Below are 57671 nucleotides of genomic sequence, written 5' to 3' on the forward strand. Positions count from 1 at the left end.
AATTCTAATATGCAGTAGTTCTTTTCTACATCCAAGCGAAAGCTTGCTTCTTCTTTATCATCCTGGTAAGCCTTTTGAAGTTCTTGGGAAACACTTTCAACTATCTCAGAAGACTCTTCTTCTTTTTCTGCTTTTTCGGCTGACTCTTGGAGCATCTCACCTTCTGTTTCTTGTTCTTTTTCTTGCACGATTTCCTTTTCAACATCCTGGCTGCAATTCTCACCTAAGCTTTGGTCATCATCTTTTGAAGAAAAGCTCTCAGTTTTTTCTTCTTTCTCTACTTCCACTTCTTTTTTCTCATCGTGATTATCCATCTCTTTTTTATATCGATTTTTCTTACTTTCACCCTTTTCAAAACTTCTTAGAATATCTCTTTCCATTTCATATAAACTGCTATCATCAAAGCTTCCTATCAGAATGAAATTAAGTTTTCCTTTCCTCTCTTTTGCAATGGCAAACCCGGAAAGGTCTGAAATTTTCAAGCTGCTTTTGAACAAATTAAACCTACTTGTGGAAAGAAACTGGACAATATCCCCTTTTTGCGGTTTTGAAAGTGTAGTCAAAAACACTGGAGAATATCCATCCGATTTTCTCACAATACCCCAAAAAGTTATTTTATCCTCTGTCTCTTCCAATCCCTGGATAACAATTTCCAAGTTAACTGTGTCTACAATTGCCTGAACCTTGACATATCCAAACGGGATTTTTCCTTTCTGTTCAATTCCCTTTAAGATTACAACAAATCTTGTGAATGGCAAATTCTCTATCAAAACAAAAGACCTCCCTCACAATCTTTATATCAGTATATGAAGGAGGCCTTCTGTTTGGTGATTTATTTCTATTTTGAAAGTCTTTGTTTTAGCTTTTCATTCTCTTCAATGAGCTCTCTCGGGAGCCTGTCTCTAAACTGGCTTAAAAACTCTCTTGAAGCCTCAGCCTCTTTTAACCACAATTCTTTGTCTATCTCAAGAAGCTTTTCTACCGTCTGTTTGTCTATGTCAAGACCATCTAAGTAAAGGTCATCGACATATGGTACATAACCAATTGGAGTCTCTTTTGCTTCTACTTTGCCTTCACATCTTTCGATTATCCACTTGAGCACTCTCAAGTTCTCACCAAACCCTGGCCAGATGAACTTGCCATTTTCGTCTTGTCTAAACCAGTTTACATGGAAAATCTTCGGCGGGTTTGGAATCTTCTTGCCCATCTCAAGCCAATGTGCAAAATAGTCAGCCATGTTATATCCGCAGAACGGAAGCATTGCCATCGGGTCGCGACGAACAACACCTACCTTGCCCATTGCAGCAGCAGTCGTTTCAGATGCCATTGTAGCACCGACATATACACCATGCTGCCAGTCAAATGCTTCATATACAAGCGGTGCAACCTTTGCACGTCTGCCGCCAAATATTATTGCCGAAATGGGTACGCCATTTGGATTTTCCCACTCCTTTGAAATTGATGGACACTGTGCAGCTGGTGCTGTGAACCTTGCGTTCGGGTGTGCACCCTTTTCACCGCTGTCTTTTGTCCATGGTCTTCCAAGCCAGTCAATACCTCGCTCTGGCGGTTCTCCGTCCATACCTTCCCACCAAACTGTTCCATCTTCTTTTAAAAGAACATTTGTATATATAGTATTTCTCTTTATGGTTTCCATGGCATTTGGATTTGTCTTATAACTTGTGCCAGGCGCAACACCAAAAAACCCTGCTTCAGGGTTGATAGCCCACAATCTTCCATCTTCGCCAATCCTCATCCATGCAATGTCATCCCCCACAGTCCACACCTTGTAGCCCAGCTTTTTAAGAGGCTCTGGTGGAATAAGCATAGCTAAGTTTGTCTTACCACATGCGCTTGGAAAAGCACCTGCAATGTATGTTACCTTGCCGCTTGGGTCTTCAATTCCAACAATGAGCATGTGTTCTGCAAGCCAGCCTTCTTTTCTTCCCAGATAGCTTGCAATTCTGAGCGCAAAACATTTCTTTGAAAGAATAACATTTCCACCATAACCTGAGTTAACACTCATAATTGTGTTGTCCTGTGGAAAATGACAGATATATCTCTTTTCTGGGTCAAGTGTCGCTTTGGAGTGAAGTCCCTTTACAAAATCAGGCGAGCTTCCTAAATGCTTTAATGCAACATCACCAATTCTTGCCATGATTCTGAGATTTAAAACAACATATATGCTGTCTGTAAGCTCAATGCCCACTTTTGAATATGGTGAGCCAACAGGTCCCATCAAATATGGTACAACATACATTGTTCTTCCTTTCATGGACCCATCAAAAAGTGAGTAAAGCATCTTGTAAGCTTCGTTTGGGTCCATCCAGTTGTTTGTTGGCCCTGCCTCTTCTTTTGTTGGTGTGCAGATAAACGTTCTGTCTTCAACCCTTGCAACATCGCTCGGATGTGTTCGGTGAAGGTAACATCCAGGAAGCTTTTCTTGGTTGAGCTCCATAAGTTCTCCTGACTCGAGAGCTTCTTTTATAAGCCTTTGTTTTTCTTCCTCGGAACCATCTATCCAGACAATCTTGTCTGGTTTAGTGAGTTTTGCCATCTCATCAATCCATTCATACACTGAGGGATGCAAGTTCACCTTTACCACCTTTTCTCCACCACCTTGCAAGTTTTGTTTATGATAATTGCAATTTGTATTATATTATACATTATAAAAGAGGAAATTGTCAAAAACAAAATACTCACTTTAAGGATAAATGAAATTTATCACTCTACTGAGTTGCATTTATTACCAAGTATTAAGAGCTTATTTTAACTTTTAAAAAATCCCTCTTCAAAGCACTGGTAAAGTCTTATATAGTTATCCAACGACAAGTCCTCTGCTCTTAAGTTTTCATCAAGTCCAGCCATGTGGATAATCATTTTTAAATCATCTTTTGCAATATCAAGCTGATTTGAAAGAGCATTTAGAATTGTCTTTCGGCGAGTTGAAAAACATGCATGGACTATTTTAAAAAACTTTTTTTCATCAACATTTGGCTTTTCAATTTTGAACCTTGCTCTCAAGACCGCAGAGTCAACCTCTGGCTTTGGATAAAAAACATTTTTGCTAACATAAAAGTAATCCTCTATCTCACAGTAAAAGTTCATTGCAACTGTGAGATTTCCATACTCTTTTGTTCCTGGTTTTGCTAAAAGCCTTTGCGCAACCTCTTTTTGAACCATGATTGTAAATTTTTCTATATACTTTCTTTCTTTAAAAAGTTTAAAGAGTATCTGTGATGTGACATAATATGGCAGATTGCCAACAACATATACCTTATTATTATTTGTTAAATTTTTAACATTAAGTTCAAGAAAGTCACTATTTACTATTTGGACGTTTGAAAGGTTCTGGCAAACATCTTTTAAGACATTCAATATCTTTTTGTCAATCTCAACTGCAACTACCTTCTGTGCGGTTTTTGCCAAATAAACCGTAAGTGTTCCAGGGCCTGCACCTATCTCAATAACTTCTTTTCCTTCCGTCTGAGAAAATAAAATGATTTTTCTCACCACATTTTCATCAACCAAAAAATTCTGACCAAGCTTTTTGTTTGGAGAAAGCCCATACTTTTCAAGAAGACTCAAAAGTTCCGATTTGGTAATGGCTGCATTCACTCCTTTTTAAAAGTTTATATCCAAACATTAAAAATAAATGGCTCTGAAGACTTTAAGCCCTCAGAACCATCTCTTTTTTTAATCTTTGGGTTCAGCCTTTTTTAAAACCTCTTTAACTGCCCACTTGTAAATTTTGAGCTTTACCCTGTCTGCACCAACTTCAATTGTTAAAATATCATCCTTGATATTCACAATCTTGCCGATAATTCCAGCGTTTGTGACTATCTCATCTCCAACAATTAAAGAATTAATCATCTCTCTGAACTGTTTTTCTCTTCTTCTTTGTGGAACAATTATGAGAAGATAAAGAACCACAAACATCAATATAAGAGGTATGAACTGCGCAAGCAGAGCAAGTGCTGTTGCTCCTGCTGGTGCCTGCTGCTGAGAGCTTTGATTGCCTGCTGCATACGCAATTTCAAATAAAAGATTACTCAAGCTCATAAACTTTTTATCCCCCTGCCACCATTTGATTTTTCAAATTAGAATTATGCATAATAATATTATAACAGTTATCAAAAAATAGGCAAGCACTTTTGAAAGACTAAAAAGGGGGTTGTAAAAATTGGAAAAATCTATTGGAAAACTTAAAATTGAAAGACTTTTTTCAGGTGGTGTCATCACAAACTACTACTGTTCTTCTGCCTGCAAGCACTGTCTTTACAACAGCTCTCCATCATGGAAAAAAGAATACATGACAGAGGAGATGGCAGACAAAGTATTCAAGACCTTAAAAAACTTTGGAGTTTTCTCGGTTCACATAGGCGGTGGAGAGCCTTTTTTGAATTTTGAAGGACTAAAAAAGGTCATTCATAAAGCAAATGAAAATGGGATTTACATTGAGTACATAGAGACAAACGCTTCGTGGGTTGAAAATGAAGATAAGGTAAAAAGAAGATTAAAAGAATTGAAAAATCTCGGAATTGAAACAATACTTGTCTCAATCAGCCCTTTTCATAATGAATACATTCCATTTAAAAAGGTATTAAAATTAATTCAACTTATGGATGAAGTTGGTATTGGAATTTTCCCTTGGATTGAAGGCTTCGTAAATGAAATTAGAAGGCTGAATATAGACAAGACACATTCTCTTTCTGAATACAAAGATTTATTTGGAGAAAACTATATAAGGCTTCTTCCACAAAGGTATTATCTTACCTTAAACGGAAGAGCAATCAAAACGTTTGAAGAATATTTTCCAACAAAATCTGCTGATGACATAATTAAGAACTCACCTGCATGTTTTGAACTTTATAGCAAAAGCCATTTTCACATGGACCTTTTTGGCAATTTCATTCCAAATCCATGTGTTGGATTTAGAATCTCAATAGATGACCTTGGAAAAGAGCTTGACTCAAGCAAATACTTTTTTGTAAACTTACTCTACACTAAAGGAATAAAAGGTCTATTTGAGTTTGCAAAAGAAAATTATGATTATACACCATCAAAAAGATTTTTAAACAAATGCAGCCTGTGTTTTGATATTCGAAAATTTTTGGTGTTAGAGAAAAACATAGAAGCACCTGATTTGGGACCAAGAGAGTTTTATTTAAACTTTTAAATCCTTTTTTAGCTTTTTCTTTAAAGTTTCTGCACCCATGCCACTTAGCAAAAAGAGGGTAAATATTGCTGGGTAGTGATACCGCGGCTGAACTTCTAAAAAGATATGAGCAGCAACATATCCAAGAAATATTAGGCTTGTGAGCAAAATAACTTCATCGTTACTATTCTTTTTTCTGAAAATAGACGCAAAGACAATATAAAGTAAAATTGTGTAGTAATAAAGCTGAGAAAGTATGTAGAAGATTGTTGGATGGCTTTTTATAAACTTTACAAACCATGTATTTTTATAAACCTTAAAAGTACTCCAAAAATACCCAAAACTATCATCGCCCCATATTATTGAAATCTTTCTCGGAATAATAGAAAGAAATTTGTCTGGCTGCTTTTTGAGTCTTTGTATTCCTATTTTCATAGCCTCTTGATGCATCTTTTTAAAGTCATAGCCAAACTTCTCTACAAACAAGGAGTGTTTGCGGTTATTCATACCATAGGTAGTGTAGTCTGTGCCAATCATGAGATTTAGTCCCATTGATGTCTGCCAAACAGGAACGCTTGTGAGACAGAAAATGAGATAACCTATTGTATAAAAAGCTGCAATATACGCTCCCAAAGAAGAAAGAGCAAGCTTTATAGCCTTGAGATTTCTATTTAGTCCACAAACTACTGCCCATACCAAGCAGGCTATAATCACCAATACACCCACAGGCCTTATATGGTTGGAAATTGCAATAAAGAGCCCTCCGAAAAAGGCAAAATTTATTTTTTCTTCTTTTATGCTTCTTACAATAAAATACAGCCCAAGCATGAAAAATACAATAAAAGGATGCTCAGATGCTAAAACCGAATTGTACATTATCTGTGAAGGCCAGAAAGCAAATAAAATGATGCTATAAAAAGCTGCATCTTTGCCAAAAAGGTAATTAACCGTGTAAAAAATGATTATTCCCAGAATAACTGAAAGAAACACATTGAAAAGTTTTGCAACCAAAACGCTGCTACCAAAGATTTTAAATACAGACGCTAAAATCAAAGAGTAACCAAATCTGAACCTAAAAAGGACAAACGTCTTGTCATAAGCATGAAAAAGTCCTCTTGAGGCATTTTTCGCATAAGAGTAAAAACAAAAATAATCTGAAACTGGCTTTGTTGGCATCAAAAGAACCCACAAAAGTCTTGGCAGGGCTATCAAAAAGAATATCGTAAATAGATTTATTTTCGTGAACAATAAGTCTTTTAGTTTGTATAACCCTAAAGTCATAATGCAAAAAGCACTTAGGGTCAACAAAATCAAAAGCCATATGCTAAAACTTTTTCCTGCCAGAAGTAAAATTCTGTAGTGATAGGATAAAAAAATGCTACTTAAAAGCAATATTGCAACCAAGTATTCGAATACTTTTGGGCACAATTTTTTAGATGCTTTCATTATCTGCCTCCGCTTTTGTAAATACCCAAAACTTGTACAAAATATAGTTTACACCTTGAGCACATAAAGTTGCAAGTATTTTTGCAATCAAAATTGAGCTTGACAGATACAGCTTTGAAAGTTTTATCACTCCAATTGAAAGAATCAAAGAAATAACATTTGTAAAACCAAATTTAAAAGCTTTTATTAATACTTTTTTCCCTTTTGTTCTGTCTTCAAACGTCCACCTTTTGTTCATTAAAAAACTGTTAATCATTCCTGCTGTATATCCAAAAATCTGACTAAAAGAAGAATCTAAATGTAAAATAGAATAGCAAACAAAAAAGACAGCAAAATCAATTGCTGTATTTATAGCTCCTACAATTGAAAATTTGATAAGCTCAAACAGCTTTTCTATTTTTGAATGAATTTTTAAAATTAGCTTCCCTTTATAGCTACTACTGTTCTTGTGCATCTTCAGCTATCTCCTCGATAAAATATAACGGTCTTCTCTTTACTTCTTTATAAATCTTCCCGATATACTCACCAATCAATCCCAGTGCAACAAGCTGAAGCCCACCTATGAACCAGATTGAAATAGTCAAGGAGGTCCAACCTGCAATAGCCTCTCCTCTTATCTTTTGAACTATTGCATATATCAAGATTGCAATACTGAGTAAAAACATCAAAAATCCCGCAGAGGTAATATACTTTATTGGCTTTACAGAAAATGAGGTTATCCCTTCAAAGGCAAAAGAAAGCATCTTTTTGAGTGGATACTTTGTGTTACCTGCAATCCTTTCTTGTCTTTCATAATACACAATTGTTGATTTGAGCCCAATCAGTGGAATTATCCCTCTCAAAAACAAATTTCTTTCTTCAAACTGCATCAAAAACTCCAAGGCTTTTTTACTCAAAAGCCTGTAATCAGCATGGTTATACACAATTTCAACTCCAAATGCCCGCATCAGCTTATAAAAACTCTGTGCTGTAAACCTTTTGAAAAATGTATCAGTTTTCCTGCTGCTTCGAACACCATACACAACATCATAGCCTTCCTCAAACTTTTTGATAAACTCGTCAATCACGTTTATATCATCTTGCAAATCAGCATCCAATGTAATTACACAGTCACAAAACTTTGCTGCATAGCTCATTCCTGCCATAAGAGCGTTTTGATGCCCACAGTTTCTTGAAAGCTTGATGCCCAAAAATCTCTTATCCTTTGTGGCAGCTTTGATGAGTTCCCAAGTTCTATCTTTGCTTCCATCATCGACAAAGACAACTTTGCTTTCATTAGAAATTAGCTCTTTTTCAATGAGGCTTTGCAGTTTTTCACCCATCTTTTGGATTGTGTAAGGAAGCATTTCTTCTTCGTTGTAGCAAGGGATTACAAAGTATACTTTTGGAGACATTGTTGCTCTCTCCCCTAATTGTTTATTCTTCATAGCATTTTACATTACCAAGTTTAACAATGATTGAACGTTTTGTAAACAGTTTTTTAACAAAATTATTTTTGAAATAAAATAAAATAAAAAATGAGGCTACTTTTTCAAAATAGCCTCTTATTTGTGTTTGGACATTTTCAATATTATTGCTATTCCAATAACTGCAAATACGATTGATAAAATAACCAAGTAAAGTTCTATACCACCTTTTCGGAAACTCAAAAGCCACACCAGAGAAAAAATAATTATAATTAAGAATAAGGTAAAATAGAACCGTCTTAACCTCATCTATTTCTCCCTACCTAAATATTTTTAAAAACATGGCATGCAACCCAGTGACTGTGAGATATCATTTCAAGCTGTGGTGTTTCATTTAGACATTTATCAGTAAAATAATTACAAGCATGTGCAAAAGGACAACCTTGTGCTCCTGGCTTTCTCACAGGAGGATCATACGACCTGAGCTGCTCTACCTTTCTTTTTCTTGCTAACTCAGGGTCGGCAATCGGGCTGGAATTTAAAAGCACTTTTGTATAAGGATGCACAGGATTTGTAGTTATCTCTTCGCTTGAGCCTTTTTCAACAATCCTTCCACCATACAAAACAGCTATCTCACCTTTTTCATAAGTAAAATACCTTGCTGCACCTATATCGTGCAAAACAAGAATTACTGTAATGTTTTTCTTCTCATTTAAGTCCTTGAGCAGTTTTATTATGGCAGCCCTAAGGGACATATCAATCATGCTTATAGGCTCATCTGCAACTATTATCTCTGGATTTGCTGTCAATGCTCTTGCAATTGCAAGTCTTTGTCTGCCTCCACCAGATAAATGATGGGGATATTTGTTAAAAAAATAATCTGGCGGTGTAAGCCCTACCATCTCAAGAAGGTCATATACGCGCTTTTCTAACCTCTCTCCACTCAGTCCTTCACACCTCTTTAATGGGTCTGCTATTATTTTGTAAATGGTTTTTGACGGATGCAAAGAAGCATATGGGTCTTGATGAATGTACTGAACCTTTCTTCTTATAACATTATAATCCCTTCTCCACTCATCTAAACTCTTATTAAACCAGTATATCTTCCCCTCTGTCGGCACTTCAAGGTTTGTTAATATTCTTGCCAGGGTGGTTTTACCCATTCCACTTTCTCCAATAATAACTAACCTATCTCCCCTTTTTATTTCCAAATTTATATCATCCAGCACTAATTTATATCTTTTTTTAAACAGACCTTGCGAAAACACCTTGCTCACATGTTCAGCTCTTAGGGCAATCTCATTCATCTTTACATCCTCCTTCTTTATACAAGTGACATGCAACCTTTACATTGTCCGGCAATTTTATAAGCTGTGGCCTTTCTTTCTTACAAATCTCCATAGCATATTCACAGCGAGGATGAAATCTGCAACCAGAAGGAGGATTTAGCAAACTTGGTGGGTCACCCGGGATAGCTCTTACTTTTGACATATCTGCGTTTATTGCCATTATTGAATTTATCAGCCCTTGCGTATATGGATGCTTAGGTTCTTTAAAAATCTTTTCTGTGGGGCTGCTTTCTACCAAACATCCACCGTAGATTACAAAAATATTGTCTGCAAGCTCTGCTGCCACTGCAATATCGTGGGTGACAAATATAAGTGTTATGTTCATCTGTGTTTTTAATTCTTTGAGAAGCTGCACTATATGTGCTTGGGTCAAGACATCCAGCGCAGAAGTCGGTTCATCCAAAATTAGAATTTCCGGTTCTAAAAGCAGTGCCAAAGCAATTAGTACTCTCTGTTTCATTCCACCAGATAATTGCATTGGATAAGCATAAAGCACAGTTTCAGGATTAAGTCTTACCATTTTTATCTTCTCTGATGCTTTGTTAATTAACTCATCCTTGCTCCAGTTTATCCCATATGCCTCTATGGTATCTCTAAAATGGTCAATAATCTTCATGGTAGGGTTTAATGACTGCTGAGCGGCCTGTGGAACAAGAGCTATTTTCTTCCATCTTATCTTCCTCAGTTCATCTTCCTTCATTTCTAATAAATCAAATCCCACAGTCCGGTAAAATACTTTTCCAGAGAGTATTCGCCCATTTGGTGGTAGAGTTCTTGTAATAGCTTCTATAATTGTACTTTTTCCAGACGCACTTTCTCCCACTATTGCCGTCACTGTATTCTCAAAAATTTCAAAAGAAACATCTTCAGTTGCTTTTATTGTCCCTTCTCTTACTAAGTATACTGCTTTAAGGCTCGACACTTCCAATAAACAATTCATCTTTATTCATGCCCCCGAAGCTTAGGATTAAACACTTCTTCAATCCCTTGAGCCAATAATATGCCACCATAAATCAACAAAACAATGTTGAGTATTACAAAAAATGGATAATGGAAACCTTTTGGCGTATATAGTGCCCCTGCTTGATATAAAGCATAGTTTAGCATTACTCCCCAGTGGGTAGGGTCAAATTTAGCAAGACCTAAAAACATCAATCCTATGGAAAACTCCATTGCACTTTTCAGCTGTGTCACAAAATTTACAAATATATAAGGTATTAATAATTTTGCAATGTCACTGAACAATATGTAACCAAGCCCCATATTCAGCATCCTGGAAGCCTCAACAAATTCTCTTGATTTTACCGTCAGCACTTGAGCTGCAACCTGTTTTGCTAAAGGTGCCCACAACCATATCGCAACTATCAAGGCAACCTCTACTGTGTTCAATTTTGTATCAGCAAATATTGCAGCTAAAATTAAAAGTGCAGGAAAAGAGGGAATCACCAAAAACACTGTGATTATTGCATCTAATAATTTTCCACTAATTCCTTCCAAATATCCTCTTGCTACCCCAACAACTGTCCCTATAATTACTGCAAACAAGCTTGCAAGAAGTGTAAGGGAAATTACTGACCTTGAACCGTGTACAATCTGCTGAAAAATATCTACCCCAAAATAATCTGTCCCAAATGGATGTTGTAAAGAAGGTCTTTGATACCTGTTTGCAAAATCAGAATTCATGTTGAGCGGAACTATCATTGGACCAATTGTTGCCATTAAAATAAAAAATAGTAATATAATAGAGCCTGCTAACGATTTTTTGTTTGAAATAAGTGGCTGAACATAATCATAAAAGAAATTTGAAAACCTTTTTTTCCTCATTTTAACTTCACCCTTGGATCAATTAATGCATACACAATTTCAGCGATAAAGGTTGCAACAATTACCCCTATCACTATCAAAGAAAACAAACCTGTCAAAAGCCCAAAATCTCTCACCGCAATTGCTTTGCCAAAATAAAATCCTATCCCAGGATAATTAAATATCGATTCTACCAATGTATGTCCTCCTAACATGTATCCAATTGCAATGGCCAAACTTGCAATTAGCGGAAGCATAGCATTGTTTTTTATGTATTTGTTTGCAATTACAGAATCTTTTAAACCTCGTGCTTGAGCAAACCTGATATAGTCTTCTTCCATAATTTGTGATGTATTTCCTCTCATTGCAAGCGTCCATGCAGCCATTTGAGGAATGGCTGTAGCAAACATAGGTCCGAGCGCATGATGTATAACTTTCAAAATAAAGCTCAATGAAAATGAGGGTTCCATATCAACCGGATATGCGCCACCTAATGGAATTACACGTAACCTCACTGCAAAAATGAACAAAATTAAAACAGCTAATACAAAAGGCGGTATTGCTTGAATTATGCTTGCTATCCCAGAGATTACTAAATCAATTATTGTACCACGCTTTTGAGCAGCAAAAGATCCAAGATAAATTCCAACCAAAAAACTTACTAACGTGGCTAAAGAAATCACAAACAATGTCCATGGAAGCGCTTTGGCAATTATTTCATTTACACTTGTCTGATAAAATGAAGAGTAACCAAAATTACCTTTGAGCAGGTTCGAAATAAATCTCCAGTATCGAACAATTAAAGGTTCATGTGGGTCTATTCCCATTAATTTGTGCGCTATTTCAAGTGCCCGTTCCATTTCCATATTTCGCTGTTGTGCTATTGAAACAGCCAGGCCATAAGCGGGGTCGCCTGGCATTTTATTCACCAGGACAAAAACCCCGCTTATAGCTATAAGAAGTACAACAATCAGATAGAGCACTCTATCAACCACATACTTCAACTTTTATTTGCCCTCCACATTGCTATTTTTTAGCTGCAAGCTTGCCTGTTGTAATCAGAAGATTGTAGACTCTTTCTATTCCACCAGGAGCAAGAGACCAAATTGGGTCATCTTTTGCAGGCCAACCTGTGACCTTTTTATCAGAATAGTAAATTGGCAGAACCTTTTCAAACAAAGGTATAATAGGCAAGTACTCATTTGTAATGTATGCTAACTTTTGAACAACATCCATAGATTTTTTCTTGTCTTGTGCAACATCTCTCAGCTGCTCAGTCAAATCATAAGGTGAGAATTTACCCCATGGTGTAGAATATTTATCTTTTGACGGGAACTTCGTAATATTGTATAAATCTGCTTCATACAATCTCAGGTATCCGCTATAAGGATGTGGATAACCTTGCCATGTGACTCCAAACTCAATTGCAGCTTCATAGTCGCCACTCTTCATAACCTGGTCTCGCATTCCATCAGGAATAAGCTTCATTTCAACCTTAAATCCAAAATTATTCAGTTGCTGCACAACCTCACGTGCTGCCAATACCCAGTCGCTGTGCGGACCATACACGGACAATGTAAATGCTACAGGCTGACCATTTGGCTGCTGCCATGTACTGCCAACTTTTTTGTATCCAGCTTTTTTCAATATTTCTTCTGCCATTTTGGTGTTTGTATTATATTTGGTCAATTTATTTAAAGTGTCTTTGGATATCCATTTTGATTCCATGCTTTTTAAAATTCCATGAGCATATGGGGAGCATGTAGATGCCTGCCATACAGCTACATCTCTTACTTTTGATTTATCTAACACATAAGCAATAACTTTTCTGAGGTTTACATCTTTAAACAGTGGTTTTTGATAGTTGAACACCAAAGCTATTTCAGACAAGTCTGTAGTTGTTTTAACCTTTAAAGATGGATTAAGAATGGTAAGCTGTTCTACAACATCCTTTGGCATATTTGGATGAGCTGCATAGATTTCTCCAGAAATCAATGACGCCCAAACAAATTCATTAGAAGACCATCTTCTGAATGTGATTCTATTAATTTTCATCTTTGGATACAACCAATGATATTTGTTTGCAGTTAAGACCATTTCAGATTGGGTAATCTTTGTTGGTTCAAATGAACCTACCACAGGCATTCTTTTTAGAGTTTTAAATGGTGAATATGCATTTACCTGTTTTCTCAAATCATCAGCTTTTTTGTCATAGCTGCTTTTCTGTTGAGCATCTGGAGTTTTACCAGAAGAGGTCAGAGCAAATATCTTCTTGCCAAGCTCAGCAACTTCTTTTGCCTGATTAGCCCACTTGCTATAAACGTGGTATGGAGCTAAAGCTGGAATTGCAGCATCGGTCAATATTGTATGAACAAATGACTGAGGAGCATCTTTTGAAAGTGTGAAAACTACTGTGTAGTCATTTGGAGCAGTTACGCTTTGAATCTCATAAGGCCATTGCCACATAGCTTGAATGAAATTGACAGAATTGACTACATCCTTAGCAGTAAATGGCTTGCCATCACTAAATTTTGCGTTTTTGCGCAAAGTTACTGTAACTTTTCCTTTTTCTATTTTCCAGCTTTCTGCTAATCTTGGAATGTACTCATCACTTTGTGGAATGTAATAAGCAAATGGTTCATAAACAAACCACCACGCTCCTCCTACTGCCCCTGCACCAAAGGGATTTCCATGGAACGGATACGGCCAATCAGTTGCCAACCTCAGTTCACCTGCAGAAGATGTTGAGGAAGCACCAAGACTAATCCCCATTAAGCCTATAAAGAAGATTCCTAACACAAGAACTGCAATTAACCTTTTGACTCGAGTTGACATTTTGAAACCTCCTTTACACTATTTTTTATGATTTGATAAAAAACAAAGACTTTTTTAAAACAGCTGATGTTTAAATTATATATTCTTTTGTAAAATGTGTCAAGTTATTTTTACTTGAATTTTGACTTTATTTAAATTTATTTTACAAAGGAAGCCCACTCACTTGAGCTTCCTTTGTAGTAAAACTTAAATATTTTTTATGGATTTGCGGATATTCAATCTGCAAAATATTCTTATATCTTCTGCAGGCTTTGAAGGAAAGTCTATTCTTTCAAGAAGCTGTTTGACTGCTCTTTTACCATAATAATCCCTGTCGATATGAATCATGGAAAGAGAAGGCTTGAAATGCTTTACCAGTTCAGTATCATCAAATCCTACAATAGCTATATCCTTTGGAATTTGCAATCCCATATCTTTCAAGGTGTTTGCTGTAACCAGTGTAGACAAATCACTAACGCAGAAAAATGCTTCAGGTACCCTTTTTAAACCTCTCAAAAATTCCTGAATTTCTGGTTCGGGATTTTTGCTGAAGTCTTTAAAACCTTCAATCTTGCAAACTTCTTTGTCTATTTCAAGACCGCATTGTTCATGTGCTTCTATAAACCCCTGCCACCTTTCTTTATAACTGATCGCATGGTTTATATCTCCTATAAAACCAATATGTTTATATCCTTTGGAAATCAAATAAGTTATTGCGGCTTTGGTTGAACGTTTGTTATCTGTGTTCACTGTATCTATCCAGCTACTTTCTACAAGATTGTCTATTATTACAGTGGGAATCCTCATTTCTTCAATTTTATCAATAACATTTTTGCCAACAGAAGAAACAATTATTATACCTTTGAAGCTACCATTAGATAAGATTTCATCAAGGCTTGTTTCCTTTTCAGAGGAAATGCAATACAAACTAAACTCAAATCCTTTTTTTCGAATTTCATTCTCTACAGAGTACACAATTGCACTGAAAAAATATGGGTCCTGTAGTACATTTGCTGTCATAATCAAACCTATTGTACCTTTTTCAATTTCTTTCTCTTTGAATTTGTATCCTAGCTCTCTTGCAGTCTGTAAAACAAGCTGTCTTGTCTTTTCGGATACACCTGGCTTGTTAGACAAAGCAACCGAAACTGCATTTTTTGATATATTTAATTTCTTAGCTATATCTTCCAGTGTTACTTCCTTTCTTCTTTTTCTGATTTCTATATCCATGTTTAACCCCTTTTTTGAAATATTTCTACTCAAATTTTATCTCTTTCAAGTTTAATCTTGCAACACCAATAACAGTATCAGCTCCTCCATAATAAACCAATAGATCATCTTCCAGTTGAACATGGCCACAACTAAAAACAACGTTGGGAATGTAACCATTTATCTCCCAATCAAGCTCCGGTTCAAGAATTGGTTCATCTTGACGTGATAAAACTTTTGTGGGATCTTTTTTATCCAAAAGTAAAATCCCCAAACGATAGACATTCAAATGATCAGCAGCATGATAAATAACAATATAGCCATATCTGTGTTCAATAGGAGGACCAGCAACCCCTATGCGACTACTTTCCCACGTATTTGGTCTTACTTTCACAACCTCTACGTGATCTGTCCAGTTTTTTAAGTCTTCAGAGAAAGCCAACCACATGTTTGGGTATCTGCGATGGAACATCACATATCTGCCATCTATCTTATTTGGAAACAACGCGGCATCTTTGTTAGGTTCATCAAGTGCAATACCAATTCTTTCCCATGTGATAAGATTTCTTGATTTTGCAATCATTATTCTGTAATCTCCTTCAAATCTGTTACCAAAACCTGTGTAAGTCATATAAAAAGTGTCGCCTATTCTTACGATTCTTGGGTCCTCAATCCCTCTTCTTTCTTGTTCGCACACAGCTTCCATTACAGGCTTGTCAAATCTGAAAAAGTTTATTCCATCAGTTGATACGGCATACCCAATTCGGGAAATATATGCTCCATATTTTTCGTGTGGTGGAAGGTCTGTTGCTCTATACAATATATGGATTAGCCCTCTGTAATATATTGCAGCAGCATTAAAAACAGCAGAGCGTTGCCAGTCATCCTCTCTTTTGGGTTCCAATACAGGTTTAGTAGAAAGTCTTTCAAGTTTTATCATAATATTTATACTCCTTTCTCTTCAGCTATTTAACTTGACTAAAACTTTATCTTTTCTATTTCAATTCCAGCAACTCCTATGCATGTATCACATGCTCCATAATAAACAAGCAACATCCCATCAATTATACACTGTCCACAACTGAACACCACATTCGGTACAAGACCTTTTCTCTCCCATTCAAGTTCAGGTTCCAAAATAGGTTCTTCTTGACGCGCCAAAACTTTAGTAGGATCTTCCCTATCCAAAAGAGCTGCCCCTAACCTATATGTTTTTTTCTCATCAACTCCATGATAAATCAATAACCATCCATCTTCTATTAAAATGGGTGGACCTGCTATGCCTATTTTGTAACTGTCCCATTTGCCCTCTCGAGGTATCATGATGATCTTGTGATCTTGCCAATGTACAAGGTCATCTGAAAAAGCCACCCAGATAGAAGGAGGACGTCTATGATAGAGCATATATCTTCCTTTTACTTTTTCTGGATGCAAAGCACCATCTTTATTAGGCTCATCAAGAAGAACTTTTCTTTCATTTGTCCAATTGAGAAGATCTGGTGATGTAATTAGAGAAATTCTAATATCATTCCAACTCCTTCCGCCAAAAGCCGTATAAACCATATAAAACTTGCCATCAAGATAAGTTATACGTGGGTCTTCCATCCCCCAAGCTTCTTGTTCTCCTTGTCCTTGAAGTAAAGGCAGTGGCATCCTTTCAAAATTAATCCCATCTTTACTTTTTGCATATCCTATCGAAGAGACAAATTTATAATCCTGTTGAGGTTGAGGAAACGAAAGAGCTTCAAAAGTGTTGTTACATGCTCTGTAAAATAAATGAACATATCCATTATGGTAAATTACACCTGGATTGAAAACAGCCTTTGATTCCCAAGCATTTGTTGAAATTGGTTCTAATATTGGCTTTTGCGATAGTCTTTTTAACTTAAACAAATCCATCCTCCTTTGTATCCAAAAGATTTAAAACTGATATTTGCTTTTTACTTTAATTATATAGTTTTGTAACGTCAAAATCAATTGACTTATAGTAAAAAATAAATTTATCTACATGGTAATAATGCACAAAAAAATAAGGGGAACATTCCCCTTTAAATAAATTCTATTTATATCCTATCCTCTTCAATATCCTTTCTCAGCTTCTCCATGAACCTTAGTAAAAACCTGACGTTGTGGATGGAAAGAAGGATTGCCCCAAGGATCTCCTCAGCCTTAATCAGGTGTCTCAAATACGCTCTTGTGAAGTTCTGGCAAGTGTAACAGTCACAGTCTTCTTCTATGGGTCTAAAGTCCTTTGCATACTGAGCGTTTTTGATAATCATTCGTCCTTCTTTTGTGAAAACTGTGCCGTTTCTTGCAGTGCGGGTTGCAAACACGCAGTCAAACATGTCAACACCGCGAATGACAGATTCATACAAGCAGTCTGGTGTTCCAACACCCATGAGGTATCGTGGCCTGTCCTCTGGCAAAATTGGGTGAAGTACCTCTATCATCTCATACATGAGCTCTTTTGGCTCGCCGACAGAAAGCCCGCCTATCGCATAGCCGGGAAGGTCTTCTTCAACTGTGCGCTTTGCACTCTCTATTCTCAAGTCCTTGTAAGTTGAGCCTTGTACTATCCCAAACAGTGCCTGATTTTCTGTGTTTTTGTGATGAGCTTTGCATCTTTTGAGCCATCTTGCTGTTCTCTCTAAAGCCCACTTTGCATACTCATGGTCACAAGGGTATGGTACACACTCATCAAATGCCATTATTATATCTGAACCAAGGATATTCTGAATCTCAATCACCTTTTCAGGTGTGAAAAAGTGCCGAGAACCATCTATGTGTGATCTAAACTCAACCCCATCTTCTGTTATAGTTCTTAGCTTGCTGAGTGAAAACACCTGAAACCCGCCACTGTCGGTTAAAATTGGTTTTTGCCAGTTCATGAACTTGTGAAGCCCACCTGCTTCTTTTATAACATCTATCCCTGGTCTTAAATAAAGATGATATGTGTTTGCCAAGATTATCTGTGTACCCATCTCGTATAGGTCTCTGTGCATTATAGCCTTGACTGTTGCTTGAGTGCCAACTGGCATGAAAACGGGTGTTTCAATCACTCCGTGGGGTGTATAGAGCCTTCCTCGTCTTGCATTTGATTTCTTGCTCTTTTTGATTAGTTCAAACTTTATTGCCACTTTTTCCTTGCCCCTTCCTGTAAAAATGCTCAGAAATATTTTTAGGATAATAAAAACTTATGGATTTAAAATGAGCTTCCCATTTCCGATTTTTATAGACTTATATATTAGGTTTGAAACATACTCTTTGGTACTTTTCAACGCATCATACATATTATATCCCTTTGCAAGGAAAGTGGCAAATGCAGTCGAAAATGCACAGCCAGTCCCGTGAATGTCATCTGTAAAGCCTTGTTTTTTTGCATATACTCTAAAAATTCCACTTTTAGTTATCAAAACATCCTCTGCAAGCTCGCCATCAAGATGACCACCTTTTAGGATACATGATCTTATACCCATCTTCTTCATTCTTTCTTGAATACTGCTTAGAACATCTTCATCAAAATTTTTAATTTCCACATCAAAAATGACTTCTGCCTCGTTTTTGTTGGGTGTTATTACATCACAAGCTTTGAAAAACTCATATTTTAAAAATTCTATAAACTCACTTTTACAAAACTCAAAACCGCTTGTAGATCTCAAAACCGGGTCACACACAATGTTCTTAAGATTGTACCTTTTTAAGTTTCTCAGTACAACAACTGCTATCTCAGAACTTCCTAAAAGTCCAATCTTGACACTGTCTGGCTTTATATCTTCAACCACTTTTTGAAGCTGATACTCAAAAAAATGAGGGTCTATGGGTTTTAAGTCATAGACCCTTTGAGTATCCTGGACTGTCAAAGATGTTACTACAGATGTTGCATAACCATTCAGCGCCCTCACAACTTTTGCGTCAAGCAAAACACCTGCACCACCTGACGGGTCAAACCCGGCAATTATAAGTACTTTTTTCATCTTTCTACTTTCATCTCCTTTTTAAGAAACATGCTACTATTTTTACAAAATAGCTTCATCTCTTGAATTTTTCACAGCACACAGTCTTCCACACATTGAACATGTATCAGAAGAGAAACTACTTCTGTATTCTCTTGCCTTCTCAGGGTCAACCGAAAGGCTTATCATCTTTTCCCAATCAAGGTCTCTTCTTGCTACTGACATCTCAATATCCTTTTCAAGTGGCTTTTTAAAACCTTTTGCTATATTTGCACTGTGCGCTGCAATTTTGAACGCAACAATCCCTTCTTTGACATCATCTAAAGATGGAAGTCTCAAATGTTCAGCAGGTGTAACATAGCACAGAAAATCTGCTCCATTTAAAGCTGCAATGAGTGCCCCCATCGCACCTGATATATGGTCGTACCCAGCTGCAATGTCTGTTGTAAGAGGTCCTAAAACATAAAACGGTGCGCCGTGGCAAAGCCTTTTTTGAATTACCATGTTTGCTGCAATCTCATTTGCTCTCATGTGCCCTGGCCCTTCTATTATCACCTGAACATCCTCTTTCCAAGCCATTTTTGTAAGCTCGCCAAGGTTTATAAGCTCTTCTATCTGCAGCGCGTCTGTTGCATCAGCCACCGCACCTGGTCTTAGGCTATCGCCAAGGCTGATTGTAACATCATGTTTTTTGCATATCTTCAAAATCTCATCAAAATGCTCATACAAAGGATTCTCTTTTCCGTTTGCCATCATCCATTTATAAAGAAGTGCTCCGCCTCTTGAGACAATCTTGAGCAGACGCTCATTTTTTTCAAACCTCTCCAAAGTCCTTCTTGTAATTCCTGCATGTATTGTGAAAAAGTCAACTCCTTCTTCTGCCTGTCTTTCAATCTCTTCTATAAACTCTTTGCTGTCAACCTTTGTAATGTCGTCATGCCTTGAAGCAACCTGGTAAACTGGAACTGTTCCTACTATAAAGTCATAGTTTTGAAGAATGTATCTTCTGAAGTTTGAAGCATCAAGCCCGCTTGACAAATCCATCACAGATTCAACATTAAATTTTTTAGCAAGTTCAAGCTTTTGAACCTCTATATCAAAATTCGGACATGCTTCAGACACGCCAATATTTACATTGATTTTTACATATGTTCCATCTCCAATTGGAAAGTATTTGTCTCTTTTTCTGTTTCTGTTTGCAGGTATGACAATCTTGCCCTCTGCAACCTTTTGCAAGAATTCTTCTTTATCTATCTCTTCATTTTGGATTGCAAGTTCCATCTCGCGTGTAAATATTCCTTCTTTTGCATATGTCATCTGGGTTTTCATCATAAAATCAGCTCCTTTCAAACTCTTTTATAATATCCCAAAGCCTTTTTATTTTTTGTGAAATGTCATCACTACCTACAATTTCTGTCACAAGGCTGACGCACTTTGCACCCGCCTCAAGCACATCTTTTAGATTGTGCTCTTTTATTCCACCTATTACAACAAAAGGTATCTTGCAGTACGTAGCTGCCCAGCTGACCATCTCAAGGCCAATCGGCGGATGTGGCTTGTCCTTTGTAAAGCTCTGAAACACAGGACCCAAACCAATATAGTCAGCTCCATCTTCAACTGCTTTTTCAACTTGTTCTTTTGTATGGGTTGTAACACCGATTATAAAGTCTTCTCCTAAGATTTTTCTTACCTCTTTTACTGGATAGTCTTCCTGCCCCAAGTGAACACCGTCTGCCCCAACCATCTGGCACAGGTCCACATGGTCGTTGACTATCAAAAGCGCACTATACTGCTTGGTAAGTTTTCTGATTTGCAGACACTCTTCATATTTTTCATTCAGGCTTTTGTACTTTTCCCTGTACTGGATTATTCTGATTCCACCATCAAGCATTGCTTTTACAACCTCTATATTCGACCTTCCATTTGAAAACTTTTCAGCAGTAAGGCCATAGATGTTGTAGTTTTTAAAAAGCTGCAGCTTCTCTTCTTTATTCAAGCTCACTCACCATCCTCAAAACCTCATCTGCCTGCATTGCGGCAACTGCCATTACCTTTGGTGCAAGAGGCTTTTTCTCATTTATTGATGTCACAAAATCGCCCACAACTGAAAAGTTCTTGCCACGCTTTATTTTGATATTTTCACAATCGCCAAACCCTGCAACGCCTGAGGCTAAAACAACTTTCTTGCCATGATCATATGCTTTTTTGAAGATGAGCATTTTTGTCTGCTCATTGTCAACCGCCTCAACAATTATGTCATGCTGTAAAATCAAATCATCTATATTTGACTCATCAATCTTCATACTTATAGCTTTTATAGCTACATATGGATTTATCTTCTCAAGAATGTCTTTGAGCGCTGACACTTTTTCCTGCCCTGTCTGATAGAAGAAATAGTTTTGCCTGTTGAGATTTGAAATATCTACCTTGTCAAAGTCAACAATTGTAAGGTTTTTAACGCCACTTCTTACAAGCATCACTGCAATGTTAGAACCAAGCCCGCCACAGCCAATGACAAGAATCTTTACTTTTGAGAGTTTTTCAAGCATCTTTTCATCAAAGTAGTTTTTCAGCATAAGGTCAAATAAGCTCATATACTTTTCACACCCTTTACCCAGTTTGTAAACTCGGGTCGAAGTCCTTTTTTAATTATAACATCTACAACCTCAGATACACTTCTTCTATCTTCTACCTCAAACTGAGCCTCAGCATCTTCATCTTTTTCTTCTGCATACCCACCAACTGTTGTTTTAGAACCTGCTGACATCTTGGTTATGCAAACATCAATCAAAGCATCACGAAGAGAAGGCCTTTCTCTGGTTGACACCACAATTCCAACCCTTGGAAGATATAGCCTTGCAATGATCAAAAATTTGATAAATTCCTTGTCTGAGACAGTGTACGATGGTATAAAGTCTGTGCCAGCGCTTCTGAATCTTGGGAATGAAATTGAAATTTCAGCTTTTGGAAACTTGTCAAGCAGGTACTCTGCATGAAGTATTGCACACAAAACATCTTTTTTGGGGTGAGAAAGTCCCAAAAGTGGACCTACACACACCTCATGAAATCCAGCTTTTAATGCTCTTTCAGGTGCATTTAGCCTGAATTCAAAGTCTTTTTTTGGTCCAAATGGATGAAGCTTATCATAGTCTTCTCTTTGATATGTCTCTTGGTACATAGTAATTCCAACAACGCCAATGCTTGATAGCCTTTTGTACTCTTCTTCATAAAGAGGATACACTTCAATTGAGACCTCTGACATAAAGTCGGTTGCGATTCTACATGCTTTTTCAATGTATTCAACCGAAGAGTTAATTCTGTCCTCGCCTGTGAGAATTATAACAGAGTCAATCCCCTCTTCTTTCATTTTTCTAAGTTCATTTTCAATCTCTTCAAAGCTCAGCTTTTCTCTTTTATACTTTTTCCTGCATGAAAATCCACAGTAAACACAACTGTTTTGGCAATAATTTGCAATGTAGAGCGGAGCATACAGAAGAATAACTCTGCCAAAATTCTCGCGTGTAAGCTTTTGAGCTTTCTTTGCCATAAGCATTATATCCTCTTTACTGCTGACGTTCAAAAGCTTTGCCAAATCCTCTTTTGTCAAAAACTCCTTATCTAAAATCTCGCAAATTTCCCTGTGAGTAGGGATATAGTCTTTGTACTCCTCAAAAAGTTCTTCTGCCTCTTTTAAAAAGCTGACCATTTTGACAGCACCTTCTTTTTTAAAAAATTTTTAGCCGCTTATAAAATCCTCCAAAGGTGATGATGCCTGAGCATACTCATACTCTTTCAAAATTCCAACCTCAAAGGCAAGTCTTCCTGCCTCAACTGCCTTTGCAAACGCTATTGCCATCTTAAGAGGATCAGCTGACGTTGCAATTGCAGTGTTAATTAAAACAGCATCTGCTCCCATTTCCATTGCCTGTGCTGCGTGAGATGGTCTTCCAATCCCTGCATCAATTATCACAGGAATTTTGACCTCGTTGATAATAGGTTTTAAAAGCACTTCACAACCAATCCCTTTGTTTGTTCCAATTGGCGAGCCAAGCGGCATGACAGCCTCAACTCCAATTTGTTCCAGCTCTTTTGCAATATTGAGGTCTGGGTAGATGTAAGGAAATACCTTAAAACCCTCTTTCACAAGGATTTCACAAGTTTTTAGCGTCTCATAGTTGTCTGGAAAGAGATACTTTGTATCCTTTTCAATCTCAACCTTTACCCAGTCAGAATTTGTAAGTTCTCTCCCAATCATGGCAATCTTTACTGCTTCTTTGTGGTCTTGCGCACCTGATGTGTTTACCATAATTGTGGCATCTTTTGGAATGTACTCTAAAACATTTTTTATATGCTTAGTGTTAGGACCTATTCGCCGAACAGCCACAGCAAAAACTTCAATGCCAGCTTCATAGTACATCTTTTCAATTAGGCTATAGTCAGGAAGTTTACCTGTTCCAACAAAAAGCCTTGATTTTAACATCTTGCCGCCTATTTCAAACATACAGCATCACCTTTCTTTGTAATTTTTGTGATGGATTTGTAGCATGGTTGTTTTGGTATGATTTTTTAATTTTTTTAGCCGCCGCCAACAAAGCTTACAATCTCAACATAGTCACCATCTTTTAAAACAAAACTTTCCCAATCATTTTTCTTTACAATCTCGCCATTTACCAAAACTGCACAGGTCTTAGGATTTAGATTTAAACTCAGCACAAGATCTAAGATGTTCCCGCAAAACTCCATTTCTTTGTCATTTACTCTTATAAGCAAAGTTCTCACCTACCCTACAAGCTTTTTGTAAGCTAAAAAGTGTCTCAAAAGTGCACTTAAAACAAAAAGCTGCCTGTTGCCGGCAGCTTCTTTTTTTGTTCGCGTCTGAATAACACTTTATAAATAAAAAGCCTTTAATGCCGGACTTTATAGCATTAAAGGCTTTTATTTTTTGCATTTTTCTTCCCTTCGCCGGCATTACCCGGATCAGGTTCAAAGGGTCAAGGCACGGGGATTTTTTAGTGCCTACTCTCAGCCGAGCTTTGCCCCGCTCAGCTCCCCCTTAAAACCACTATATTCAGTTTTCACTTTTTAGTATAGCACTCTTGGATATATTGTGCAAGAAAATTCTTTGCATAAAGCTTCTTAAGTTGTTTTGGACCTCAGTTAATTTTCTCTTGCGCTATTTTTTCAATCTCTTCAATACTTAGGTTGGTCGCCTTGGATATGACATCGTATGAAATTCCTAACTGAATCATTCTTTTTGCAGTCTCTATCCTTTCTTGCTGGATACCCTGTTGAATTCCTTGTTGAATTCCTTGTTGAATTCCTTGTTGAATCCCTTGTTGAATCCCTTGTTGGACTCCTGCCAAAAACTCTTTTGTTTTTGTTTCATCCAAAAGTCTTGCCACATTTGACACAAACTCACCCATTAGCTCCACCCCCTTTTGCTTTACTCTCTCAACAATCTTGTCATATTCTTCCTTTTGTTTCTCACCTAATCTTGGTCTTATAACATGCTGTGACCATAGCAAAAACCTTTCGATATTATTAAAACTCAGCTTCTTTAAGCTTTGATCAATTTCTTGTAATCTGCGAATTAATTCATTACTGTCATTCCTCACCTGTTCCAAATAGAAAATTATTGGTGTTAAAACATCTTCCTTTTCCAAATAACTTTTAATGTCAACTTGAGCGATATCTACAACTTTATACTTGAAAATATCATTTTTGAAAATATCAAATGCTCCAATTATATCTGTTGGTACTTCCCATCTTCTATCAAGCCCATTGTAAACTACAATAGGAATAATAGCTGGCAGTTTTTCAACACCATTTCGTATTTCCTCTGCCCATATAGAAATCATATATCGTAATAACCTTTCAGGCATATCCTTTGCTACAGTTGATTGATTTTCTATCAATATATAAAAATATACATCTCTGTCTTTTAGCCTTGCTTTTGCTACAACATCTGCTTCTACTTGCGAAAATTCCTTTGTAATGTAGTTTGTCTTTTTTATTTCAATTGAGCTTTCACGTATTTCGTTCGCCCAACTATAGTTTATAATTTTGCTCACCAAAAGATAAACATCCTTAGGATTTTCAAAAAGAAGTTTAAAAGTGGAATCATGCTCTTTTGCAGGAAGTTTTTCCTTGTTTTCATTGTCCATTTTAACTAATTCTCCTTAGTAATCAAATTTTACAGAAGAGCGAAATCAATCGTTACAGTATTATTATACCACATCTTAACGTAAACATAAATCAGAGAAAATCAAATCAAAACCAAACTCACAACTACCACTGCAACCAAAATAACAATTATTAAAAACCCTATGAACTTGCCAAGCGGCTTTGCGTAGTTTATATCCCAGCCAAATCCACCAACCCGCCTTTTTCATCCATCTTCCCTTCCCCCAAAACTATCAAAAACAGTTTCAATCAACCTTATCAATTCATTCTTATTCATACCCTTGCAAATGGCTTTTGCAACAATTGGAGTAACTTCTTCTATTATCTCATTTAAAAACTCCTTATTATAACCTTTGCTCACAGCAATATAAGCCCCATGCTTTTTGTTAATAGCAATAAGTCCCATATCCTTTAACTCATTATATGCCTTTGCCACTGTGTGCATGTTGATGCCAATTTCGCTTGCAAGGTCTCGGATAGAAGGAAGGCTATCGCCATTTTGAAGTTCTCCTCTTGCTACTGCCTCTATTATTTGGTTCTTTATTTGCTCATAAATTGGCATGTCAGAGGTAAAGTCAATTTTTATAAACATCTCGCTTTCAGCCCTTTTAGCTTTCTTGTATTCTATGAATGTCTTTCCACTTTATGATGTAGACCAAGCTCAACACAGCCCATAGCAAAACCATAAACTCAATAGCAAATATATTAACTTTTATTAATGCCATATATGCAGCAGGGGCATCAATGATTGTGTGAAGCAATATTGCAAAAGCAAGATAACACAGCCTCTTTCTTTTAACAGCCACCAGAACCAAAAGCGAAAGAGCAATCTGAATTGCCATTGTGAAAACTCTTTCAAAACCAGCAAGAAGAAATGTCGAAGCAGGTGTTTCAATAAGTGCACTTTTTATAGACTTAATTACCTCAGGAGAAACTTTGCCTTTTAAAAGAATATCTAAACTGCCAGAATTAATTAAAAAAGAATACACAATGTTATTTATATAGGCTATCCCAACAAGCAAGATTGATTCAATCCCACCATGTCCAATCCCATAAGCAAGACCGTTTTGATAGTTTAGCCTATCTTTTAAAAACCCTCTAAAACCAACGTATCTACCAACCTCCTCAAAAATCCCAGCTGTCAGACCCAAAAAGAGAGAGTATACAATGTAATGCTTAGAAAATTCTACAAAGTAACTTTGCTTTGACAAAATCTGAAGTATTGGAATTCTCAGAACAACCTGAGAAACGAAAAATATTAATGCTCCTATTAAAATTGATTTCAAAACTCCTGAGTACTTCTTTAAAACAATCACAGCCAGCACAACAGGCAAGCCCACTGAAAGAAGAAGTGTAATACACATAAATATGATTTTGAGATTAGATACCAAAACAAAGCACCTCTTTCTAGGTTATATGTGTTATATATATTATATAACACATAGGCTTTAATTGTCAAAAAAATAAAAAAGAGGGCTTTTGACTCAGTCTACCTGAATATGCAAAAGCCCTAAAAGTTATTCCCAGAAGTTTTTCTTTTCATTGGTCTTTAGATTTACTATTTTTACCTCTTTTAAAATCTGTTTTTCTCTTTATTAGCTTTTTTTTATTCAGATCCGTTTCCTCTGCTCATCTGTTTTTGAAGTCTTTCTGTGAGGGCTTTTGCTGCGTTGTAGCCCATTTTCTTTTGTCTGTTGTTCATTGCTGCAACCTCAACAATGATGGCAAGATTTCTGCCGGGTCGTACAGGAATCACAAGCGTCGGTACTTTTATCCCCAAAATCTCTATGTATTGGTCATGAAGACCAAGTCGTTCATATTCCTTGCCCTGTTTCCATGTTTCAAGCTGGATCACAAGGTCAATTCTTTCGGACTCCTTGACGCAGCCAACACCAAACAGGTTTTTGACATCCAGTATCCCAATCCCTCGAATTTCGATAAGATGCCTTATAATCTCGGGTGCTTCACCGACAAGTGTCTTTTCAGAAACCTTTCGAATTTCAACTGCATCGTCGGCAACAAGAATGTGCCCTCTTTTTACAAGTTCAAGGGCTGTCTCACTTTTCCCAACCCCACTTTCGCCAAGCATCAAAACACCTTCACCATACACATTTACAAGCGTGCCATGGCGGGTTATCCTTGGTGCAAGTTCGTGTGTCAAAAAAGTGCTCAAATTTGTCATGAACCTTGTCGTAACCTCTTGAGTGCGAAGAAGAGGAACACCATACTTTTTTGAAAATTCCAAAAACTCCTCAAAAGGTTCCTGGTTTGAGGTAATTATCACACACGGGATATTTCGCTGAAAAAGTCTTTCAATTGCGTCTCTTCGCTGTGTCTGTGTCATGGTCTTCAAATACGCCATCTCAGAGATTCCTATTATCTGAACCCTTTGCTCATCAAAATACTCAAAAAACCCCATAAGCTGCAAAGCGGGTCTATTCAAGTTCATATCCTTTATTTTTCTCTCTTCAATGCCACTGATTTCTGTCAAACACTCTAAATTGAGCTCTTTTATTATTTTGCCAACTGTCGTGTAGAACAATTTGTACCCACACCTTTCTTTCTACGTCAATTTATTTTTATACTCCAATCTTTTCTTTTATCTTCAAAGCAACCTCATATGGAATGTCAGCTGCTTTTACAATCTCTTCAATGCTTGCCTTTCGCAAATTGTCAATTGACCCAAAAGTCCTAAAGAGCTTGAGTTTCCTCTTCTCTCCTATTCCCTCTATTTCATCTAAAATTGACTCATACAGATGCTTCTTTCTAACTTCTCTGTGAAACTTCACTGCAAACCTGTGCGTCTCTTCTTGAATAGCATATATAAGTTTATACACAAGCGGATACTCTTGAATACCTACTTCTTTACCATTGTAAATCAAGTCCCTTGTTTTGTGCCTATCATCCTTTACCATGCCAGCAACAGGAATAGAAAATCCCAAAGTGTTCAAAACCTCTAATGCAGCATTGACCTGATTTTGTCCACCATCAATCAATATCAAATCAGGAATTCTCCCATGCTTTTCTAAGTTTGTGAATCTTCTTGTCAAAACCTCTTTGACGCTTCTTATATCATCCTGGCCCTCAAATCCTTTTATTTTGAACTTCCTGTAAAATTCTTTGTTGAACCTTCCATCCTCAAACACAACAAGGGTCCCTACATTGTCAGCACCTGCAATGTTGGAAATGTCGTAACTTTCTATCTTTTCAATTTCGTTTTCAAGTCCAAGGATATTTTTAAGAGTTAAAAGCGCCTCAGCATAAACATCATCTACTCTTTGCCTGTTAGCAAGAGAAATCTCTGCATTCTTTTTTGCCATGTCAAGAAGCTGCTTTTTTTCACCTTGTTTTGGAACAGTTACTTTCACTTTGAAGCCATAAAGTTTTTCTATCATCTTTTCAATATTATCAGCATTTTCTATTCTGTGAGGAATTATGATTTCATTTGGCAGCGATACAACATCAGAGTAGTACTGTTCTAAAAATCTCTCAAATGTGTCCTCATCGGCTTTCAAAACAAACTCTTCCTTGTTTATAAGCTTGCCATTTCTGATAATCAGAACAACAATTGCAATGTGTGTGTGGTCTTTTGCAAAGTTTATAACATCTTCACTTCTGTCATCTGCATAAATGACTTTCTGTTTTGTGATTATTCTCTCCAGACTTGAAAGCTTATTTTTTATCTCCTGCGCCTTTTCAAACATTAGATTTTCGGCATATTCAAACATCTTTGTCTTAAGCTCTTCAACAATCTCATCGCCCTTGCCGCTCAAAACCTTTACAGCTCTCTCAACCAGCTTTTGGTATTCTTCTTCTGATACATCTCCCTTGCACACACCAAGACACTTTTCTATATGAAAGTTAAGGCAGGGTCTGCCCTTGCCAAGCTGGTCAGGGAACTTTTTCTTGCAAGTCCTGAGCATAAAAAGACTCTTGAGTAGCTCAACCGTCTGCTTTACAGAATATCCGCTGACATACGGACCAAAATAACGGCTGCCGTCTTTTTCAACTTTTCTTGTTGTCACAAGCCGTGGAAACATCTCGTTTGTTATCTTTATATACTGGTAGTTTTTGTCATCTCTCAAAAGAACATTGTACTTAGGCCTATATTCTTTTATTAGGTTGCACTCTAAAATCAAAGCTTCTACCTCGTTGTCTGTCACAATATAGTCAAGATCTTTTATTTTTCTTACCATAAGCCGTGTCTTTGGAGGCATATCTTGAGAGTTTTGAAAATACTGTCTGACTCTATTCTTGAGGTTTACAGCCTTGCCAACATATATAACATTTCCATTTTCATCCTTCATTATATAAACCCCTGGCGATGTTGGAAGATTAGAAAACTTTTCTTCAAGCAGCATCAGGTCATCTCCTCTTCTGGCTACATAGCATTTTCTACTGAGATTGAGTTTTAGTTTGATTATTTTCTGAAATCTCCACTTTTATGTAAGTGGGAAAGACTTCAAACTCTTTAATATTTTCGGGCTTTTCAACCAACACCTGAAGGTCATAACTCCCTTTCGTCAGATTTGAAACATCCACATACGCCTTCAAAGAATTAAAATCTATAGAATTTTGCACACTTTGGTAGTATTTGAGTGCTACTTTTACCTTGTCAGGACTCAGTTTTGCAACAAGCCCTGGTGATAGTCCTCTCACTTCAATAGGTATATTGATAGGTTTCTCAACAACTGAATCTGTGTATATGGTGATTGTAACTTGTTTTACATTATCTAAAGACTTTATATTCTTTGGAAGACTAAAGTCAAATTGGAATGTTGAAACATTGTCAAGCATCTTTGTATCAATAGTCCCTACAACAATCTCATTTATTGAGTTTATGTCTTCTTCTTTTCCTGCTATATTGATTGTAGAAGGTTTTAAAATTATCTTTGAGATAACTTTACTGGGTGGAAGACTACCTTTAAACTTGACACTCAAGGGCACTTGCTTTGTTTTGAGTATCTCCACATACACATCTATGCTCTTTTGGGACAGGTCAAAAAGCGATGTTATGTCTTTTCCCCTTGAATCTATCACCTTTACAGGGACAGACGCTTTGAACGACCTGTCGTTAAGGCTCAGGTTCAGCTGGGCTATGCATTTTGAAATCTCTTTTATATCACTCTCAGCACCTTTTATGCTTATCACATTAGGCTCTTCCTGATAATTATTTATAATATAACCCTTCTTGGGATTTCCGTTTATCTCAACAGAAACATCTTTCTGGATTGTCACAAGATTGTCAATAGATACCGTAACATTTTTGGGATACACACTCTCAATGTTAATCCTGTGGTAAGGATTCTGGATAGCTACTGGAAGTTTTACTTCTCCTGTCTGTCTTATATCAGAAAAATCTACCATTGCTTGGATATTCTTTTCGTCAACCTTGCTAAGTTCATCCTGTGTACCGCTTATAACTATTCTTACCTCTTTTGCATCAGCTTCTGTCATCACAAGGCCTTTTGACAAAGTTGCAACGTTGTATCTAATGGGAATAATTATCTCTCTTTTCTTTATAGGATTTATAATGCTATTTACATAGAACCACAGAACAATTGCAATCAAAATTGAAACTATCTTAAGCCAGAAATTGTCGTCTTTTGGTTTTTTTATCGTAATCTTTTTCAAACTCTAACGCCTCCACTTAAAAATACTTAGCCCATTCTTCTCTTTTTCTTGCTTCAAAGGCCTGAGAAGTATCTTCCTCAAGGCCTCAGGTCCTAAGTTTCTTGTAAGCCCACCATTGTACGCAACAGAAATAATCCCTGTCTCTTCTGATACAACAATTGCTGTTGCATCAGAGTTTTCGGATATCCCAAGTGCCGCTCTGTGTCGTGTTCCAAGTTCTTTGCTTATGTATCTATTCTCGGATAGAGGCAAAAAACATGCAGCCGCTTTTATCTTCCCATCTCTTATAATCACTGCGCCATCATGAAGTGGGGTGTTTGGAATAAATATATTTATCAAAAGCTGGGATGAAATCTCTGAATCAATTATAATCCCTGTGTTGATAATATCCCCTATTTTGGTCTGACCTTCGACAACAATCAATGCACCAATCTTGTTTTTGGAAAGATACATCACAGCCTTTATGATCTCTTCAACGCTGTTTTGCCACTTTATTGCCATTTCCTCATCAGGGCCAAGCCACAAAAACTTGCCCCAGATTTTGCTTCTTCCAATCTCCTCTAAAGCACGTCTCAGCTCTGGCTGGAAAACTATCAAAAGCGCCAAAACACCGTAAGATAGTGTATTCGTCAAAAGCCAGTTTATGACATTAAGACTCAGCCACTTGCTCACCTGTGTAATAACAATCAGCACCGCTATCCCTTTTATGAGCTGATACGCTCTTGTGTCTTTTATCCACACAATTATTTTGTATATCACAAACGACACAATTGCAATGTCAATAATATCAAACGGTGTTATTCTTATAAGCGTCACATTTCTCAAAAACTCCTGAAGATAAAAAGAAAAATCTTTCAACAAACCTTTCTCCCCCACTATTTTCTAAATATTACCAAGATACACATTTACAAGATACTTTTTAGCAACCTCTCTTAGTCTCATTAATGTCTCCTTTGGTGTTGGTGGAAGAGTCATCTTGTATCTTGGAAAATATCTTGTAAGGTGCAGCGGAATTCTATCATCAATTGAGGCAATCCACTTTGCAAGATTTTCTATTTCTTCATCCCTATCATTTAACGTTGGAATAATGAGTGTTGTTATTTCAATATGAATCTTTTTAGCGCAGATCTCAACAAACCTTTTTACCGATTCCAAATCCCCGCTGCAAACCTTTTTATAAAACTCCTCATTAAAAGCTTTCACATCAATGTTAGCACTATCTATCACTTCAAGAAGGTCATTGAGCGGCTCCTCGTTCAAATATCCGTTTGTAACAAGCACAGTCTTTAGCCCTTCCTGTTTAAAAGCTTTTGCCACATCCATTACATATTCAAACCAGATGGTGGGTTCATTGTAAGTAAAAGCAATACCGATGCATTTTGGGTCTTTTTTAGCAAGAGCAATTAGCTTTTCAGTCTCAACCTCGAACACATTTGGAGTTAGCTGGGAAATCTCAAAGTTCTGACAGTGAAGGCATCTAAACGAACACCCAAACGTTCCTACAGAGAGTATGCTTGACCCCGGATAAAAATGATAAAGAGGTTTTTTCTCTATAGGGTCAAATGCAATCGAAGAGATATAGCCATAGTTTAGCGAATACAGAATGCCATCAACATTTTTTCTTGCCCTGCAAAAACCTGTACTGCCCTGTGGTAGAATACAACCATGCGGACAGAGCTTGCATCTGACTTTTTTGCCTTCAAGCTTTTCATAATATCTTGCCTCAACCATCTGCCATCTTCCCTTACTTGTGTCTTTCAACTGTAAACCTTTCTATCTCAAAATCTTCACTTTCATAGTCAATTCCTGCTTTTCTGCAGGCGATCCTGAGCTGCTCTTCAACCGTGTCAACACCTTCAAGGTCAGGAAGCAAAAGCCCTTGCCTTGTCCCTTTTCTCACAATAACCCCATATTTTTTAGGGTCAAGTTGGTCTTTCGAGTTTACCTTCTCAGGTGGGCTTAGAATATCAACATCATACACAAGACTGTCAAGCTCATCTTCGGTGACCTCTTCAAACCTCGGGTCGTGAAACCCTGCTGCAACAGCGTTTCTGATTATCTCTTTTGCGATGTTCTCCTGTGTCGGGAAAATTGTGCCTATACAGCCTCTTAAATTCCCATCCTTTTTGATTGACACGAAAACTCCTGCCTTCTCTTTTAGCATTCTTTCTGTGACATACTCCGGTATATAGTCCAAATACCTGCGGTGTCTTACATAGTATTCTAAGCTTTCTCTTGCAAGTCTTATATACTCATCTTCATTTTCTCTTATTCTCTTTAGTCTCTCTTCTCTTTTTTTCACTATCTCATCAAACAAAGAAGAGCATGCTTCCCCTTTCTGGTAAAAGGCAGCAACACAGTATCCAACGCCAAAAGGTCCTTCATACGAATAAACCTTGGATTCTATCTCATACCCCTCAAATGCTCCAAGCAAAACCTTTATGGACCTAAAACCACATTCTGCCGCCTTCTCTGAAAGCTCAGGGTCTATGTCATAAAGTGCGCGTGTGTTGCTACTTTGTAAAAGCTCAACCAAAAGTCTGTCAAACTCTGGTCCTTCCTTTGCAAACCCGTAAGGTCCATCGTAAGAGAGTTTGTGCGAAAGGTCACCTGAAGCTACAATCAAGCCTCTTTTCCCTTGTTTTTCGACTGCTCTTCTGAGTATCATTCCATATTTATAAAGCTTTATATCATCAAGCATACAGTAAGCTGTGTGTATAAGCTCAAAGTCTTTATACTTTTTGGTGATAAAATAAAGCGGAACTAACGCGCCATGGTCAAGATCTCGCGAAACGCCATATCTTTTTTGAATTTTGTCTGACACAAACCCAACCGTCAACCCTTCCTGGCTACACATTTTTGCTATGTCTTGAACTATCTCAAGGTTATTTTTAAACCTAAATTCAATTCCATATACACCCCATCTTGCAAGGCTTCCACCAATTTCTGGTTTATCATTTAAGAAAAAAGCATCTGAAAACACAGGCGCATGCGGCGATATTATGACTATAACCTCAGGCTTATACTCAGCTATCTCGCATGCCACTTTTTCCAAAGCATCCAAAGTTGCCTGACATCTTTTCTCATCGCCTCTGCCAATTTCGGGAATAAGCACTGGTGGATGCGGAAGCAAATATCCTACCATTTTTGCCTGCCCCTTACTTTGATTTTTTTAAGATTTTCATATATAATATTTTACCCTTTTTTTATGCCTGCTTCTACTACTCCAATATTAAAAAGTTGTTACAAAATAAAAACGGCCGGCAAAATTTTACTCCCGACCGTTCAAAGAAAATGGTTTTTGCTAAATTTCGTTCAAGATGCCCTTTAAATATTCAAAACCAAGCCTTAGTCCCTCTTTTACTTTTTCTTCAGTCCCCTCAAATTCTGGGTCTTCATGTTCTATGCTTACAACAAAGTTATAGCCGTTTTGTTTTAGCTCTTTCAAAAATGCTTTCCAGTCAATCTCGCCACGACCTGGCATTCTGTACACCCAATATCCCATATCCCATTCATTTTTTCTTTGAATCTGGCTACCAAAAATGGAATATTTATTGAGCTTGTCTTTCAAAATCTGAGTATCCTTTGCATGGACATGGAATATTTTGTCTTTAAATTCTTTTATGACCGAAACAGGGTCAATACCAAGCCAAAGAAGGTGTGACGGGTCAAGGTTCAAACCAAAGTTGTCATACGGAAGCCTTGAAAACATCTCTTCCCAAAGTTCAGGTGAATATGAGATTGTACCCGTCCATCCACCATTTGGGTTCCAGCCTGGCATAGGGCAGTTTTCTATTATAATAGAAACATTTTTTGACTTTGCATACTCCAAAATCTCTCTAAAGACAATCTCAAACTCATCAAAGTTTTCTTTAATAGTCTTGTTGTAGTTTCTGCCAACAAATGTGCCAACATACTTTACACCAAGAAGATTCGCTGCATCAATCACCTTTTTTAAATAGTCATGGTAAGATTTTCTTATCACAAGGTCAGGGTGCAGGTTGTTGTCATAGTATGCAAGAGAAGAAATTTGCATATTGTTCTGCTCAAAAAGTTTTTTTATTCTTTCTGCTTCGTCTCTTGTAAGCTTTATAACATCCAAGGTTGTGCTAGAGTAGTCTCTTGTATTTTTTACAGGCCAGCAAGCAACCTCCAGCATCTCAAAACCAATATTTTTTGCCCACACAACAAGATTTTCAAGACTTTGTTTTGGAAGGCAGGCTGTTAAAAACCCAAGTTTCATGCTATAGTTTGCTCCCCTTTCCATCTTTAGAATTTGGACCAATGCTTAATAATCAATCCTTACAATTCTGCCAGTCTTTGCTGACTCAAAACATGCAAACACAACCTTCATGGTCTTTAAGCCTTCTTCCCCAGAAATTTTGGGTGGTGTGTTTGTCAAGATACAATCAATAAATTCGTCTAAAACACCTGATTTTGTTTGTCTTTCATTTGTCTGCATTGTGTCAAGCTCAAAATATGCTTTTTGACCGTTTGCATATCTTATTATCATCGAAAATTTCGGGTCTGCGTAAAGTGTAATTGAACCTTTCTCACAGTAGATTACAGTTGAGTTATCCTCACTTCCCGGGTAAGTCCATGAAGCAGTTAAAGTCCCAATCGCGCCGCTCTGTGTCTTTAAAATGCAGACTGCATTGTCGTCAACGTCAATTGGCTGACCATTTGGATACTTCTTGGAAAGAGTTGTAACAAACGCAGCTGCTTCAACAAACTCCTCACCAAGCAAAAATCTCATAAGGTCAATCTTGTGAACGCCAAGGTCGCCCATAGCTCCAAAGCTTGCTGCTTCTTTGTGGAAAAACCATGTATCGGGCTTGTCTGAGCTCCAGCTCTCAGGTCCGCCATGACCAAAGGTTGTTTTAAAACTCAGCACTTTCCCAAGCTCACCGCTTTGTATTACCTCTTTTGCCTTTTTGTGGGCTTCATTGAACCTCTGGTTGTGAGCAATCATCAAAAACTTGCCCATCTCTTTTGCAGTCTCTACCATCATTCTGCACTCATCTTCTTTTGTTGCCATTGGCTTTTCACAAAGAACATGAGCACCCTCTTTTAAAGCTTTTATAGTAGCATCAGCATGAAGATAATTTGGCGTTGCAACCACTACTGCATCAGGTTTTATTTCTCTTAGCATCTTTTCATAATCATCATAGACATTTTCAACTTTAAACTTTTCAGCAATGGCTTTTGCACGGTCAAAATTTCTGTCACATACAGCAACAAGATCAACATCGGGATTTTGCTTTGCCTCCGGCGCATGCCTGTGCCTTGTGATTGAACCGCATCCGATTATAGCAAGTTTTAGCTTTTTCAATTTTCCCTGCCTCCTCAATAGTGTAATTGATTACATAAGATATTATAACTCATAGTGTAATCAATTACAATGGTTTAAGAATAAAAAATAACCCTCAGGCAGACTCTCTTGTCTTGAGCTCATGAGGAAGTATTATTTTTTGTTTTTCAAAAGCACCTGGACTTTCAAGTGTATCAATTAAAATCTGGGCTGCCTTCTCGCCTATTGAATACATAGGCTGTGCAACTGTTGTGATTGAAGGCTCATACAATCTTGACATCATGATATTGTCAAAACCTGTCACAGAAAACTCATCAGGGACTTTAAGCCCCAGAGCTTTGGCAGCCTTTATTGCCCCAACTGCCATCAAATCTGAAGAGCAGGCAATTGCATCGTATTTTTTAAGACAACAAAGATTTTTTAGTTTCTCATAAAGCTCTGTCCAGCCATAGCTGCATCTTATGACATTCTCTTCTCTAAACTGAAGTCCATTTTCTTCAAGAGCTTTTCTGTATCCTTCTTTCCTTTCAAACTCAGAGGGGATGTCTTCGTTTCCAATTGCGCATAGAATATTTTTTTTGCCTTTTTTTATAAGGTAGTCTACAACGTCATAAAACGCTCTTTTGTGGTCTATTGTCACAAATGAAGTGTCCAAAAAAGGATAAAACTCGCATGCCTGAACAATCCTTCTTGTATCAAGATCTTTGCAAAAATCAATCTCAATCTTTGCAGATGCAATTATCGCCCCATCAACCTGTTTTTTTTCTATAAGTTTTAAATACTCAGCTGCAATCTCAGGGCTGTTTTGTGTTGTGCAAAGAAGTATTCCATAACCATTTTTTCGAGCAGTATCCTCAATACCTTTAACAACACGCGCAAAGTATGCATTAGCAATTGTAGGAAGTATAACTAATATCAGATTCGACTTGTCTTTTCGGAAGTTTCTTGCAAGAAGATTAGGCTTAAATCCCAGTTCTTCTATCGCCTTTAAAACCTTCTGTCGCGTTTGTTCAGAGACCTTTTCTGAATTATTCAGCACCCTTGAAACTGTTGCAACAGAAACACCAGCTCTTTGGGCAACATCTTTGACTGTTGGCATTTTACACCCCCAGATGATTTTACTTCTGTTTTTTATTCTATACCTTTGGCAATGTCCTTGCAACATTTGTAATTATTTTGAATTATATCCGAACAATAACGTCAAGCTACTGTCTTTCTTGGGCTCTTCTTATTCTTACCTTGAAGAAAATCAAAACTGTGCACAAAAGGGTAAAGATTGTAGCAAGTACAAAAGGCAAACTCTTTGAAAAGGTATAACACTGCCCGGCTATTGCACCAACAGGCATTGAAAAAAGAGAAATCAAAAACATTGTAATTGACAGGACATGCGCTCTTCTAGCATCATCAACAGAATTTGCCAAGATAGCATCAACAAAAGAATAATATACTGCAGCTCCTATGCTGCCAAGTACTGTTACAATTATCATCAAAATAAAACCAAACGTTCCGGGTGGGGCAACCAAAATTAAAGCATTCGAGACAGTAATTAAAAGCATTCCCCAAAAAAGGACAGTGTCATGTTTTTGTTCTTTCAGATTCGGGATTAAAAATATTACAAATATAAGTGCCACCGCACTCCATAGCGTAGGAAACACCGAAATTATGCTATCTGGATAATGCAAAGCTTCACTCAAGTATATATTTTTATATGTGTCTCTGAATATCAGGGCAACGTTGCCAAATATGGTGACAAGTACAATCAGTAGAAGTTGCCTGTTTCTGAACATATACTTTAAACTGTCAAACCACTCAGAAAAACCATTATTATTGCTATCAGAATTTTCCTGCACAAGCTTTTGACCCACAGAGCTCTCAGATGTCACAAGATGTCTTACCACAATGAGTATATTTACCAGAATACCAAACGCAAGGACTGTCCATTTAGTTGCAGGTACCAAGCCAAACCTTGCAACAAGAACGCCCATTAAAGGTGCAAAAAGGTTACCCATATTCCACACAAATACAGTCACAGAATAGATTGCTACTCTTTCGTTTTCGGTTGCATCTTCCATTAAAAGAAGTCGCCATGCAAGCTCAGGAATTCTCATAAGTCCGTTAAAGACGGTAGCAATTAAAAACCATGTAAAATCCTTGGCAAAGAAAAATATATATGCATACACGCACCACGACAGAAAATCGCCAATAAGCAAAACCTTTTTGCGTCCAAATTTGTTTACAAGCAGTCCTGCAAAGGGTGATGTGATAAGCATCACCAAATTCAGCACTGTTGACAGCAGTCCTATCTGGTAATCCTTTACTCCCACTCTTGTCATGTAAAGTGAGGAGTAGATGATAAACATGGCATATGGAATAGTGAAAATGGGCTCAAAAAATAGGATCTTTTTAGCGTTTGGATTTATCTCTTTGAATGCTAAAACCATCTGCTGCAGCTGTGCCTTGATCCTTGTCATAAAAATCACCTCGTATGTGTAAAACCGCTATAAATAGCAAAAAATTCAGACTTTGCCACCAATTTTGATGTTGTCGATACCTTCCTGTTTTGCCCGATTATAAATCTCCTGCAAGTACTCCATCTCCAAATCCTTATTTCCGCTTATTTTTTCATCTAAAACTTCAGGTGTGTATTTATAAGGTTTTATGACATAAAGTCTGCTATCTTTTAAAAGCCTTGCAATATTTAATATATCCTCAACTGTATGAAGGTTTTTGTTCACTGTTGTTCTGAATTCATAATCAATATTTGAATTTTTCAATATCTCTATTGATCTTCTGATTTTGTCAACGTCAGAAAAACCTGTGATCTGGGGGTACTTTTCAAGCGGGGCTTTTACGTCCATTGCGACATAGTCAAGAAGACCAGCATCTAAAAGCCTTTGTAAAACCTCCGGTCTTGAACCATTTGTGTCAAGTTTGACAAGTAATGAACGATTTTTTATTTTCTTTATAAACTCAGTTAAATACTCTTCATTCAAAGTTGGCTCTCCACCTGTAATACAGACAGCGTCAACTATGCCTTTTCTTTTGTCCAAATATTCAAAAAAGATGCTATCATCCATAAAGCTTCCTTTGAAATTCACAAGATCTGAGTTGTAGCAAAAAGGGCACGAAAAATTGCAGCCACCGAAAAAACAAGTAGCTGCAATTTTTTTTGGATAGTCAACGGTTGATATTTTCATAAAATCAACAAGCATACCCTGTATCTCCTTTTAAATAATTTCTTGATATATTCTTTGAGCAAAACCGCGCATATTTTATTTTAACCTCTTTTTGTCTTTCTTTGCAAACCTCTAATTTTTTTAAAACAAGGAAAAAAGAAAATCTATTCAAGCTTTTTCCTTATCAATTTAATATTTTGCTCATCCTTGCAGTAAAATTCATATTCACATCCGCTACAATTGCCTTTGGTATACTCTTCTATTAACATAAGAATGTCTTTTTTACTTTTGATATTTCTTATCCTCCCAATTACCTCTTTTACCTCTTCAATGTGTTCCGTTTCTGGAATGTAATCAAAACTTTTACCTTCTCTTAGCCAAAAGATTGAAGACATGATATCTTTCTGTGGCTCTCTTTGTCTTATTGCCTGTGTATAAATGCAAAGTTGCGGAATATAGCTTTCAAACTTTTTATCATCAAAGTTAAGATTTGTTTTAAAATCAATGAGAAAAATTTTATTCTCAAGATGATACACCTTATCGATTATTCCATATATCATTTGACTTCCAAGCTTGTAATAAAAACGAAGTTCGCTTTCTTCTTTTATTACCTTACCCTTTATTTCTCTGATAAAACTGCTTTTAAAAAAGTTAAAAACAAGTTTTCTTACAAGTTCTTTATCTTCAAAATCGTTCTCAAGCACAGCTAAAGAAATGTTACTCTCAAGATTATTAATATCATCAATATCTTTTATTTTTGTTAGCTCCAAAACTCTGTGGACAGTTGTGCCAAGCGCTTTTGCATTTTGCTGTATCTCCTCTTTTGAGCTTTGCTCATCAAAAACTGGAAGACCCATTATATACTTTAGCGAAAACATGGCAGGACATCTTTTAAAATCCATTATGTGCGAAGGCGATAAAATTTTAAATCTATTTTCAAATTCATCTGGCAAAATTATAGATGGCAAAGCATAAGATATGTTGTTATTTTCTGAACTTGAGTCAAAATCCTGCGACGTTTTTTCTGCCTCTTTTATTCTTACAACTTCCTTTTCAATTCCAATCTCCTCTGCTTTTGTGAGGATGTAATTAAAACCTATCTCTTCACCAAACGACTTTGCTCCCCCTCTTTTTTTTATAGCTTCTTTTACCGTTGAATTTATCATAAAAAGTCCTGCCATTGGTCTTGTTAAGGCAACATAAAAAAGCCTTTTAAGCTCCTCTTTTTCTTGCTGCTTTGATATATTCTTTATTCTTGTATATTCTTTTTCCATCCAGAAAGGAGCAATTATATATTCTTTCGTGCTTGTATCATAAGAACCTCTCAGTTTTGGACTTCTGCCCGAAAAGTACCCTGTACTTTCGCAAAGTCCGACCAAAAACACTATTGGAAAACTGAGCCCTTTTGCTGAATGGATACTTATGAGCACAACACTGTCATCAAGTGCAGAATAACCTGACATCTTTTCACCCTGATTGTTAATAAAATTTAAAAGGTCTTCTAATGAAAAGCTATTGCTCTCTTCTGCCAAGTCGTAAAAAAGCCTGACGTTTTCATATGCCGCCTTCCCAAAATATTTATAGACTTTGTAACTGTACTCAAACATATCTTCAAACTCATATAAAATCTCTGAAATCTTTTTTACAAACAGGTTATCACGCTGTTTTGCAATGAACTTTAAAACATCTTCTGGAACATAACATTCTATTTTGCTCATCTCGCAAAAAAGAAGCGTGAATCTGTCCACTTTAAATATGTCATTTGCAAGAAGTCTCAAGTACCCTGATTTTTTGTTCGGATATTGTAAAATCTCAAGAAAACCTAAAAGCGGTACTATCTCTTTTTGTTCTGAAAGTCCTCTTTTAAAGTTTATATCAAGGGGAATTTCATAATCCTCAAACACTTTCTTGTATATATGAGCAATGTTTTGAATCTTGCGCGATAGCACGGCAAAATCAGAATATTTTAGCCTTCTTTCTGGTTTTCCACCTACACTAATCTTAACACCATCTTCAACCATCTCTTTTATCTTTTTAGCAACATATATAGCTTCATTTCGAATAATATCTTCTTTTGTTTCATTTACAATTTCAACTATCTTTAAAAATCCGTCAGCCTGATGTTTATAAGAAAGTGGTTTGTAATTGGGAAAAAGTATAGATGCAACCTTGTCAATCTTTTTGCCAAGCTCTGAGTTTGTTCTAAAGTTTTCACAAAGCTCTAAAACCTGGCTGCAGTTTTCTATAGCTTCATCAAACACCTCTGGCTCCGCACCCTGAAAACGGTAAATGGACTGTTTTTTGTCTCCGATGTAATAAATGTTTTCAGCTATATTCTCAAAAATTGATTTTTGTAAAAAGTTTGAGTCTTGAAACTCGTCAACAATTAAGTATTTAAATCTGGTTTTTATATCTTTATTTACTTCTGGAATGTTTAAAAGTTCAAAGGTTCTCTGCAAGACCAAATCGTATGTAAGTTCTTTTAAAAACATGCTATTTAAACTGTCTGATAGATGATCAAAAATATAAAAAGTTTCACTTTCAAGGTGATAAGCTTTGTTGATATATTTTGACGAATTGTTAAATTCCTGTGCTATATTTTCAATATAGTGAAGATATTCTTCTATAAAAAACTTCTCCTGAGGCAATCTCCCCAATGTTGCAGGAAAAACTGAAAGATAATTGTCTATGAGTTTTAGCATGAGTCTATTCTGGTCAGGAACAATTTTAAAGTTTGCATCAACCCTTGCCCATGCCCAGTAAAATCTTAAAAGATACATACAAAATGAGTGTATGGTCTTAATATGGGAATTTTGAATCTTTGAAATTGTAAGCAAATCAAGCCCTCTTTGCTTTGCTTTTGAGATGATTCTGCTCTTAAGCTCTCTTGCTGCCTTTTCTGTATACGTTATGCAGACAATTTCATTTGGGGTAGCTTTCTTAGAATTTATGATGTCTATATAAAGATTTGCGATATTTTCTGTCTTGCCACAGCCAGCTGAAGCGCTATAAATAATTATATTGCCCATTTTTTCAACCATCCCTTGATATTTTTGTTTTAAAATAATAGACAAACATGGCTATATTCGCAAGAAAAACAGTTTTTAACTGTCTGTGCCTTTTTATAAGTTTCAATTTCACCAAGTTTATGAATCCCTTCTTTTAGTCCACTTAAAATCTCTTGAGTTAGCTTATCCAAAGACTCATTTGTCTTTTCATGAATCACAAATCGCGGTTTTTCAAAAAGATATATAGCAGCAACTTTGTCCAGCTCAAAGATGCAATTAGCAATCCAAATCTTATCAATTTCTTTTTCGGATGAAACTTTTGTTTTTACAAAACCGCATATTTCTTGGTTATCAATTTTCACAACAAAATTAGGAAAGAGTTGAAGTTCAACTCCTTCAAACATCTTTCTTATTACAAATACCTTGTCTTTAATATTTTGAGGAATAAACTCTATAACCCCGTATTCATTCATTTTCTCAACAATTTCAAGAGATATTTGCAAAATATCTAATGCTGCAAATTTTTTAACTGATTCGTTGTGCGTATAGCGAATATTTGAAAGCAAAAAATCAAGTGTTTCCTGCGGTGTTTTTGAAGAAAGTATCTTTTGAATACATGAAAACAAAAGCTGCAGGTTCGAAATAAAATGCTTTTCTTCTTTCTCCTTCTCATCAACACCAAATTTTTTGAAGGCAAATTTTAAAGGACAGCTCTGATATTCAATTAGCTCTCTGTCTTTTATTCTATTAATTTGCGGAATATTATTGCACGTGCAAGTTTTTTCAAAACTTTTCTCATTTGAATTTTTTAAAAATTTATATTCTCTATATGTCAGTTGATTATCACTTGGTATATAGCCCCTATAAATTGAAACTTCTTTAATATCTTCTAACTCCAAAAATGGGCTTTTGTCAACTTGTGTTTGATAATAACGTGGATATGACATATATATATTATAAGAGTTTATAATACTTCTAAAATATATAAGGTCTTTTTGGAATATGTAGTCAAAATCTTTTATCTCATCAAGCATGAGCTCTTCTTTTAATCTCATGTTCATCAAAAATCCCTCAGACCTTGAACGCGGTAAAATATCGTCCGAAAGCCCAATTAGATAGACCTTTTGAAAACAGCCACCTAAAGCATCCTGAAGACTTATAACGTCAATTCCATTTAAGATATTAATCGATGTATCAACCATCTTTTGAGAAAGAATAGTCTTAAAAATATCTAAAAATTCTTCAAAAGTAAATTCAGAGTCAAACTCTTTAAAATCTTCTTTGCTTTTTTTGAAAATCTCATTTAAATAATAAAATGCTTTCACAAATTCAATGTCATTTACAAATTCTGCATGCTTTGTTACACCTAATTTTTCAAAAACCTTTCTTGTATTTTCAAACCAGCTATTAAACGATTTTGGTAACTTATCATATTCATTTTTTATTCTCTTGAGTCTATTAAAAACCCTCCAAATTTTAGTGAGGTTTTCAATCACATCGTCAAAGGCATACAGATTAGCAAAAAACTCTAACTCTTCAAGAACTATTTCTATTTGCTCAAGTTCTAAAATGCTAACATTTTTTATCTTAGAAAACAAAATCTCAAAGTCTGCCTTTTCTGTGTTCAAAAATCTATGCGATATTATCCGTTCAAAATTCTTTTTATCAAATTCTCCACCTAAAAACTCTAAAAGCTCTAAAGCAAATTTTATAAATCCAAATTCTATAAGACTTTTCTGACAGCTCAAGTTTACAGGTAACATCTCCTCGGAAAAAGTCTGCATAAGAGCATCTTTATATCTTTCCACACTTGGCACAACAACGGCTATCTTGTCAAAATCTATTTTCTTTTCAGCTATATCTTTTTTGATTTCTTTTACAAGAGCGTTTATTTCAAGGATTATATTTGGATAAGAAAATACTTTAAGCTCAGGATATTCCAAATTTAAACCCCATCTTGAATTTTTCTCTTCCATATCAAACACCATGTCAAATCCAAGCGATTCTAAAAACTTGGCAGTCTCTTTGCAAATCTCAATATCATCAAAAAACGGCATAAAAACTTCTATATCAGTTATTTTCTCTGCGATAAGCTTTAGTATTCTTTTTTGGTCGCATCTAAAATCTGGGAAAAATGCTATCTTGGCAGCACTATAGTTTTTAAGTTCAAGTCTGTGTTCTTCAAAAAATTTTATAGCCAAATCCTGAAGGTAGGAAAAGTTCACAAGGTTGTTTTGGGCAAGGTATTCCTTGTATTTTCCAAAAAGTTCTTTTAAAAAACTATAATTATCAGCTACTTCAAAAGTTTTTTGCGAATATTCTTTCGACTCCAAAAACATTAAATTCAAAAGGTATATGACCTGATTTGTAAACTCGTATGTCAAAACATCTTCAAAACTTGTCTTTCCTTTGAAAATGCTTTTGAGAAGTTGAAATATAATTAAAACTTCTTGATCCCTTGTGATTACCTTCCGTGTCTTTAGCACCTCATTTTTGCCAGGGGTTATTAAATCATCAAATGTAAATATATCAATATCAAAAAGAACTCCGTTTTTTTCAACAAGCTTTTCTTTGAGCTTATTTATAACAAATCGACGCGGAAGAATTATAAGTTCATCAGGCTTTGCATCATCAAGAAGGCTTAAATTAAGTTTTTGTAAAAGGTATGCTTTTTTCATTTTTGAGGTTCTCCTCTCAAGGAAAGATTAAAAAATAGCATGTTATATTGAGAAAATTATACTATATTTTTCTATTGAAAGTCAAAAAATAAAAGGCTACTTGTGCAGCCTTTCCATTTTTGTAATTTCTCTCTTTAATATCTAAAATTCCTAATTATCTCCACAGCCATCTCATATTTTTCGAACGGTGGCATGATGTAGATGCCACTTACCATGTGTTTTATTCTGTCAACTATCTCACAGGCAATCTCTACTCCCTCTTTTGCAGGTTCCTTGGAACTGCGCATTCTCTCGCGGATTTTGTCTGGTATTGTGATTCCTGGCACTTCATTGTGCAAAAACTCGGCATGGCGAGAGGACCTAAGCGGCAAAATTCCACCCAAAATTGGTGGCAGGGTAAAGTCAACCTTTTCTAAAAACCTCTCCAGTGTTTCTGCATCGTAAATTGGCTGTGTTTCGATAAAGTGCGCCCCATTTTCAATCTTGTGCTTGAGCTTTTCTATCTCTTTTCCCAAATCATCTGCGTTAAGATTCAGCGCAACACCTATTGTAAAGTTTGTTGCCTTGCCAATGGGATTGCCCATGTAATCTGTACCGTTATTTAGCCTACTCAGAATTAAAACAAGACCTTCAGAGTTAACATCAAACACTGGTTTTGCCTGTGGATGGTCGCCAATTGATGGTGGGTCACCTGTGAGCGCCAACACATTTTTAACTCCAAGTGCTGCTGCACCCAGAAGCTCTGACTGAAGAGAGATAAGGTTCCTATCCCTGCATGTAAAGTGCAGTATTGACTCCATACCCAGCTCTTCTTTGAGTATATGAGCAAGAGCAATTGGAGAGATTCTGACCCTTGCCATTGGAGAGTCTGCAATGTTTACTGTGTCTGCTCCGGCCTCTTTTAAAAGCTTCACACCCTCTTTTGTCTTTTCAAGCTCAATTCCTTTGGGTGGACTTATCTCAACTGTAAAGATAAATTTTTTGCCAAGCTTTTGAGAAAGCTCAGATGGAGTGTCTTTTAAAACTGCTTTCTGTTCTTCTTTTCTCTCACTCACTTCAACTTCTATGCTGGGTGAAAACTCTTTTACTTTTTCTTTTATAGCCTTTATATGTTCAGGAGTTGTTCCGCAGCATCCACCAACAACTTTTGCACCAAGCTTTATATATTCAGGAACAAATGATGCAAAATACTTAGCTGATGTTGAAAAAATAAGCCTTCCCTGCACAAGCTGGGGATACCCTGCATTCGGCTGGACAGAAAATGGACCTTTTAAATGTTGGGAGAATATCTTCAAAGCCTCTAAAGTCTTTTGAGGACCATTGCCGCAGTTAAGTCCCACAACATCTGCATCTGTGGATTTCAAAAATTCTATTACCCTGTAGATATCTTCCCCATATATTGTGCTCAGATCTTTGGTAAAGGAAAATTGAATTATATATGGAATTTTATCATTTAGCTCCTTCAAAGCTTCAATTGCGATTTGAACCTCATGTGTTGATGCAGCTGTCTCAAAGATTATTGCATCAACCCCTTCGTCCAAAAGAAAATAAAGCTGTCTTTTGTACACCTCTTTTGCTCGTCTAGCATCTATCTCAAAACCACTTCCAACTGGTTTCCCAAGCGGTCCAACACTGCCTATGACATAAACTTTATTTTCTGCTGCCTCTTTTGCAATCCTGACAGCACTTCTGTTTATCCTCTCAACCTCGTTTTCAAACCCAAAAACTTTGAGCTTGCACTCATTTGCACCAAACGTGTTAGTTTCAATGCTACTTGCGCCTGCCAAAATATAGTCTGTGTGAATTTGCTTTACAAGCTCAGGTCTTGTTACATTTGCCCACTCAAGTGGAAAGTCCAGCGAAAATCCTCTGTTCAAAAGCTCTGTGCCCATTGCACCGTCAAAAATTACGGTAGACTGCTCTTTTAAAAACTCTCTAAAGCTTTTCTTCAACTTGCAACCTCCTCATCTTATTCTTAAATCAGCACTTTGACTGCGCTTTTGCCGTGCATGCTTGATACTGCCCCATATACGCCAAAGTAATACCTTTCAATAACATCTATATGAGACTTTGTTTCTATATTAAAAATATAAGGTTTTTTAGAAAAATCCTGAGATTCTATTAAAAATTCTTTTAAAACCTCAGGCTCTACATTCTCATCAATATCAACAAATATTGCATCCTCTTCAAGCCCTGCAAGTTCAAAGACAGCTTCTGCTGAGAAATCATTTGTGAGCTTGAATTCATATACGCTAAATTTTTGAGAAATATCAAGCAAGGAATAAATTGATGTTATAAACTTCTTCTGTATGCTACTTTCAAATGAAACCTCTTTTCCTTTTAAAACCTTTGATATTGCTCTGATATACTCAGGGTTTGTGCCACAGCACCCACCATAGAGCCTGACTCCATTTTCAACAAACTCATCTGCCAAATTTACAAACTCAGGAATGCAGCTTTCATACACAGTCTTGCCATCAAGTACCTTGGGCAGCCCTGCGTTTGGCTTTACTGAAAGCGGAACAAACGAAAAACCTTGCATCTGCTTTATAACTTCTAAAAGATGCATCGCACCACCAGAGCAGTTAGCACCAACAATGTCACAGCCAATTAAACTGAAATAGTATGCTGCAACCTCTGGAGGGGTTCCCATCAAAAGCCTCTTGTTTTGTTCAAACGTAAAAGACACCAAACAGGGTATATCTTTATTCAACTCTTCTTTTGCCTTTTTATATGCAAAAAACGCAGCCTTTGCTTCTTTTATGTCAGACATGGTTTCAATCGAAACAAAATCTGCTCCCGCTTGAATTCCACTCAAAATCTGTTCGTAAAATATTCTTTCTGCCTCATCAAAGCTAAGATCACCTGAAGGGATAAAAAGCCTGCCTGTTGGTCCAACAGAGAGCCCAACATACCCGCTATACTCTTTTGCAACCTCTTTTGCAAGCTTGACCGCCCATTTGTTTATATTCTCAACCTCATTTTCAAGTCCATATTTCTTGAGCTTTTCTCTGTTTGCGCCAAAGGTGTTTGTCTCAACACAGTCAGAGCCAGCTTCAAAGTACTGCTTGTGAATAGACGAAACTACATCCTGTCGTGATACCGACCACAAATCAGGACATTCATCTTCTGTCAAGCCATTTTGAATAAGCTGAGTGCCCATCGCCCCATCAAAAATCAAAACTCTTCTATAAAGCTCATCTTTTAGCAATGCCAATACCATCCTCTCTTTTAAATTTTAAAAAATAGCCTTTTGCAAAAACGCTCAAGATGAGCGTTATCAAGCTTTACATAGAATCAAAAAAGACTGGTCACCCTCCTCATAATTGTAGTAAAATATGATTATATAAAACAAATTTTCTACTATGAGGAGGGTTCCAAAATGTTCAACACCAAACCTAAACAACTTTCTTTCATAGACCTATTCTCCCACCTAAAGGCTTCGGCTCTCTACAAGCCTGAAAGCCTCTTGGGCTTGTTCAATAAATTCATTGACTTGTCACATTATATACCTTCTTCTTTCTACAATGCCTACTACAAATATTTCGGTAAGCATAGATACTTCTCTTTAGAATCTATGCTTTGTTGCTTCCTCGTCCAAAAATTGCTCAAACTCAATACTTTAACTCAGCTTCGTGCTGTCTTACTCAACTCATTCGAACTTCGCTCATTTTGTAATCTTCATGGCAATGTCCCTTCTATCTCTACTCTCTCTCGCTTTAGAAAAATATTTGCAAGTGAAATCCATAAACTTTTTCAAAATATCTCTATCCATGCACATAATATTTCCATCCAACAATGCCCTCAAGATTCTTCAATCTTAATCTTCGACACAACAGGTATTGTCCCAAAGGTTCGTGAAAACAATCCTAAATTCATTCATCTACTGCTGAAAAATACCTCAAAAGCTAACCCTGAACTTCCCTCTGAAAAAGTCTACTCTCTCGTTTATTCTTCTTTGCCTAAAACTGCTAACGCTAATTCTAACATCCGTCTTATGTTTGTAAATGGCCATTTCTGCTGGGCTTTAAAATTTGCAGTCATTACCAACGCTCTCGGTATCCCTTTAGCTTTAGTACCTCTGTTTAACTATGATTCCCCTTCCTCTGACCCACAAGAAGCAAAAGCTATCTCCGACTCTAAAGGTTTAATTCCTTCGCTCGAAACTTTATTCTCTTATATCCCCAAAAATTTCTCCACTTTCATCGCCGACAGTGCTTTGGATTCCCACAACATATACTCCACTTTAAAAAATACCTTTAACTTCTCCAAAATCGTTATTCCACTAAATACAAGAGCTTCTAAAAATACTACACCTACATCAGACCCCAATATCGTTATTTCTGAAGATGGTATCCCTATCTGCAAAAAGTTCAACAAACCTTTTAAACCCGAAGGCAAATGTCAGGGTAAAAATCGCTCTTTGCGCCTTAAATGGACTTGCCCTATGTCACAATACAAAGATGGCAAACGCATCTGCTCTTGCCCTCAGCCTTGTACTACCTCTAAATCGGGTAGAATGTTCTATACATACCCAGATAACTTTCGCTCTTTCCCAGGTATCAACAGAAATTCACAAGAGTTTTTTGACCTCTACAAAAAACGTGTCGCTGTAGAGCAGACTATTTACCACCTGAAATCCTACATGGGCTCTGATACTATCTCTACTTATGACCATATTTCTATTTTCTCTGATTTCTTGCTATCTGCCATTACTTTCTCGCTCTTGTTTATTCTCGCTCACAATATCAAACTCTATTGCTCTAAATTGACTATCAAAAAACTTAACAAGCTCAAAAAACTTATCGCTTAATACTACTATTTTTTAAATCTATTTCTTACAAAAAATTTCTGGTTTTGTTTTTACTTAACCTTCTAAAACAAGGAGTTAAGAAGGCTTAGGATATTATTGTCTTTTTTGAAGTTGTTAATTTTTGTCATATGTTTGTTGCTGATTATTTTTGTTGGTATTGATAATATTTGGTTTTCACTTCTCTTTTCTTTTTGTATCTTGATTGTATTTCATGTTAGTATTGGTGCCTTTTACCTTCAATCACCACCTATTTTGCAAACGCCTAAAATTTTAAAAAAAGCTGCTTAAAAAAATTAAGCAGCCCCTCCAAAATACTTATTCATTGTTATCTTCACTATTTTCTCTTTGGCTTTCTTTTTTTGTTTCTTGCTGGGTAATTTCATCAGCAACCTGCTCACTGAAATCTGACTGAATAAGCTTCAAAACAGCTTCCAGTGCTTCTTTCTCATCCTCACCCTCTGTAATAATTGTCACTTCATCGCCATAGTCCACCATAAGTGACATCAAACCCATTATGCTCTTTGCGTTAGCTCTTTTTTCATCTTTTTCTATTAAAATTAGGGACTTGAACTTACTTGCAACCTGGACAAGCAGGGCTGCAGCTCTTGAGGAGATCCCCTGAGAATTTTCAATCTTCATGTGAAGGCTTTGCATATACTATTCCTCCTTTTCTAAGTTCCTCGGCAATTTTATCTATTTTCCTCAGCCTATGATTGACACCAGATTTGCCAAGAGGCTTTTTGAGCATACTTCCAAGTTCTTTCAAAGAGGCATCCTTGTATTTTATTCTAAGGCGTGCTATCTCTTGCAGATTCTGTGGAAGGCTGTCAATACCAATTGTTCTTTCGATAAACTCAATATTCTCAATATGCCTCATAGAGGCATTTATGGTCTTCTCTAAATTAGCTGTTTCACAATTGACAAGACGGTTGACATTGTTTCTGAGCTCTTTTACTATGCGAATATTTTCAAGCTCTAAAAGTGAAGAATGTGCTCCAATTATGTTTAAAAAGTCTACTATCTGTTCACCTTCTTTTAAGTATACTACATAATGAGACTTTCTTTCAACAATTTTTGCCTCAAACTCAAAACTCTTTAAAACCTTCTGCAAAAACTCCGCATCATCCTTTGTTTTCACATCAAACTCCAAATGATACATCTTCTCAGGGTTTGTAATAGAACCGCACGACAAAAATGTTGCCTGCAAAAAAGCCTTTCTGCAACATTTTTTCTTCACAAGCTCCTCTTTTAGCGAAAAACTGAGGTGATACTCTTTCGCACCTTTCCTGACAAAATGAAGGTCTTTTAAAATTCTCAAGTTGTCATTGCTTGGAGGCAGAAAGATGGTGTAAACATAGTTTTTCTGCAACTTACTGTTTTTCTTAATGCTAACCTCACAGTGTTTTGAAAACCCGTTTTTCATGAGAAGGAAAAAAGACCTTGCAGTCTGGGCGTTTTCAAATGAGGTTTTAAACGAAAATGTCCCATCAAGCTCATATATGCTCCCTGTGAATTTCAAAAACGCTGCAGCTGCAGCTTTTACGCAGCAGGAATTTTGAGAAAGCTTTTTGCTCACCTCTGCTTTTGCAGCCGATGAAAAAGACATTTTGGTTACCTCCAAAAAGAAAGCTTCTTTGCTGCGCTTCAGCTCTTAAACGGTTTACTAAAATTTTTCAATCTCAGATACCCTAACCTGTACTCATGGATCACATCCTTGCCATAGATGATGTTGCTCACAACCCTTGCAAGCTTTGCTGAGTTGTGACGAATAAGCCCGTCATGTACGCTCAAAAGTCCTTCTTCCACAACTTTATATCCCTTTTCGATAGTTTTCTTGTCAGCAAAAACAGGCTGTGCACCATCTTCCCTGTATCTTTCAAGCACATCTGGAGGAATTGGCTGGTTGTTCACAATCACAATGTCAAAAATCTTTCCGCCGCAATGTCTCTCTATTGCCTCAATATGGTCGCACAGTAGATATCCGTCTGTCTCACCCGGCTGTGTCATGATGTTTGCAATGTAAATCTTTTTTGCTCTGCTTTTCTTTATACTATCAACAACCTCCTTGAACACAAGATTTGGCATTATGCTTGTATAAAGACTTCCTGGTCCAATTATTATCACATCCGCCCTTTCAATCTCATCCAGAACTTCAGAATATGGTTTTGCATCAGATGGAGTTATAAAAACTCTTTTTATAGGTAGTTTAGAACTTTTCACCTCTTCAGGAATTTTTGACTCGCCAACAACTACCCTGCCGTCTTCAAGCTCAGCACAAAGATTGATATTGTCAAGAGTCACAGGCAAAACTTTCCCACGAACAGCTAAAACCTCGCTCATGAGCTTTACCGCTTTTTCAAAACTCCCTGCAATTCCTGTCATTGCAGCTAAGAACAGGTTGCCAAAACTCTGCCCTTTAAGGCTTCCTTCCTTGAACCTGTAATTCAAAAGCTTTTGCATAATCTCTTCTGTGTTTGCCAAAGCTAAGATGCAGTTTCTTATATCACCCGGTGGAAGCATGCCAAGGTCTTCTCTGAGCTTTCCTGAACCCCCTCCATCGTCTGCAACAGTTACAACTGCTGTGATGTTTGCAGTGAGGTTTTTTAACCCCCTGAGCATTGTAGAAAGTCCTGTACCACCACCGATTGCAACAATCCTTGGCCCTTTTTCCAAAAACCCTTTTGAATATATAGCATCAAATATGGTCTTCTGACTTATTCTGTATGGTAAGCTCTTGTTCAAAAGCCTTATAAACCCCTTTGTTAAACCCATCAGCGAAATCAAAAAAACTCCAATTCCTAAAACAAATAACCCTATGCGAAAAGAAAAGCGAAGTTCCACCGAAACATTAAAAATATCAATGCTTTTTGCTAACGAAGCTGAGATTAAAATAACACTAAGTAGCATCAATAAAATCCATCTTTTTATATAAATACCTGGCTTTAGAAAATCAAATATCATTGGCATGTCACCCTTTTATATCTTTCTCTATATCTCTATGAAATATTGAAACTTTATATCCCTGGTTTTCAATAGTCTTTTTAAGCTCTTCAGCCACTGTGACAGATCGGTGCTTGCCACCAGTACAGCCAATGGCAATTACAAGCTGCCCTTTCCCTTCTTCTGCATAATTTGGTATTAAAAATAAAATCAGGTCAAAAAGTTTTTGCAAGAATTCTTTTGTAACATCCCACCTTAAAACATATTCTTTTACCTCAGGGTCTTTGCCTGTTCTGTGCTTGAGAGTGTCCACATAAAATGGATTTGGGATGAACCTCACATCAAAAACAAGGTCAGCATCAAGCGGAAGTCCGTATTTGAACCCAAACGACATAATAGTGATTAGCATTGCCTCTTTTGACTTTTGCTGAACAAAAATCTCAAAGAGTTTCTCTTTTAAATCCTTTGGCAAAAGCGTTGATGTATCAATCACAAAGTCAGCATACCTTTTTATATCCTCAAGCTTTTCTCTTTCCTTTTGAATGGCTTCTAAAATGCTGCCGTCACCCTCATGACTTAAAGGATGTTTTCGCCTTGTCTCTTTGTACCGTTTTATAAGAACCTCATCATGGGCATCTAAAAAGAGGAGTTTAAAGTTACGGTCATCCTTTTTCAGCTCCTGAAGAACATCTTTGAAGTCATCAAAAAGTTCACCACCACGAATGTCTACAACCGCAGCAATCCTTGAAATCTTCTCTTTTGTTGCACTTGCAAGCTCAGCAATCTTGGGTAAAAACTGTGGTGGTAGGTTGTCTATACAAAAAAATCCCATGTCTTCAAATGCCCTTATTGCCAAGCTCTTGCCAGCCCCAGACATACCAGTTATTATTACTATCTCCAATAAAACCACCCTTTTTCATCTTCTATTTTGGACATTTTCGGGCACAAAAAGCGGTGTTTCAAACTCGCCTATGAACTGAATCTCAGGTTCAAGCAAAATTCCAAATTTTTCGTACACAGTCTTCTGAGCAAGATAGATGAGCTTTCTCACATCCTCAGCTTTAGCATCTCCTAAGTTTATGATAAACCCTGCATGTTTTTCTGATATACACGCATCACCTATTCTATATCCTTTCAAGCCTGCATCTTCAATAAGCTTTCCTGCATAGTTGTTTGGCGGTCTTTTAAACACAGAACCTGCACTCGGATAAGAAAGAGGCTGTTTTTCTCGCCGTCTTTTTGAAAATTCATTTGCTTTTTGCAAAGGGGATATATCTTCTTTGTCGGCAAACTTGAGGCAAAATGCTGCTCTGAGAAGCACCATTTTTTCTTCTTTCAGTCGGCTGTGCCTGTATGAAAACCTCATATCTGCCCTACCAAGTTCTACTGGGTTCAAGTTCTCATCCAAAACCTCTGCCCATTCAAAAACATCTTTTATCTCGCCATCGTATGCACCAGCGTTCATGTACACAGCACCACCGACAGTGCCAGGAATTCCTACCGCAAACTCAAAACCTTTTAGACCTGCTTCGCACGCTTTTCTTGCAACCTGAGAGAGCATAGCTCCACACTCTGCTTCAATCACATTTCCATCTATCTTAAAAAAGTCTATCTTAACTGTAGCGATTATCGTACCATCAAAACCTTTGTCAGAGACAAGAATATTTGAGCAGTTTCCAACAACAACGTGGTTTATCGCTTTATCTTTTGCTAAAGTCAATACCTTGACAAGCTCCTCGGTACTTTTGGGAAATATTATATATCTTGCTTTTCCACCTATCTTGAATGTTGTTAGGTCTTTTAGCGGATGGTCTTTTAGAAACTCAATACCTGAATTTTTTAAATACATTTCAAATTCCATTTTTCTAATCACCTTAAAAGCTTCTGTTTCAAATTTTATTATATTATATTTAAACAAAAAATTTAATTGTTTTTTACCTCAACTGCCTCAATTTCACCTTCCCATGGCTTAAGTAACACAGAAAATAAGCTTTTTAGAGCTTTGGTGCTCCCATTTTCAAAAAGCCACAAATCTTCATGCTCCTTTTTCAGTATTACAGGCATGCGGTTGTGAATATGCTTTATTTCTTCTGCCGGCTCTGTTGTGAGGATGACAAAACCATCTACAAGTATCCCACCTTCAAGCTCAATTCTTTTGTAAAGCCCTGCCATGTAAAAGACATTGCAATCTTTGGGTTTTATGAAAAACTTTTGTTTTTTGCTGCCATCTTTCTTCCACTCAAAAAAGCCCTGAGCAGGAATCAGACACCTGTTTGATATTATGCTGGAAAACAGAGGCTTTTCCAGGATGGTCTCAGCCCTTGCATTTATTATGACCTCTTTCTTGTTTTGAAGAGGCAATCCCCATCTTAAAATCTCAGCTTCTCTTTGAAAGTCCTTTGACACAATTGATGCAGCAAACTCTGTAGGAAATATCTCACCCGATTTCATTTTCTGTAAAAGGGGGCTTCCTTCATATTTTTGAGAAATCTCATCTAAGATTTTTTTAATCTCTTCAATGTTCTCATCAAGATTCAAAAAGTATCTCCCGCACACAAAAATCAGCCTCCAAAGACCAGCTTTAGCTCTTCATACATATCCTTTATTGAACCATATATCAAATTTGGCTTCAAAGGCGAAACCTCAACATCTTCCATCCTTGTCTCACCAGACAGCACCAGAACAGCAACCATGCCGCTATCCTTTGCCATTTTTATGTCTGTGTAAAGCCTGTCTCCTATCATCGCAATCCTGCTTTTTTCAACCTTTTTGAGGTTCGAGATTATATCAACCATTATGGAAGAAGGTTTTCCAACAAATACAGGTTTTTTCTTTGTTGCATTCTCAAGCATGATGCAGATAGACCCGCAATCTGGAATATATCTTCCACCATCTAAAGGACAGACAAGGTCCGGGTTTGTTGCCAAAAAAGGAACTCCTCTTCTTATAAGCTCACATGCATCTAAAAGTTTCTTGTAGGTAAGAGAAATGTCAAACCCCACAACAAGATAGTCTATATTGTAATTTGGACTGTCAACAACAAAGATGCCCATCGACTTTAGCTCTCTTTTTAATGATGATGTGCCAACAACATATACTCTCGGTGGTTTTTCTTTTTTGTGGATTGTTTTGATATAAATTCCCATTGCCTGACCTGAAGTAAATACGTTTTCTTTTGTAATTTCAAAGCCCATGTTCAAAAGCTTTGAATAGTACTCTTCTGAACTTTTTGATGAATTGTTTGTCAAAAACAGAAAGTCTTTTTGATTTTCCTTCAAGAGTTTAATAAACTCTCTTGCACCTTCAAATACCCTTTTACCAAGATACACTGTGCCGTCCAAGTCAAGCAGGAAAAGGTCTATGTTTTTTAGAATGTTGCTATTCTTCATTTGCAAGCTTCCCCTTTTTCATTCTTTTGATGCTGCCAAAGCCAAAAGCCTTTTTGCAAAATCTTCATAGCATTTTTGAGCATTGAAATTCTCTTCCCATGTCTTTCTTGCAGCAAGACAAAACTTTTTATAATCTTCTTCGCTCATGGTAGCAAATCTTTCTATAAGGCTTGCAAGGTCAAAGTCTGAAAAGTTTTTGCCAAGCAGAAAACCGTTTATGTCATTTTTCACAATCTCTTTAGTTCCACCAACATCTGTTGCCACAACAGGTATTCCATACGACATTGCTTCCATAATAGAAACCGGAAGACCCTCTGACTGGCTTGTGTTTACAAACAGATTGAAGTTACTACTTGCATACAGGTTCAAAATATCCTCATTTTTCATAAAACCTAAAAATTTAAAGTGGACATTACTTTTATTGCCCAGTTTTTCTTGAGCATATGATTTTATTCTTTCCAAAAGCTCCCCATCGCCAATGTGAGTCCACGAAATTTTAACGCTGTCAATCTTCTCAAGGCTATCAACAATCCTGTCAATCCTCTTCACAGGGGCAAGCCTTGCGCAGCTGACAATTTTAAAAATCTCATCTTTTTTCTTATCAATGTTCACATTGTGTTTATTGAAAGTCCCCAAGTATGACACTTCTGCTTTGTCTGTTTGATACCTATTGTTTATATACTCAGCGCCCATCTTTGAACAGGCAAAAATCTTATCAATGTTTTCAATTATAAACTTTTTGCATGGCTGAGGATAACTCTCTTCATAAAGGTCCGAACCGTGCGCTCTTGAGACCTTCAGGGCAAAAGGCTGGTTGCAAAGTGCGGTTGATAGTGCCAAAAAGTGAAACCAGTACGAATAGAGTATTGTATCTTGGGGAAGAAGGTTGTATTCTTTTATAAGCCTTTTTATATTTGCAATTGTGATGTTTGTAAGGAAAGTCCATCTAAAAATCATCCATAGATTCAATAGCCTGTATGAAAAAGACTTTGGAGAAAATACAGCCTTGAGTGCTTCTTTTATCATAAGTCTAACAAGTTTTGGATTTAAAAGTAGAATCTCTCTTAATCCAAACCTTATATCAGCCACCTCAACCTTTGGATTTTGAATATACTGTTTCAGGTTCTTTAGCTTTTTAGGTAGCACCTTTCCCGGCCAAATCGGCACGATATAGATTTTACCAAAAAACCTTGAGAGAATATCTATTTCATTCCCCACAAACACATCTCTTTTGGGATGTGGATAGCCTATCGTGAGAAGAATCAAGTTCAAATTAAGCTTTCCCCCTTGATAAAAATTGTTTTTTATTCTTTTTTGAGTTTATCACTCAAAAGTCCAAAGCGTCAACACAACATTTCAGAAGCATAAAATAAAAAGACTCTCTTGACCTCTTGAAAATCT

51 protein-coding genes and 1 riboswitch (1 of these 52 cut by a window edge) are annotated in these 57671 nt (G+C 36.7%); of the genes, 2 read left to right on the plus strand and 49 right to left on the minus strand.

The features are described 5' to 3' along the window. The 4 genes from CALHY_RS11440 to yajC all read right to left on the minus strand — a co-directional run. Window positions 1-770: the 5' portion of a hypothetical protein gene (locus CALHY_RS11440; RefSeq protein ID WP_013404102.1), read on the minus strand. Its footprint begins 394 nt before the window's first position; only the first 770 of its 1164 coding nucleotides appear in the window; its start codon is at window positions 768-770; the stop codon falls past the left edge of the window. Between the two features lie 68 nt (window positions 771-838). Continuing rightward, complete coding sequence (locus CALHY_RS11445) at window positions 839-2605, minus strand: phosphoenolpyruvate carboxykinase (GTP) (protein ID WP_013404103.1); 1767 nt, start codon at window positions 2603-2605, stop codon at window positions 839-841. A 164-nt stretch (window positions 2606-2769) separates the two neighbouring features. Continuing rightward, a complete protein-coding gene (gene rsmA, locus CALHY_RS11450; protein ID WP_013404104.1) occupies window positions 2770-3618 on the minus strand; it encodes a 16S rRNA (adenine(1518)-N(6)/adenine(1519)-N(6))-dimethyltransferase RsmA in 849 nt (282 codons plus the stop codon). 78 nt (window positions 3619-3696) lie between these two features. Beyond that, a complete protein-coding gene (gene yajC / locus CALHY_RS11455) occupies window positions 3697-4062 on the minus strand; it encodes a preprotein translocase subunit YajC (RefSeq protein WP_013404105.1) in 366 nt (121 codons plus the stop codon). Between the two features lie 121 nt (window positions 4063-4183). Between yajC and CALHY_RS11460 the strand changes: the two genes are divergently transcribed. Then, on the plus strand, window positions 4184-5179 hold the full coding sequence (locus CALHY_RS11460) for a radical SAM protein (RefSeq protein WP_013404106.1): 996 nt from the start codon (window positions 4184-4186) through the stop codon (window positions 5177-5179). On the opposite strand, the gene CALHY_RS11465 is transcribed toward CALHY_RS11460, so the two are convergent. From CALHY_RS11465 to CALHY_RS11650, 37 genes are all read right to left on the minus strand, one after another. Beyond that, window positions 5168-6604 carry a glycosyltransferase family 39 protein gene (locus tag CALHY_RS11465; protein WP_013404107.1) on the minus strand — a complete coding sequence of 479 codons (1437 nt, stop codon included), beginning with the start codon at window positions 6602-6604 and terminating at the stop codon, window positions 5168-5170. The genes CALHY_RS11460 and CALHY_RS11465 overlap by 12 nt on opposite strands. Continuing rightward, the gene (locus tag CALHY_RS11470) at window positions 6591-7058 is read right to left on the minus strand and encodes a GtrA family protein (protein ID WP_013404108.1); all 468 of its coding nucleotides are present in this window, start codon (window positions 7056-7058) and stop codon (window positions 6591-6593) included. Before CALHY_RS11470 ends, CALHY_RS11465 begins: the two co-directional genes overlap by 14 nt. Further along, the gene (locus tag CALHY_RS11475; protein WP_013404109.1) at window positions 7042-7998 is read right to left on the minus strand and encodes a glycosyltransferase family 2 protein; all 957 of its coding nucleotides are present in this window, start codon (window positions 7996-7998) and stop codon (window positions 7042-7044) included. Before CALHY_RS11475 ends, CALHY_RS11470 begins: the two co-directional genes overlap by 17 nt. Before the next feature lie 335 nt (window positions 7999-8333). Continuing rightward, the gene (locus tag CALHY_RS11480; protein WP_013404111.1) at window positions 8334-9317 is read right to left on the minus strand and encodes an ABC transporter ATP-binding protein; all 984 of its coding nucleotides are present in this window, start codon (window positions 9315-9317) and stop codon (window positions 8334-8336) included. Beyond that, window positions 9310-10299 carry an ABC transporter ATP-binding protein gene (locus CALHY_RS11485; protein ID WP_013404112.1) on the minus strand — a complete coding sequence of 330 codons (990 nt, stop codon included), beginning with the start codon at window positions 10297-10299 and terminating at the stop codon, window positions 9310-9312. The genes CALHY_RS11480 and CALHY_RS11485 overlap by 8 nt, the downstream gene beginning before the upstream one ends. 2 nt (window positions 10300-10301) lie before the next feature. Next, complete coding sequence (locus CALHY_RS11490; RefSeq protein WP_013404113.1) at window positions 10302-11183, minus strand: ABC transporter permease; 882 nt, start codon at window positions 11181-11183, stop codon at window positions 10302-10304. Further along, window positions 11180-12166, minus strand: a complete 987-nt coding sequence (locus CALHY_RS11495; protein WP_013404114.1) for an ABC transporter permease — start codon at window positions 12164-12166, stop codon at window positions 11180-11182. The genes CALHY_RS11490 and CALHY_RS11495 overlap by 4 nt, the downstream gene beginning before the upstream one ends. A gap of 22 nt (window positions 12167-12188) precedes the next feature. Then, window positions 12189-13997, minus strand: a complete 1809-nt coding sequence (locus CALHY_RS11500) for an ABC transporter substrate-binding protein (RefSeq protein ID WP_013404115.1) — start codon at window positions 13995-13997, stop codon at window positions 12189-12191. Window positions 13998-14183: 186 nt separating this feature from the next. After that, complete coding sequence (locus CALHY_RS11505; RefSeq protein ID WP_013404116.1) at window positions 14184-15206, minus strand: LacI family DNA-binding transcriptional regulator; 1023 nt, start codon at window positions 15204-15206, stop codon at window positions 14184-14186. A 25-nt stretch (window positions 15207-15231) separates the two neighbouring features. After that, window positions 15232-16125, minus strand: a complete 894-nt coding sequence (locus CALHY_RS11510) for a glycoside hydrolase family 130 protein (RefSeq protein WP_013404117.1) — start codon at window positions 16123-16125, stop codon at window positions 15232-15234. Window positions 16126-16163: 38 nt separating this feature from the next. Then, a complete protein-coding gene (locus CALHY_RS11515) occupies window positions 16164-17078 on the minus strand; it encodes a glycoside hydrolase family 130 protein (protein WP_013404118.1) in 915 nt (304 codons plus the stop codon). A 170-nt stretch (window positions 17079-17248) separates the two neighbouring features. Further along, a complete protein-coding gene (gene tgt / locus CALHY_RS11520; protein WP_013404119.1) occupies window positions 17249-18322 on the minus strand; it encodes a tRNA guanosine(34) transglycosylase Tgt in 1074 nt (357 codons plus the stop codon). Between the two features lie 57 nt (window positions 18323-18379). Beyond that, entirely contained in the window at window positions 18380-19159 is a 780-nt protein-coding gene (gene thiD / locus CALHY_RS11525) for a bifunctional hydroxymethylpyrimidine kinase/phosphomethylpyrimidine kinase (RefSeq protein WP_013404120.1), read from the minus strand. 42 nt (window positions 19160-19201) lie between these two features. Next, a complete protein-coding gene (gene thiC, locus CALHY_RS11530) occupies window positions 19202-20467 on the minus strand; it encodes a phosphomethylpyrimidine synthase ThiC (protein ID WP_013404121.1) in 1266 nt (421 codons plus the stop codon). A gap of 7 nt (window positions 20468-20474) precedes the next feature. After that, complete coding sequence (thiE, locus tag CALHY_RS11535) at window positions 20475-21140, minus strand: thiamine phosphate synthase (RefSeq protein ID WP_013404122.1); 666 nt, start codon at window positions 21138-21140, stop codon at window positions 20475-20477. Then, the gene (thiF, locus tag CALHY_RS11540) at window positions 21127-21732 is read right to left on the minus strand and encodes a sulfur carrier protein ThiS adenylyltransferase ThiF (protein WP_013404123.1); all 606 of its coding nucleotides are present in this window, start codon (window positions 21730-21732) and stop codon (window positions 21127-21129) included. Before thiF ends, thiE begins: the two co-directional genes overlap by 14 nt. Further along, window positions 21729-22844: a 2-iminoacetate synthase ThiH gene (thiH, locus tag CALHY_RS11545; protein ID WP_013404124.1), complete on the minus strand. Its 1116-nt coding sequence runs from the start codon at window positions 22842-22844 to the stop codon at window positions 21729-21731. Before thiH ends, thiF begins: the two co-directional genes overlap by 4 nt. A 30-nt stretch (window positions 22845-22874) precedes the next feature. Beyond that, the gene (locus CALHY_RS11550; RefSeq protein WP_013404125.1) at window positions 22875-23639 is read right to left on the minus strand and encodes a thiazole synthase; all 765 of its coding nucleotides are present in this window, start codon (window positions 23637-23639) and stop codon (window positions 22875-22877) included. Window positions 23640-23713: 74 nt separating this feature from the next. Further along, on the minus strand, window positions 23714-23908 hold the full coding sequence (gene thiS, locus CALHY_RS11555; RefSeq protein WP_013404126.1) for a sulfur carrier protein ThiS: 195 nt from the start codon (window positions 23906-23908) through the stop codon (window positions 23714-23716). Window positions 23909-24075: 167 nt separating this feature from the next. Next, window positions 24076-24201: riboswitch (TPP riboswitch) on the minus strand. 90 nt (window positions 24202-24291) lie between these two features. Then, the gene (locus tag CALHY_RS11565; protein ID WP_013404127.1) at window positions 24292-25302 is read right to left on the minus strand and encodes an Rpn family recombination-promoting nuclease/putative transposase; all 1011 of its coding nucleotides are present in this window, start codon (window positions 25300-25302) and stop codon (window positions 24292-24294) included. Between the two features lie 224 nt (window positions 25303-25526). Next, window positions 25527-25913, minus strand: a complete 387-nt coding sequence (locus tag CALHY_RS11570; RefSeq protein ID WP_013404128.1) for a GntR family transcriptional regulator — start codon at window positions 25911-25913, stop codon at window positions 25527-25529. A gap of 16 nt (window positions 25914-25929) precedes the next feature. Continuing rightward, window positions 25930-26712: a YhfC family intramembrane metalloprotease gene (locus CALHY_RS11575; protein WP_013404129.1), complete on the minus strand. Its 783-nt coding sequence runs from the start codon at window positions 26710-26712 to the stop codon at window positions 25930-25932. Window positions 26713-26927: 215 nt separating this feature from the next. Continuing rightward, a complete protein-coding gene (gene hprK, locus CALHY_RS11580) occupies window positions 26928-27863 on the minus strand; it encodes an HPr(Ser) kinase/phosphatase (RefSeq protein ID WP_013404130.1) in 936 nt (311 codons plus the stop codon). Between the two features lie 37 nt (window positions 27864-27900). After that, the gene (uvrC, locus tag CALHY_RS11585; RefSeq protein WP_013404131.1) at window positions 27901-29682 is read right to left on the minus strand and encodes an excinuclease ABC subunit UvrC; all 1782 of its coding nucleotides are present in this window, start codon (window positions 29680-29682) and stop codon (window positions 27901-27903) included. A gap of 34 nt (window positions 29683-29716) precedes the next feature. Then, window positions 29717-30955, minus strand: a complete 1239-nt coding sequence (locus CALHY_RS11590) for a CdaR family protein (protein ID WP_013404132.1) — start codon at window positions 30953-30955, stop codon at window positions 29717-29719. 3 nt (window positions 30956-30958) lie between these two features. After that, entirely contained in the window at window positions 30959-31816 is an 858-nt protein-coding gene (gene cdaA / locus CALHY_RS11595) for a diadenylate cyclase CdaA (protein WP_041723207.1), read from the minus strand. 21 nt (window positions 31817-31837) lie between these two features. After that, a complete protein-coding gene (gene amrS / locus CALHY_RS11600) occupies window positions 31838-32686 on the minus strand; it encodes an AmmeMemoRadiSam system radical SAM enzyme (RefSeq protein WP_013404134.1) in 849 nt (282 codons plus the stop codon). A gap of 13 nt (window positions 32687-32699) precedes the next feature. Next, window positions 32700-34100, minus strand: a complete 1401-nt coding sequence (gene amrA / locus CALHY_RS11605) for an AmmeMemoRadiSam system protein A (protein WP_013404135.1) — start codon at window positions 34098-34100, stop codon at window positions 32700-32702. Window positions 34101-34259: 159 nt separating this feature from the next. Next, window positions 34260-35198, minus strand: a complete 939-nt coding sequence (locus tag CALHY_RS11610; protein ID WP_013404136.1) for a sugar phosphate isomerase/epimerase family protein — start codon at window positions 35196-35198, stop codon at window positions 34260-34262. Between the two features lie 45 nt (window positions 35199-35243). Further along, window positions 35244-36287, minus strand: coding sequence for a Gfo/Idh/MocA family protein (locus CALHY_RS11615; RefSeq protein ID WP_013404137.1), 1044 nt, complete (start codon window positions 36285-36287; stop codon window positions 35244-35246). A gap of 94 nt (window positions 36288-36381) precedes the next feature. Beyond that, window positions 36382-37365, minus strand: coding sequence for a LacI family DNA-binding transcriptional regulator (locus CALHY_RS11620; protein ID WP_013404138.1), 984 nt, complete (start codon window positions 37363-37365; stop codon window positions 36382-36384). A gap of 106 nt (window positions 37366-37471) precedes the next feature. Then, window positions 37472-38737 carry an MFS transporter gene (locus tag CALHY_RS11625; RefSeq protein WP_013404139.1) on the minus strand — a complete coding sequence of 422 codons (1266 nt, stop codon included), beginning with the start codon at window positions 38735-38737 and terminating at the stop codon, window positions 37472-37474. 45 nt (window positions 38738-38782) lie between these two features. Next, the gene (locus CALHY_RS11630) at window positions 38783-39478 is read right to left on the minus strand and encodes an anaerobic ribonucleoside-triphosphate reductase activating protein (protein ID WP_013404140.1); all 696 of its coding nucleotides are present in this window, start codon (window positions 39476-39478) and stop codon (window positions 38783-38785) included. A gap of 128 nt (window positions 39479-39606) precedes the next feature. Continuing rightward, window positions 39607-42483: a UvrD-helicase domain-containing protein gene (locus CALHY_RS11635; RefSeq protein ID WP_041723468.1), complete on the minus strand. Its 2877-nt coding sequence runs from the start codon at window positions 42481-42483 to the stop codon at window positions 39607-39609. A 17-nt stretch (window positions 42484-42500) separates the two neighbouring features. Next, entirely contained in the window at window positions 42501-45128 is a 2628-nt protein-coding gene (locus tag CALHY_RS11640; protein WP_013404142.1) for a 3'-5' exonuclease, read from the minus strand. 134 nt (window positions 45129-45262) lie between these two features. After that, window positions 45263-47080, minus strand: a complete 1818-nt coding sequence (locus CALHY_RS11645; protein ID WP_013404143.1) for a bifunctional homocysteine S-methyltransferase/methylenetetrahydrofolate reductase — start codon at window positions 47078-47080, stop codon at window positions 45263-45265. 23 nt (window positions 47081-47103) lie between these two features. Beyond that, window positions 47104-48345, minus strand: coding sequence for a homocysteine S-methyltransferase family protein (locus CALHY_RS11650; protein ID WP_013404144.1), 1242 nt, complete (start codon window positions 48343-48345; stop codon window positions 47104-47106). A gap of 165 nt (window positions 48346-48510) precedes the next feature. Between CALHY_RS11650 and CALHY_RS11655 the strand changes: the two genes are divergently transcribed. Continuing rightward, complete coding sequence (locus tag CALHY_RS11655) at window positions 48511-49941, plus strand: ISNCY-like element ISCahy1 family transposase (protein WP_013402019.1); 1431 nt, start codon at window positions 48511-48513, stop codon at window positions 49939-49941. Between the two features lie 315 nt (window positions 49942-50256). Here CALHY_RS11655 and CALHY_RS11665 read toward each other — a convergent pair whose 3' ends face one another. From CALHY_RS11665 to CALHY_RS11700, 8 genes are all read right to left on the minus strand, one after another. Then, window positions 50257-50595 (minus strand): HPr family phosphocarrier protein, encoded by a 339-nt coding sequence (locus tag CALHY_RS11665; protein WP_013404145.1) that lies wholly within the window; start codon window positions 50593-50595, stop codon window positions 50257-50259. Then, window positions 50570-51547: a DNA-binding protein WhiA gene (gene whiA, locus CALHY_RS11670; protein WP_013404146.1), complete on the minus strand. Its 978-nt coding sequence runs from the start codon at window positions 51545-51547 to the stop codon at window positions 50570-50572. Before whiA ends, CALHY_RS11665 begins: the two co-directional genes overlap by 26 nt. A 38-nt stretch (window positions 51548-51585) precedes the next feature. Next, window positions 51586-52908: a gluconeogenesis factor YvcK family protein gene (locus tag CALHY_RS11675; protein ID WP_013404147.1), complete on the minus strand. Its 1323-nt coding sequence runs from the start codon at window positions 52906-52908 to the stop codon at window positions 51586-51588. A gap of 1 nt (window position 52909) precedes the next feature. Next, the gene (gene rapZ, locus CALHY_RS11680) at window positions 52910-53782 is read right to left on the minus strand and encodes an RNase adapter RapZ (RefSeq protein WP_013404148.1); all 873 of its coding nucleotides are present in this window, start codon (window positions 53780-53782) and stop codon (window positions 52910-52912) included. Between the two features lie 15 nt (window positions 53783-53797). Beyond that, complete coding sequence (murB, locus tag CALHY_RS11685) at window positions 53798-54742, minus strand: UDP-N-acetylmuramate dehydrogenase (RefSeq protein ID WP_041723210.1); 945 nt, start codon at window positions 54740-54742, stop codon at window positions 53798-53800. 62 nt (window positions 54743-54804) lie between these two features. Further along, window positions 54805-55437, minus strand: coding sequence for an SOS response-associated peptidase (locus CALHY_RS11690; protein WP_013404150.1), 633 nt, complete (start codon window positions 55435-55437; stop codon window positions 54805-54807). Between the two features lie 5 nt (window positions 55438-55442). Then, window positions 55443-56270, minus strand: coding sequence for an HAD-IIA family hydrolase (locus CALHY_RS11695; protein ID WP_013404151.1), 828 nt, complete (start codon window positions 56268-56270; stop codon window positions 55443-55445). An 18-nt stretch (window positions 56271-56288) separates the two neighbouring features. Then, window positions 56289-57542, minus strand: a complete 1254-nt coding sequence (locus CALHY_RS11700) for a glycosyltransferase (protein ID WP_013404152.1) — start codon at window positions 57540-57542, stop codon at window positions 56289-56291. Between the last annotated feature and the right edge of the window lie 129 nt (window positions 57543-57671).

Origin of the sequence: Caldicellulosiruptor hydrothermalis 108 (genome assembly GCF_000166355.1) — a bacterium.
In the GTDB taxonomy this organism is placed as follows: domain Bacteria; phylum Bacillota; class Thermoanaerobacteria; order Caldicellulosiruptorales; family Caldicellulosiruptoraceae; genus Caldicellulosiruptor; species Caldicellulosiruptor hydrothermalis.

Coding starts and splice junctions, on each gene's coding strand:
- CALHY_RS11695 (WP_013404151.1), bottom strand. CDS start 56,270: ATGAAGAATAGCAACATTCTAAAAAACATAGACCTTTTCCTGCTTGAC.
- amrA (WP_013404135.1), bottom strand. CDS start 34,100: ATGGTAGGATATTTGCTTCCGCATCCACCAGTGCTTATTCCCGAAATT.
- CALHY_RS11640 (WP_013404142.1), bottom strand. CDS start 45,128: ATGAAAAAAGCATACCTTTTACAAAAACTTAATTTAAGCCTTCTTGAT.
- CALHY_RS11610 (WP_013404136.1), bottom strand. CDS start 35,198: ATGAAACTTGGGTTTTTAACAGCCTGCCTTCCAAAACAAAGTCTTGAA.
- CALHY_RS11570 (WP_013404128.1), bottom strand. CDS start 25,913: ATGTTTATAAAAATTGACTTTACCTCTGACATGCCAATTTATGAGCAA.
- thiD (WP_013404120.1), bottom strand. CDS start 19,159: ATGAAAAAAGTACTTATAATTGCCGGGTTTGACCCGTCAGGTGGTGCA.
- CALHY_RS11475 (WP_013404109.1), bottom strand. CDS start 7,998: ATGTCTCCAAAAGTATACTTTGTAATCCCTTGCTACAACGAAGAAGAA.
- uvrC (WP_013404131.1), bottom strand. CDS start 29,682: ATGCTGCTTGAAGAAAAGTTTTCTAATCTTCCAACATCGCCAGGGGTT.
- CALHY_RS11630 (WP_013404140.1), bottom strand. CDS start 39,478: ATGCTTGTTGATTTTATGAAAATATCAACCGTTGACTATCCAAAAAAA.
- thiH (WP_013404124.1), bottom strand. CDS start 22,844: ATGGTCAGCTTTTTAAAAGAGGCAGAAGAACTTTTTGAGGAGTACAAA.
- yajC (WP_013404105.1), bottom strand. CDS start 4,062: ATGAGCTTGAGTAATCTTTTATTTGAAATTGCGTATGCAGCAGGCAAT.
- CALHY_RS11620 (WP_013404138.1), bottom strand. CDS start 37,365: ATGCCAACAGTCAAAGATGTTGCCCAAAGAGCTGGTGTTTCTGTTGCA.
- CALHY_RS11510 (WP_013404117.1), bottom strand. CDS start 16,125: ATGATAAAACTTGAAAGACTTTCTACTAAACCTGTATTGGAACCCAAA.
- CALHY_RS11635 (WP_041723468.1), bottom strand. CDS start 42,483: ATGGTTGAAAAAATGGGCAATATAATTATTTATAGCGCTTCAGCTGGC.
- CALHY_RS11480 (WP_013404111.1), bottom strand. CDS start 9,317: ATGAATGAGATTGCCCTAAGAGCTGAACATGTGAGCAAGGTGTTTTCG.
- CALHY_RS11675 (WP_013404147.1), bottom strand. CDS start 52,908: ATGCCAATGATATTTGATTTTCTAAAGCCAGGTATTTATATAAAAAGA.
- thiF (WP_013404123.1), bottom strand. CDS start 21,732: ATGAGCTTATTTGACCTTATGCTGAAAAACTACTTTGATGAAAAGATG.
- CALHY_RS11505 (WP_013404116.1), bottom strand. CDS start 15,206: ATGGATATAGAAATCAGAAAAAGAAGAAAGGAAGTAACACTGGAAGAT.
- CALHY_RS11485 (WP_013404112.1), bottom strand. CDS start 10,299: ATGAATTGTTTATTGGAAGTGTCGAGCCTTAAAGCAGTATACTTAGTA.
- CALHY_RS11490 (WP_013404113.1), bottom strand. CDS start 11,183: ATGAGGAAAAAAAGGTTTTCAAATTTCTTTTATGATTATGTTCAGCCA.
- CALHY_RS11665 (WP_013404145.1), bottom strand. CDS start 50,595: ATGCAAAGCCTTCACATGAAGATTGAAAATTCTCAGGGGATCTCCTCA.
- CALHY_RS11655 (WP_013402019.1), top strand. CDS start 48,511: ATGTTCAACACCAAACCTAAACAACTTTCTTTCATAGACCTATTCTCC.
- CALHY_RS11625 (WP_013404139.1), bottom strand. CDS start 38,737: ATGACAAGGATCAAGGCACAGCTGCAGCAGATGGTTTTAGCATTCAAA.
- CALHY_RS11465 (WP_013404107.1), bottom strand. CDS start 6,604: ATGAAAGCATCTAAAAAATTGTGCCCAAAAGTATTCGAATACTTGGTT.
- CALHY_RS11550 (WP_013404125.1), bottom strand. CDS start 23,639: ATGTTTGAAATAGGCGGCAAGATGTTAAAATCAAGGCTTTTTGTTGGA.
- CALHY_RS11500 (WP_013404115.1), bottom strand. CDS start 13,997: ATGTCAACTCGAGTCAAAAGGTTAATTGCAGTTCTTGTGTTAGGAATC.
- whiA (WP_013404146.1), bottom strand. CDS start 51,547: ATGTCTTTTTCATCGGCTGCAAAAGCAGAGGTGAGCAAAAAGCTTTCT.
- amrS (WP_013404134.1), bottom strand. CDS start 32,686: ATGGTTGAGGCAAGATATTATGAAAAGCTTGAAGGCAAAAAAGTCAGA.
- CALHY_RS11470 (WP_013404108.1), bottom strand. CDS start 7,058: ATGCACAAGAACAGTAGTAGCTATAAAGGGAAGCTAATTTTAAAAATT.
- murB (WP_041723210.1), bottom strand. CDS start 54,742: ATGGAATTTGAAATGTATTTAAAAAATTCAGGTATTGAGTTTCTAAAA.
- CALHY_RS11565 (WP_013404127.1), bottom strand. CDS start 25,302: ATGGACAATGAAAACAAGGAAAAACTTCCTGCAAAAGAGCATGATTCC.
- thiC (WP_013404121.1), bottom strand. CDS start 20,467: ATGAAAACCCAGATGACATATGCAAAAGAAGGAATATTTACACGCGAG.